The following is a 44,242-nucleotide window of genomic DNA, read 5'->3' as shown; positions in this document are numbered from 1 at the left end:
GTCCGCCGTCACACGACCGGACAGTGTGACGGACCGGTCGCACCCCGCTCAGACGGCTCCGGGATTGAGCAGTCCTGGACGGCGCATGAAGCGGTGCCGTTCGATCGCGGAGACGAAGGCATCGGCGACGTCCTGAGCGCTGTCGCCGCTGATCACGCCCTGCTCGGCCCCGGCAGCGTTCAGCACCTCGGCGGGCAGCCTGGCGGCGGCCAGGAGTTGTTCGCCTTCGCCCTGCACCGCGATGGGCTTGCCATGGCGGTAGCTCTCCTCCACGAAGCGCACCGCGGCCGGGTCGTCCAACAGGGTCTGCACCGCCTGCTTGCCTCCGGGCACCAGCAGGGCGTCGTACAGCACGGACCCCATCGTCGGCAGGGCACGGTCCACGGTCAGCACCGCGCTGTCGCTGCCGCGCACGCTGCCCTCGTTGGCGGCCAGGACCTCGACCACGGCACCCCCCTCGGTCAGCCTGCCGCGTACCGCCTCGACGTACTCCACGTCGATGCCGTCCGCCGCCAGCACGGCGACCTTGCGGGTGCGGATGCCGCCGTCACCGCCCAGGTTCTCCTGGCTCAGCGCCGGTGACGAGAAGCTGTGGATGGTGGCGGCGGCTTGCGGCGCCGGCAGTCCCAGCCCCGCCGCCACGGCACCGGACAGGTCGCCGTGCACGTTGGCCAGGTTCGCCACCATGCGCTCGCGCACCTCGTCGGAGCCGACCTTGCCGAGCTCGAACCGGAACGCCTCGACGATGTGTGCCTTCTCCCAGTCCGACATGCTGTTCCAGAACAACGTGGCCTGGCTGTAGTGGTCCTTGAAGCTCTCGCTGCGCACCCGGACCTTCTCGCCCGCCACTGGTTGCTGGTAGTGCCGGAAGACACCGCTGGCCTCACCGGCCCCGGCGTGCGCCGGGCAGCCGCCGCTCAACGAGTTCGGGAAGTAGCTGTTTCCCTGCTGTATGACCTGCTGGCCGTAGCCGTCACGGTGGTTGGTGTTCACGTCGGCGATGGGCCGGTTGACCGGTAGTTGGGAGAAGTTGGGGCCGCCCAGCCGGATCAACTGGGTGTCCAGGTACGAGAAGTTGCGGCCCTGGAGCAGCGGGTCGTTGGTGAAGTCGATGCCGGGTACGACGTTGGCGGTGTGGAAGGCGACCTGCTCGGTCTCGGCGAAGAAGTTCTGCGGGTTGCGGTCGAGCACCATGCGCCCGATGGGCTGCACGGGCACCTGCTCCTCGGGGATGATCTTGGTGGCGTCCAGGAGGTCAAACTCGAAGGCGTCCTCGTCCTCCTCGGCCACCAGTTGCACACCCAGTTCGTACTCCGGGTAGTTGCCCGCCTCGATGGCCTCCCACAGGTCCCGTCGGTTGAAGTCGGGGTCCCGGCCCGCGGCGATCTGCGCCTCGTCCCACACCAGCGAGTTGACCCCGAGCAGCGGCTTCCAGTGGAACTTGACGAACGTCCCACGACCCGCGGCGTTGACGAACCGGAAGGTGTGGACACCGAATCCCTGCATCATCCGGAAGCTGCGCGGGATGGCCCGGTCGGACATCAGCCACATCAGCATGTGCGTGGACTCCGGTTGCAGCGAGCAGAAGTCCCAGAAGGTGTCGTGCGCGGACGCGCCGGTGGGCATCTCGTTGTGCGGTTCCATCTTCACCGCGTGCACGAAGTCGGGGAACTTGATGGCGTCCTGGATGAAGAACACCGGGAAGTTGTTGCCCACCAGGTCGTAGTTGCCCTCACGGGTGTAGAACTTCGTCGCGAAGCCCCGCACGTCCCGCACGGTGTCCGCCGAGCCCCGCGGGCCCTGAACGGTGGAGAAGCGTACGAACACCGGAGTGCGGCGCCCCGGCTCCTGGAGGAAGTCCGCACAGGTGTACTCGGCCAGCGACTCGTACGGCTCGAAGTGGCCGTACGCCCCGGCGCCACGGGCGTGCACCACCCGCTCGGGTATGCGTTCGTGGTCGAAGTGGGTGAGCTTCTCCCGGTTGTGGAAGTCCTCCAGCAGCGTTGGACCGCGCGCGCCAGCGCGCAACGCGTTGTCCGTGTCGTCGACCCGCACCCCCTGGTCCGTGGTGAGGGCATCGGACTCGGGGGCCGCGCGGAAGCCGTCGAGTTGCCGGTCCTTGTCGTCGTGGTCCGGTCGCTGGGAATGGGGGGTTCCCGAGGTCATGGCTGCGCTCCTTCACTGTCGGCGAGCGTCGGGCTGTCCGGTGGGCTGCCCCCAGGTACCCGTGCCGCGCACCTCGAAACAGCGCGCGGCGGGCTGTCTGCCGAACCAGACAGTCTCGTCCGTCAGCCGTGCGCCATGGCCGCGCGGATGGCGTCCTTCGTCCGGTCGACCAGGGAGACCAGGGGGCCGACGGTCCACTGAGCCGCTGGCGAGCCCGCCGCGGCCGGATGCGGGTGCGTGGGGGCGATCTTCTCCGCCGCCCGCAACTGCTTCCCCATCCGCACGAGTTGCTCCTCGCTACGGCCTTGGTGCACCGCGGGGAACTCCTCGCGCTCCTCCTTGTCGGCGTGTTCGCTCACGGACTTCTCGAACTTGGCCAGGAGCACGTCGAACTCCGGGTTGCTGATGTCCATCGCCTCCAACTGGGCGAGGACCTTGTTGGCTGCCTCCTCCTCGCGGTTTCGGGCTTCGGCCTCCGCCCTTCCGGCGGTGTCGCTGGCGACCGGCCGGACGATCATCTCCTCCGCGGTCTCGTGCACCGCGAGAACCGCCCGCAGTTCCTCGAAGGCCTGCTGTTTATGTTCGCCCTCAGCGCTCTTGACGTCGTCGAACAGGTCCCTGATGCGCGCGTGCTGCTGAAGGAGGATTCCCACCACGTCATCTGTCGGGAGCTTCGCCGCCTGGGCGCGTTCCTCATCCGCCTTGGTCATCGCCGTGTCCTTCGTCGTTTCGGGCCTACCTTGGGGGCTTCACTCCTGCGGGTAGCCCCGATACCCGCGTCCAAACCTCGCGGGGCAGGCCCGGCGCGGGCGGCCCGTCGCGGTGCCACGCCGAGGTGGTGGTCGGCCGTTCGTCGGCCATTCGCCCGCCACGGACAGGAAGGCGGCGCCGTCCGCGGTCGCGCCGTGGTTCCCGGTGCGAGGCGTCGGGTAGGCGGCCGCTATGGACCACTCACAGGCACCGGTACTGCAGGCATTGGCTGCCTTCCACGAGGCCGGGATGGTGCAGTTCACACCACCGGGACACAAACAGGGGCGGGGCGCCGACCCCCGCGCTGTCGCTGTGCTGGGGGCAGATGTCTTCCGCGCGGATCTGCTGGCCACCAGTGGTCTGGACGACCGTCGCTCGTCGAACGAGGTGCTGGAGCGGGCGCAGGCCTTGATGGCGGACGCGGTCGGGGCGGAGCACACGTTCTTCTCGACGTGCGGGAGTTCGCTGTCAGTCAAGGCTGCGATGCTGTCGGTGGCCGCACCGCACGACAAGCTCGTGGTGGGCAGGGACGCTCACAAGTCCGTGGTGTCAGGGCTGATCCTGTCGGGGCTGGAACCCATCTGGGTGGAGCCGCGGTGGGATCCGGAACGCCACCTGGCGCACCCACCAGCCGCTGAGGCGTTCGACGCCGCCTTCGACGAACACCCCGACGCCCAGGGGGCGTTGGTGACGAGTCCGACCCCGTACGGCACCTGCTGTGACCTCGCCGCCATCGCTGACGTCTGCCACCGGCGGAACAAGCCTCTCCTGGTGGACGAGGCCTGGGGTGCGCACCTGCCGTTCCACCCCGAGCTCCCGACATGGGCGATGGACGCCGGTGCGGACCTGTGCGTCACCTCGGTCCACAAGATGGGGTCCGGTCTGGAGCAGGGCTCCGTCTTCCACGTACAGGGCGGCCTCATCGACCCGCGTGTGTTGAAGTCACGGGCGGACCTGCTGGGCACCACGAGTCCGTCGGTGCTGGTCTACGCGGCGCTCGACGGCTGGCGCCGCCAGATGGTCGAGCACGGCCGGGAGCTCTACGACGGCGCGCTGGCGCTGGCGAAGCGGGTACGGGGGGAGATCGCCGCAATCGGCGGGGTGCGTGCGCTGGACCGCTCCGACTTCTGCGGTCCCGGCCGCTGCGCCGACCTGGATCCGCTCCAGATCACCGTCGACGTCACCGGTCTGGGCACCACCGGCTACCAGGTCGCCGACTGGTTCCGCGAGCACCGCCGGATCAACCTGCACCTGTCCGATCACCGGCGGGTCAGCGCTCAACTGACGCACGCGGACAGCGCCGACACCGCTGACCGGCTCTTGGAGGCGCTGACCGCGGTGGGCGCGCACGTCACCGATCTGGGAACGGCACCGAGGGTGTCCGTCCCCGATCCCGCACATCTGCGGCTGGAGCAGGTGATGCTTCCCCGCGACGCGTTCTTCGGCCCCACCGAGTACGTGCCGTGGCGGGACGCCATCGGCCGGGTGACCGCCGAGATGCTCACGCCGTATCCCCCTGGCATCCCTGCCGCGCTGCCGGGCGAACGGCTCAACGGCGAGGTGCTGGAGTACCTGCGCAGCGGCGTCGACGCGGGCATGGTGGTACCCGACGCGGCGGACACCACGGTCGCCACCGTCAAAGTCGCCATCGAGAAGTAGCCGTCATCGAGAAGTAGAAGTAGGCGTCGGCCAGCCGTCCCGTACAGGCACACACCAAACCACGCCCGCAGACACAGAGGTGTTCCTCACGGGCAAAGCCACGTCCTCACAGGACAGGCAAAGGCAGTCCTCATCCCACGCCCGCGTAGAAGGCCAGGGCTATCACCAGCAGCAGGATGAGGACTCCTATCACCCAGACAGGTGTCAGGGGCCCCGGCCGCCAGTGCCCGCGTGGTGCTTCCGCCTCCGCGGGGCCGAGCTCGGAAACGCCTGACTCAGCGGGCGGTGTGGCGCCTGGAGCCATCTGGGTGTCCTCCGGGACGGAGAGACCTTCGTCCGGCTTCTCTTCGTGGTGTCTGGCCATCGCGCTCTCCTCGTCCGCCGGAAGTCGGGGTCGAAGTCAGGGGCCTGGCCTCATTGCCTCACCTTGGCGAACTCCGAGACCAGTGCGTCGTCGAATGCCTTGAGGTCGTCGGGCTTGCGGCTGGTGATCAGGACGTTGCCGCCGCCGCGGCAGACGTTGACCTGTTCGTCGACCCATGTGCCGCCAGCGTTGCGGATGTCGGTCTTGAGGCTGGGCCACGAGGTCAGGGTGCGGTCCCTGACGACATCGGCTTCGACGAGCGTCCAGGGACCGTGGCAGATGGCCGCGACCGGTTTGCCTGCTTCGAAGAATCCCTTGGCGAACGCGACCGCTTTCTCATCCATCCGCAGGAAGTCGGGGTTCGCCACACCGCCGGGCAGCACCAGCGCGTCGAAGTCCCCCACCGACGCCTCTTCGACGGTCGTGTCGACCTTGAAGGTGTCTGCCTTGTCCAGGTGGTTGAAGGCCTGGATGTGCCCAGGTTTCGTGGACACGAGGGTAGGAGTGCCACCAGCATCGCGCACCGCTTGCCACGGTTCGGTCAACTCCACCTGTTCAACGCCCTCTGGCGCGACGAGAAACGCGACCTTCACGTTGTCCACCCTCCTCAACTCCCTAATTGTCAACGAGCTCTTGGCGTGCCGGGCGCCGTGTGCGCTGCTTCCTCACCTCGGGCAGGACCTCGCTTCGATAGAACTCGAAGAACCCCTGCTGGTCCGGACCGATCTGGTTGACGTAGACCTCGTCGAACCCCGCGTCGGCGTAGGCGCGCATCTGGCGCACGTGCTCCTCGACGTCATCTCCGCAAGCGAGTTTGGAGCCCACCATTTCCTCGGTGACGAGTTGGGAGGCCTGTTCGAAGTGACGCGGGGTGGGCAGTACCTGACCGAGTTCGCCGGGCAACTGTTCGTTGGCCCACAGCCTGTGGGCCGTCTTGACCGCTTCGGCCCGGTCGGTTCCCCAGCAGACCTTGAAGCCGCCGATCACCGGTTTTCCGGAGCCGCCGGATTTCCGGAATTCCTCGATGATGTCCTGTTCGGGCGCCATCGTGACCAGGCCGTCGCCGATTCGACCGGCGAACTGCGCGGCCTTCGCTCCGAAAGCCGAGATGTAGATCGGTACGGGCTTCTCCGGCACCGTGTACAGGCGTGCGTTGGCCACCGTGTAGTAGCGGCCCCGGTAGCTGATCTCCTCGCCGGTGAAGAGCTCGCGCATGACCTCGACGGCTTCTTCGAGCATTTCGAGGCGCACGTGCGTCTGCGGCCACGCGTCGCCCAGGATGTGCTCGTTCAGTGCCTCGCCAGAGCCCACGCCCAGGACGAACCTGCCACCGGTCAGCACTCCGGAGGTGGCGGCCGCCTGAGCGGTGACAGCGGGGTGCAGCCGCACGGTCGGACAGGTGACCAGGGTGGTCACGGGCAACGAGGTGATCTGGCTCAGTGCGCCGATCATGGACCAGACGAACGGACTCTGCCCCTGCGCGTCGTTCCAGGGATGGAAGTGGTCGGAGATGGCCAACCGCTCGAACCCCGCCTGTTCGGCCATGTGAGCCTGCTCCAGCAGTTCCTCGGGCCGGAACTCCTCACAGGACAGGAAATACCCGTGCGAAGTCATCGCGGTGTCCTCCGGAACGACGTCGGTTGCGGCACGAAAAATCTCCACTCCCCTTTGACCGCGCCGCTGGACTGTCAGTCAGCGGCTTTGAGCTTGTGCCACGGAAAAGACCTTGCCGCGACTCACTTGCCGAGCGCCTTGGACAGTTCGTCCTTCGACATCGAAGAGCGGCCCTTGATGTGGCGGCGCTGCGCCTCGGCGTAGAGCTGGTCCTTGGTGAGGCCACCGGGTCCTTTGCCGGAACGCTGCCCGCCGCGTTCGCCCGAGGACTTGTCTTCCAGCGACTGGCGGCTGGCGGAGCGGCTCTCACCGGACCGGGCACGTTCCTTGTTCACCGTGCGGGCGGCGATTTCCTTGGCCCGCTTGGTGCTCTCACCGCGCTGCTCGGCGCTTTCCTTGATGTGTTCGTACTGACGCTCCCGCTTCGAGGATGATCCACGAGGCATGGTGCCCTCCTCCAACTGGGCGTTCACCCTCCGGGTACCCGGGCGGAAGGCGTCTACACGCCCGGACATCTTCGACGAGGATGTGCACTCGCCTTCCCACCACAAATGGGTATAGAGCCTTTATGGTCACGCTTCCCGGTGAATCCGTCTCGTACTGGATGGAGTCGGCCGCTCCCACGTCGTACCCGCGGCTGGACTGCGATGTGGCCGCCGATGTCGCGGTCATCGGCGGCGGCATGGCAGGACTGTGCACCGCGTGGGAGCTGGCCCGGACGGGCCGGTCGGTGGTGGTCCTGGATGCCGCGCGCATCGCCGCCGGGGTAAGCGGACACACCACGGCCAAGCTCACCGCGCAGCACGGGCTCATCTACGCCCATCTGCGCTCCACCTTCGGAGCCGAGGCCGCGCGCCTGTACGCGCGGTCCCAGACCGAAGCGATGGAACATGTCGTGGCGACCGCCGCCGAGTTGGGCGCCGACTGCGAGATCGAGCGCCGCCCGGCCTACACCTACGCGGCTGACGCACGGCAGGACGGCGAGATCCGCGCAGAGGTCGACGCCGCCCGCGAAGCGGGCCTGGACGCCTGCCTCGTGACCGACACCGGCCTGCCGTTCCGCACCGGATCAGCGATTCGCGTCGCCGACCAGGTACAGTTCCATCCCCGCCGTTTTCTGCTCGCACTCGCCGAGGACCTGACGCGGCGGGGCGGGCGCGTCTACGAGAACAGTCGTGTGCGGCGACTGCGGGAAGGCCGCACCAACAAGGTCACCACCGAGACCGGCGCCACGGCGACGGCCGAGTCCGTCGTCATCGCCACCCACTACCCCGCTTTCGACCGCTCGCTGGCCTTCAGTCGGCTCAGGCCACTGCGGGAACTGGTGATCGCCGGTCCGCTGGACGACAAGCACGCCCCACCGGGCATGTACATCACCCCGCACGAAGGCACACGGTCCGTGCGCAGCGCACCTTACGGAGACGGCAGGCGCCTGCTGATCGTGACCGGCGAGAAGTACACCCCTGGTGAACCCAAGGTGGCCCAGCGGTTCGACCGTCTGATCAGCTGGGCCCGCGAGCACTTCCCGGTCCGCGAGATCACCCACCACTGGGCCACACAGGACAACTGGCCGACAGACCGGGTCCCCCACGTGGGTCTGTTCCACCTCGCCACGCAGAACGTCTACGTCGCGACCGGATTCGGCGGGTGGGGCCTGAGCGGCGGGGCGATGGCGGGCCGGACGCTCGCAGACATGATCGACGGAAGGGAGGTCGCCTGGGCGGGGCTGTACGACCCGCGGCGCGTCCATCCGATCGCCGAGGCTGGTGCCTTCGTCAAGGCCAATCTGGCCACCGCCCGTCATTTCGTCGCCGATCGGCTGCGCCCGGTCGAACACGACGCGCTCGCCGTCATCCCGCCGGGCGGCGGTGCCGTGGTGCGCTGGAAGGGCCAGCAGTGCGCCGTGTACCGGGACGAGGAGGGCGCGGTGCACGCGGTGTCCGCGGTCTGTTCCCATCTGGGCTGCGTGGTGGCGTTCAACGATGTCGAACGCAGTTGGGACTGCCCCTGCCACGGTTCCCGTTTCGATGTCGGCGGCGGGGTTCTGCACGGACCCGCCAGCGCACCGCTGTCCCCTCGCGATGTGCGGGAGGAATGACGGGTGGACGATCGGTGCCGAGGAGGAGCGGACTGGACATGACTGAGAGGGCGAGCGCACACACGCCGCGGCTGCCTCAGCCGCGTGGTCCGGTGTCGGCGGCAGTCATCGAAGCGCTGCACCGCCCTTGCCCCGGCGCCGCTCTTGCGGCGACGGCGGCCGCGCGGGACGACCCTTTCGGCGAGGACGGCCCTTTGGGCGAGGACCCGCAGCTGTCCCTCTATGTCTGCTACGAACTGCACTACCGCGGCTTCCGGGGGGTGGATCCGGGGTGGGAGTGGGATCCCGAACTGCTGCGGCTGCGGGGTGTGCTGGAGCGCTCCTTCCACCAGGAGCTGCTGCGCGGTGTCGCGGGCGGAGACGATCTCGAGGGCGAGTTGTCCACGCTGCTGGTCGAGCCGAAAACACCGGGCGGGGTGTCGCACTTCCTTGCCACCGAAGGCAACTGGCCTCAGATGCGGGAGTACTTCACGCATCGTTCCCTGTACCAGCTCAAGGAAGCGGATCCGCAGGCCTGGGTGATCCCACGGCTGACCGGTCAGGCGAAGGCGTCCTTGGTCGCGGTCGAGTACGACGAGTTCGGCGGCGGACGCGGCGAACGCGTCCACGCCGAGCTCTTCGCCGATCTCATGGCCGCGGCCGGTCTCGACGCCGGGTACGGCCACTACCTCGACAACGCGCCTGCCACGACCCTGGCACCGGTCAACCTCATGTCCTACCTCGGGCTGCACCGCGGCCGACGCGGCGCACTCGTAGGCCACTTCGCCGCCGCCGAGATCTCCAATCCCCCCAACTCCAAACGCATGGTCCATGCGCTGGAGCGCCTCGGCGCGGCTGAGGCCTGCCGACACTTCTACCTCGAACACGTCGATGCCGACGCGGTCCACGAACAAGTCATGCGGCACGAGGTGCTCGGCGGGTTGCTGGCCGCCGAACCCCAGCTCAAGCAGGACGCGGTCTTCGGTATACAGGCCACCGAACTGCTCGAACGCCGCTTCGCCGACCATCTGCTGCGGGCATGGCTCTCGGGAGGGACGTCGCTACGCGTCCCACTGTCTGGCTGAGGCCGCGGAGGGTACGAGCGTCGTCCCCCATCGTGCGGCCCTCACCCCGAGCGCCGACGGTGGCTGGTGTCGCACCACGGGTAACGACCGCTGCGGTGGCATCTGCAGATGGCCACGACGAAGCGGTCGGACGTCACCACGGTGCCGTCCTCGAGTTCGACCTCGACCGGCCCTTCGACCAGCATTGGCCCGTTCTTGACGAGCCTGATCCGTCTCGGGCTGTCACGGCCGCAGTGGCCGGGCCGCATGGATCACCACCAGCTCCTCTGTCCGCTGCCCCGCGTCGATAAGGCCGCGATCACACAACACCGGTGCCAGTGCACGCATGATGGGGCCGAACGGTTCCAGACACCTGTCCACAACGGCGGCCTTCATCCCGGCACCGCGCAGCAGGCCCAGCGTTCTGCCAACCCCGCACCACGCCGGGTGCACCACCAACAGGATCCCACCCGGCGACAGGCACCGCGGGGCGGCAGCGCACAGGCGGTCAAGCACCAGCCTTCCGTCGGCACCACCGCACCAGGCCCGCGAAGGCCTCACCCGAGCACGGGAGCGCCACGCCACGTACGGGGGGTTGGCCACGATCACATCGAAGCTCTCGCCCGCGACGGGCTCCAGCAGGTCGCCGCGGAGTACCCGCAGCGGTACCCGGTGCAAGGCGGCGTTGGCCCGGGCGGTGAGCACGGCCCGGCGGGAGATGTCGACGGCGGTCACGGAACCCGCCCCCTCACGGGCGGCGGCCAGCGCCAACACCCCCGTTCCGCTGCACACGTCCAGCACCCGTGCCCCTGGCGGGACCGGCGCGAGACGCAAGGCCCGCACCAGCAACCATGTGTCCCGCTGCGGTCGATACACCCCTGGCGCTCTGATCACCAGCACGCTCCCACACATACCGCCCATCAAGACACCGGAAACAGCGGTGGTTTGCCACGTCGCGGGTCCAGCCACCCTCGCCTGCGAAGGTGCGCGCCGTCCCGGGCCGGTTTACGTTCGACAGGAACGGCGTCACACGTGGAGGTCCTCGTGGACGGTGACGTGTCATTGACGAATGCCCGCACGTCCGGACCGGGCGTCGGGTCCCGTCCGCTACGGCTGTTCGTACGGCCCGCCGGGTCGGGCACCACCGGCGCGCGCGATGAGACGATCCGGGCGGTGCTGGAACTGGCGGGGGCCCCACAGGTCGCCGCAGGGCCGATCGCCGTGTTGTCGCCGTCGGGCGGCCACCGCGACCGGCGCGCCTTCCGCGACCTGCGGCTGCTGGACAGCGCGCACGCCATGCTTGTGGTTCGCACCGCGCCCAGCGAGTCCGGCGCGTACGAGGTCGCGTACAACGTGCACGCCGGGCCGCGGATCCCGGGCTTCTTCACCGTTCATCGCGGCTGCCCGATGGACACCACGCTGTTGTACGACCTCGCGCCGCTCGTCCATGCTCGGTACGTCGAATTCACCCACGCCCACGAACTCGCCGCGGAGTTGCGGGAGTTCCTCGGCAGGTGCAGACGGCCGGAGACGTTCGCCGCAGCAGCCGCCCGCGCCCGCCTGAGCGCTGCGGGCAAGCTGCTGCGGACGCTGAGCGAACGGCCCGATCGGGACAGAACCGCGATGTGGTGGGCCGCCCGGCAGGCAACGGAGTCGGCGTCCGCTGTGGTCGCCGCCGCGCAGGCTCCGTCGGGCCCCCGGCAGCTCGACTTGTTGCGGACGGCACTGGGTACGGCCAGGGCGGCCGTCGAGACCGCCAAGATGGCCATCTACCAGACCGCCGGTACCCGTGGCGACGTGCGTTGACCGCGGTGGCCGGTTCCTGCGTACCGGCGGGAATCGGGAAATGAAGAGAAACACAGCGAATAGCCTGCTTTGCCAGGGGTACCGCAAGGCTGTCGGAAGCACCGACGTTCTTCGATGACATCGGGAGGTAGGCATGGCACGCCTGAGCCCCGTCGATCTGCAGAAGGCTCTGTCGGGAGCCGACTACCCGACCGACCGCGACAAGCTGATAGAGCGCGCCAAACGTAACCACGCCCCCAAGGAGGTCACGGAAGAGCTCTCCCAGCTGCAGAAGAAGACCTACGAGAACCCAGCCGAAGTGAGCAAGGCCGTCTTCGGCGCGTAACGCCGACGTACCTTCGCGAACCGGGGCGGGTCCGACGCGCAGGGCAGCGTCCGACCCGCCCGCCGCGCACGTCCGCGTTCCCCGGAGGACCGCGATGGGAGAGATGGATGTGGCTGAGGACCGCACCACCGTCGCGGTGATCACACACAACCGACGAGCGGAACTGCTCCACACGCTCGATCGCCTGGCGGCCCTTCCGGAACGCCCTCCGGTGATCGTTTGCGACAACGCCTCCACCGACGGTACCGCCGAGGCGGTCGCCGAGCGGCATTCCGATATGACACTGCTGCGACCAGGCAGGAACCTCGGCGCCTGCGGACGCAACCTCATCGCCCGCCGGGCGGAGACGCCCTATCTGGCTTTCTGCGACGACGACACGTGGTGGGAGCCGGGTTCGCTGGCAGCGGCGGCCGACCTTCTCGAAACCCACCCACGGGTAGCCGCGGTCACCGGGCGGATCCTCGTACACCCCCCGGACCGCGAAGACGGCGGTCCGGCGCAACCCTTCGAGGACCCCATCGTCGCGGAACTGCGCCACTCCCCCGTTCCCGGACCCGCCCATCTGCCGGGTCGCGCGCTCGGCTCGATCCTCGCGGCCGCCAGCGTCGTCCGCCTGGACGCCTTCCGCACGGTGGGCGGCTTCTCCCCGCGTCTGTGGCTCGGTGGCGAGGAAGAACTGCTCTCCGCGGACCTGTGCACGGCCGGGTGGTGGCTGGTGCATGCCGAAGACCTGGTGGCGCACCACCGCCCGTCGCCTGCCCGTGACTCCAGGCTCCGTCGGCGGCACGGAATCCGGAACACGCTGTGGTTCACCTGGCTGCGCCGCCCCACAAGCAGCGCGGTACGGCGCACCGCCTACCTCGCCGCCATCGTGCCCAAGGACACCACCTCCCTGCTCGCCTTCTGCGAGGCGGCGGCCGGTATTCCCTGGGTGCTGCGCGAGCGCAGGGTCGTGCCCGCCGCGGTGGAGCGATCACTGCGTCTGCTGGAGGCGCCCCAGAGGTCCTCCCGTGCCCGCCGCTACGTCGGCTGAGACGCGACCACGGTGAAGCCGCGCGCCCGTTTCCGCCATGGATACCCGGGCACCCGTACCTCAGCGGACGAAAAGGAGGTGAGTGCTGTGCCAGGACGTGAAGAACTCCCATCAACGCTGCAACGCTCACCGAAGGACGCGCAAAGCACATGGATCAAGGCCCATGACTCGGCCGTGGAGCAGTACGGCGAGGGCGAACGCGCCCACCGCGTCGCCTACGGTGCGCTCAAGCACTCCTACGAGAAGGTGGGCGACCACTGGGAGCGCAAGGAGAAGGCGCGTCGCGGCCCGTCCGACCCGCAGTCCGCGCGGCCACGGCAGATAGGTGGGCGCAGCGGCGAGGGAGTGGACGAGCAGGCTTCGAAGGAGCACCTGTACGACACGGCCAAGCGGCTCGACATCAGCGGTCGCTCGAAGATGGACAAGGCCGAGCTTCTGGAAGCCATCCGCAAGGAGAACCGGTCCCGAACCCGCAAGTCACGCGGCTAGCCTGACGCGTTCGGGGTACCCGCCGGCCAGGGGCCTGACGCACTCTCGCGGAGACGACCGTGGCACCAGCGAATCCATCCCATGGGCCCGAGGACTATGACGCAGGCCCGTACGTTCCCGAGAACGCGGACCTGCACAGGTTGCGCGAGGCGGCGGCAGGCTGCCACGGCTGTCCGCTGTACCAGAGGGCCACGCAGATCGTGTTCAGCTCCGGCGACGCGTCGGCCCGCGTGATGCTCATCGGCGAGCAACCGGGCGACCAGGAGGATCGCCGAGGGCAGCCGTTCGTCGGTCCGGCGGGCGGGGTGCTGATGCGGGCGATCGACGAGGCGGGGATCGACCCCACCGAAACGTACGTCACCAATGCCGTCAAACACTTCAAGTTCGAGCTCGCGCCCCGTGGCAAGCGCCGCATCCACAAGCCGCCGAGCCTGCGCGAGATGACCGCGTGCCGACCCTGGCTCGCCGCGGAGCTACGACTGGTCGAGCCCGAAGTGGTGATCGCCTTGGGGGCCACCGCAGGCAAGGCGCTGCTCGGTTCCTCGTTCCGCGTGTCCAAAGAGCGCGGGGTGCCCCGGCCGATGCCCGCGCTGGACGGCAGCCCCGGCGAAGGCACCCTGGTGGCCACCATCCATCCGTCCGCCGTCCTGCGGGCTGACGACGAGGACCGGGCGCAGATGTACGCCGGGCTGGTGTCGGACCTGAAAGTGGCGGCACGGCTGTTGGACTGACGGACGCACAGGTGCGAGGAGTCTCGTTTTTCGTCATCGCCCATGCCATCGCCTGAGCGGTGTGTGCACGACAGCGAAGGGAGCGGAGGAATGGCCACCAGGAAAAGTCCACTGAACGGGCTCTCCGCGCTGGTCACGGGGGGTTCTCGCGGGCTTGGGCTGCTCATCGCCCGCGAGTTGGTCGGACGGGGGTGCCGGTTGCTCATCTGTGCCCGGGATGCCGACGAACTGCGTCGAGCCGAGGAGGAGCTACGCGCCATGGGCGGCCAGGTGTACTCGGTGGTGGCCGACCTCACCGACACCGAGACGCCCGACCGTCTGGTCGCGGTCGCCGAGGAGAAGTGTGGTCAGGTCGACGTGCTGGTCAACAACGCGGGGATCATCCAGGTCGGTCCGATGGAGACGATGACCGAGCAGGACTTCCGGGAGGCCATGGAGGTGATGTTCTTCGCGCAACTGCGGATGGCCCTCGCCGTGCTGCCGGGGATGCGATCGCGCGGGACCGGTCGGATCGTCAACATCACCTCTGTCGGCGGCCGCATCGCCGTCCCGCATCTGCTGCCGTACGCCGCGGCGAAGTTCGCGGCCACCGGATTCAGTGACGGCCTGCGGGCGGAACTCGCCCCCGCTGGCATCAGCGTCACCACTGTGATTCCGGGTCTGATGCGCACCGGTTCCCACTTCGCCGCTCGGTTCGGCGGGAAGGCAGAGCAGGAGTACGCGTGGTTCGCGAGCGGCGCGGGCATGCCGGTGCTGTCCATGAACGCCGAACGCGCGGCCCGAGCCATCGTGCGTGCCGCCGAGCGCGGCCGACCCGAAGTCATCCTGACCCCGGCCGCGAAGGCAGCCGTCCGCCTGCACGGGGTGGCGCCAGCCACCACGGTGCGGATGCTCTCCCTCGTCGACCGGCTGCTGCCTTCGGCCGGGAACGGCACCGGGCCGGTACGCGACGTCTCCGGAGTCGACGCGTGTGAACGTCTTGACTCCCGGCTCGTCGACCGGGTCACCTCACTCGCCAACCGGGCCGCGCGGCGCAACAACGAGCCGGTCCCGGCGAAGCTCGGCGGATAGGAAGGCGTGCGGACCGGAAGGTGTGGGGACCGAGACAGATGACCGAGCATGCCACGGTGGGTCAGGCCCCGGAGAGCAACGACGTGGTGCTGATGCTGGAACAGCAACACCGGCAGATCCGGCGCCAGATGACGGATGTGCTGGCGGCGGAGGGCAAGGAGCGCCAGAAGGCGTTCCACCGTCTCGTCCACCAGCTCATGGTGCACGAGGCGGCCGAGGAGGAGGTGGTCCACCCCTTCGCCCGGCGGGCCATCGGAGGCGGTCCTCAGGTCGTCTCCGCGCGTCTGGCGGAAGAAAAGGAGGCGGAAAAGCTCCTCGGCGAGCTGTACGACATCGTCTCGCGCGCTCCGGACGCCGCGGAGTTCAGCGACAAATTCACCACGTTGCGCGACCGCGTGGTGGCCCACATGGAATCCGAGGAACGATTCGAACTCCCCCAACTGAGCAAGGCCAGCAGCAAGGCGCGAGTCCAACTCCTGGCGAAACTGGCCAGAACCGCCGAGGTGCTGGCTCCGACCCGGCCGCATCCGGGGCGCGACTCGACGGTGGAAAAAGTGGCGTCCGGTCCGTTCCTGGCCGTTGCGGACCGTACCCGCGACGCCGTACGAAAGGCCCTGCACGGCGACTGACCGCGGGCCTCGGAACGACGTCGCAAATGCGCCCTCAAAAACTCGAAGTCTCAAGCACACCGCTTGCCTCCACGACCAGGAAATGAAGGCTGACGCGGAACATGACACTGGGCGTGGAGGGTATCCGACCAAGTGAACGGCCTCGGCTTCTACGAGGAGGCTCCCCTTGATCAAAGTGTTGCTCGTGCTCCTGGCACTTGTCGCCCCCTGGCTCGCCATCCTCCTCAAAGAAGGACCCAGCATGAAAGTGCTGTGGGCTTTTCTCCTGCAGTTGTGCGGGCACGTGCCGGGCGTGATCTACGGCATCTACCACATCGTCCAGGACTGAACCGTCCGCCGCCGCGGGCGACGGACACGACGGCAGCGATCGCGGTCAACGTTTATGCCGGTATCTGCCCCCACCCGGAGCGAATCCGGTTTATCGACATATCGACCGGGTACTCGCGACGCGGGTGGGACTGTTCCCATCCTTCTAGGAGGTGATCCCAGTGACGGCTCCCACGCATGTGCCGAGTATGGAAACACATCCGGACATCATCGCGCTGAGGGCCCGCTACGAACGGGCTTCCATAACGCCGGTCGGCCAAGCCCTCGAAGCGCTCGCCATAATCGTCGGCCTCTACCTGGCCGCCTCGCCATGGATCGTGGGGTTCAACGTGTTCCCCACGCTGGCGATCAACAATCTGATCACGGGCATCGCTTACGCCGTGCTGATCGGTGGTTTCGGCCCCGCGTTCGAGTCAACACACGCGCGCGGCTGGGCCGCCTCCGTGATCGGCCTGTGGACGATCATCGCTCCGTGGTGTGTTTTCGGCAGCCCCGCCATCGCCAAGAACGTCGCGAGCAACGTGGTCGCGGGATTCTTGGCGCTGTGCCTGGCCTTGGCCATGTCCAGCCTCACCCGCGTGGAAGTGCGCCGTGTCGCCGCCCGGTCCGAGGAGATGCTCACTCCGGGCGCTCGTTGGCCGCGCGGCCAGGCCGTCGGATCGACCGAGACACCGCCGAGCGCCGAACAGGGCTACCCGGCCGAGCAACCGCCACGCCGTCAGGGCCCGGACATGGGCGGCGGACCGACCAGCCCCGGCGCCGGGCCATACCCGAGGTGACAGCGAAGTAGGAGCACGAAGCCACCTCCGACGTCACCGGAGAACAGCCGCCAACAGGGCGCTGGCCTACCCGTCCACGAACCCGCTGGCCAGCGCCCGACTCGAGCGTTACCTCCGGCCGACGACTGGCGGTGCCAGGCGCAGGCCGACGGGAAGGGATCGATGGCCGACAGTGCAGTCATTTCGCCGAGTCCGCTGCGTCAGTACGCACTCCTGGCCGACGGTGAGCGCGGAGCTCTCGTCGGCCCACACGGTGACTTCGTGTGGATGTGCGCGCCCCGCTGGGACTCTGACGCGGTGTTCTCCACCCTCATCGGCGGCCCGGGGACTTACGCGATCACCCCGGTGGGCCGCTATGTGTGGGGCGGCTATTACGAGGAAGGATCGCTGATCTGGCGCAGCCGCTGGATCACCGAGGACGGGGCGGTCGAATGCCGAGAGGCTTTGGCCTTCCCCGGTGACCCGCACCGCGCGGTGGTCTTGCGGCGCCTTCTGGCGCATGACAACCGCACCCGGGTGGCCGTCGACCTGCGGCCTTGTGCGGGATTCGACCGCTCTCCGCTGAGCGATCTGGTCCGGGAGGACGACGGGGTGTGGACCGGGCGGGCCGGTGACCTGTGGCTGCGCTGGTCGCGCGGCTGCGGACCGGCCACGCCGACCGGAGCCGATGGGTGTGCGCTGGCCATGGAGCTGACGCTGGAGGCCGGGTCCGCGCACGATCTCGTGCTGGAGATCAGCGACCAGGCACTGCCGGGCAGCCTTCCGGACCCCGACGTGTGCTGGCGGGCCACGGAGGCGGCGTGGCGGCAGGCTGTGCCTTCCATGGAGCACACGATCGCCCGGCGGGACGCGCGCGTTGCCTACACGGTGCTGCGGGGGCTGACGGGAACGGCGGGCGGCATGGTCGCGTCCGCCACCACCAGCCTTCCGGAGCGGGCCGAAGAGGGCCGCAACTACGACTACCGGTACGTGTGGATCCGTGACCAGTGCTACGCGGGCCAGGCCGTCGCCGCCGCGGGCGACCACCGCCTGCTCGATGACGCCGTACGCTTCGTCACCGCCCGCCTGCACGAGGACGGACCGGCCCTGGCCCCCGCCTACACAGTGGACGGCCGTACCATCCCCGATCCCCGCCGCCTCGACCTGCCCGGCTATCCCGGCGGCTTCGACCTGGTCGGCAACCACGTCAACAAACAGTTCCAACTCGATGTCTTCGGCGAGGCGCTGCTGCTGCTCGGCCAAGCCGCCGACTGCGACCGGCTCGATGCCGACGGCTGGCAGGCGGCACGGATCGCCGCGGACGCGATCGCCCAACGCTGGCGCGAAGCGGACAGCGGCGTATGGGAGTTGTCTCCGCGCCAGTGGACCCACAGCAAACTCATCTGCGCGGCGGGGCTGCGCGCGGTGGCGGAGAGCGGCTCCCCCACGCCCCAGTCCAGGCGGTGGACTGCCCTGGCCGACCAGTTGGTCACCCACACCGCCGCGCAAAGCCTGCACCCCTCGGGCCGCTGGCAGCGCTCCCCGGACGATCCCGGCCTGGACGGCGCGCTACTGGTGCCGCCGATCCGTGGCGCCGTCGCGGCCGATGACCCACGCACCGTCGCAACGCTGACCGCCTACATCAAAGAGCTGACGGACGATCACTTCGCCTACCGTTACCGCCATGACGAGCGCCCGCTGGAAGAGGCGGAAGGCGCGTTCCTGCTGTGCGGGTTCCTCACGGCGCTGGCCGAGCACCAGCAAGGCCACGAGGTGGCCGCGCACCGCTGGTTCGAACGCAATCGGGCAGCCTGCGGTCCGGCCGGGCTCTACTCGGAGGAGTTCGACGTCTCACAGCGGCAACTGCGCGGCAACCTGCCACAGGCCTTCGTACACGCCCTGATGCTCGAATGCGCCGCCCGGCTCGGGAAGCCCTGGTCCTACCCATGAGGCTGCCAGCGCTCGCCTGTTCACGCGGTGGAGAATAAATACTTTTACGGATTACCGTGAGAACAACGCACTCCTTGCACACACCACACAGGGCGTGCAACGATTCTCCAAGCGTGACACAGGAAAACGCGGCAGGCCAGCAGTGCCCGACCGAAAGCATCATGTGCGGTCGGGTATCTGCAAAGCCAGCACCGCACGGCGAAACGAACATCGGCCACGGCGCCAGGCGCGCGGACACCCGAGCGCCACCTCGGCGAACACTCGCACTCGGAGATCCTGCGGTCAGTCGCTCCGCGTGGCCAGGTGTGAAGGTGGTGGCTCCGGTTGAGTTGCGGTGGCGCCTTCGGAGCGGGACTTCACGCGGTGACCCAAAGAATTGGCCTGCTGTGTCCTTCCTGGCGCGACCTGGTAGCAGTGCGCGGTTCCATTCCCAGGGAAATCAAGGCCGGATTGATCTCCGCGCTGTCAATGGCCCCGTCCGTCCTGGGGCTTGGCGTCGCCTCCGGCCTGGGGGCGTATTCCGGGGTGGCCAGCGCCGTGGTGGGTGGAACGCTCGCCGTGCTGCTCGGCGGGGTGCCCACCCAGATCACCGCGCCGACCGGAGTGCTCGTCGTCGTGCTGGGACCGGTGGTGCGCGCCTACGGGCCGTTGGGGACTTTGAACGTGGGGCTGCTTGCCGGACTGCTGCTGGTCGCCGCATCCCTCATCGGTGCGGGCCGCGGGATGCGTTATGTGCCCGTCACTTTGATCCAGGGATTCTTCGTCGGCGGCGCTTTGCTGATCACGCTCCGGCAAATCAACCTCATTCTGGGGTCGCCCGGCAGAAGGACCGGCCCCGTAGTCCTGGCAACCGTCAAGGCGGTTACCGCCTTCGCAACGCACCCGCACTGGTACGCCGTTGCCGTAGCCAGTACGACGCTGACGGTTCGTATGCTGGAGAGCCGGCTGCGCTTGCCCGGCTTTCTCACGGCGGCGGCGGTGGCCACGGCAACGGCGCTGACCCAGCGACTGCATCTGCCGTTGCATCACATTGGTTACGGAATTCGTGGCCTTCCCAGGCCGTCGAGCGCGTTCTTGCAGACCGCCTGGATCGTTCCGCTGCTCCCCTCCGCCGCATTGTTGGCGTTGGTCGTCGCCATGGAGTCGTTGCGCGTGGTGGTCTCAGCGCAACCATCCGCCGCCGAGAACCAACACAGCGAGGACAAAGAACTGTTCGGGCAGGGTGTCGCGAACCTCACCGTCCCGTTCTTCGCCGGAGTCGCGGCCGCGGGCAGTGCCACCCGAACCGCCGTGAACACCCGTGCCGGTGCCACCTCCCGCCTTTCCGCCTTGGCGAGTTGTGCCACCTTGGCACTGCTGTCCTTCACCGCCGCGCCCCTGATCGCCCAGATTCCCCGGGTGGCCCTGTCGGGAGTGGTGATCGCCACCATGCTCCGGTCGATCAACGTGTCCACGCTGCGCTCGATCGCCCGCGCCGACCGCGGCCAAGCCGTCATCGTGGCGGTCACGGCGGCATCGCCGCTGGTTTTCAACTTCGCGATCGCCATCACCGCCGGATCCGTGCTGGCCATCACGCTGGGCTTGCGAAGTGTCGCCCGCACCGCACGGGTCAAGCGCCTGTCCCCGTACAGGGAGTCGGAGTTCCTGGACTCGCTTCCGGTACGGCGAATCCCGGGCACCATGCCCGCAGAAGGCCGAATCGCCCGCTACAGCTTCCACGGTCCGCTGCTCTTCGCCACCGCCGACCGCCTGCTGCGTCCTGTCAGCCAAACGGCAGCCCCCGCCGTGATCCTGGACCTGACCGGTCTGACCACGATCGACGTCACCGGGCTCGCGGCGTTGCGATCCACCGTCCACGCGCTCGCCGTTCGCGGAACCCACGTCGCCCTGCGCGGTGTCCGCGCGGAGCACATCGCCGCCTTGCGGTCCGCGGGGCTCCTGGACAGTACACGCGCCACAGCGCAGCAGACCGAGGACGCGGCACACACCGCCGCTCACGCGGTGGCGAAATGAGCGCCAGGTCAGAAGTCGAGAGCGTGCCCCGTCGTCGCGTCGACGTGCTCGGGAACCTGGTCGTGGCGATCGCCGACCGTCGATGTTCCGGTGGGCTCGAACATGAGGATCGCGGCGCCGGTGGGCGCGTACGGCTTGTGCTCCGTGCCCCGTGGAACGGTGAAGACCGCACCTCGCGGCAGCCGAACCGTGCGTTCCCCGGTCGGCTCACGCAAAGAGATGCGCAACTCCCCATCGAGCACCAGGAAGAACTCATCGGTCTCGTCGTGGACGTGCCAGAGGTGCTCGCCGTCGACCTTGGCGATGCGTACGTCGTAGTCGTTGACGCGAGTGACGATGCGGGGGCTCCACAGCGCGTCGAAGGAATCAAGAGCCGTGCTGAGGGCGATGGGTTCGTTGCTCATGACCGAATCCTCGCCGCTTGGGCGTCGCCCGCGTGAGTGCTAGGAATCGCATATGCCGCAAGATTCCTCGCACGCACTACCCACCGCGGGCCCGCACCGGGTCGTCGTGATCGTGGACGAGAACTCCAACCCGTTCGAACTCGGCTGCGCAACGGAGATCTTCGGTCTGCGCAGGCCCGAACTCGGCCGCGATCTGTACGACTTCCGCCTCTGCTCGCCCGAGCCGACCACGCGGATGCGGGACGGCTTCTTCACCCTCACGGGAGTCGCGGGACTTCAAGCGGCTGACTCGGCGGACACCTTGATCGTCCCGAATCGGCCCAATGTCGGGGTGCCCCGTCGCCCGGCCGTACTGGACGCCCTGCGGCGGGCGCACGCCCGTGGTGCGCGGCTGGTCGGCTTCTGCAGCGGCGCCTTCACGCTGGCCGAGGCCGGGGTCCTCGACGGGCGCCGGGCCACCGCCCACTGGCAGTGGGCGGACTCCTTCCGGGCCCGCTTCCCCGCTGTCCGGCTCGAAGAGGACGTGCTGTTCGTCGACGACGGTGACATCCTCACCGCCGCGGGCAGCGCGGCCGCACTCGACCTCGGGTTGCACATCGTCCGCCGGGACTACGGTGCCGAGATCGCCAACTCCGTCAGCCGTCGGCTGGTCTTCGCGGCACACCGGGACGGCGGGCAGCGGCAGTTCATCGAACGGCCGCTGCCCGACATTCCGGACGAGTCCCTGGCCCCCGTCCTGGCCTGGGCACAGGAGAGGCTGGACGCACCACTGGCGGTGGCCGACCTGGCGGCACGTGCCTCGGTCAGCCCGGCGACACTGCACCGCCGCTTCCGCGCACAACTGGGCACCACACCACTGGCGTGGCTCACCCGGCAACGCCTCGCCCTGGCTTGCCGGTTGATCGAGCGGGGTGAGTCACGCTTCGAGGTGGTCGCGCGCCGCAGTGGGCTGGGCACGGCCGCCAACCTGCGCGCGCTGATGCGTCGGGAGACAGGGCTCGCTCCCTCGGCGTACCGGCGCCGGTTCGGCGGGGCGGGCTGACGACCCACCCGGTGCGAGCCGCTAGTGCTGGCCTATGCCACCGCTGGGTGGGCGTAGTCAGGCAGGGCGATGTCCGAGGCCTTGGCGAACTGCGCGGCGAGGAGGTTGCTCATCGGCCAACGCGTCATCGAACGCATCGACGCGGCCCGCAACCGGATGCCGAGCGCGCTGGACGGCGCATAGCCGGACGCGCCGCCGGGCGGCAGTTGCTGCGCCTGGCTGACGTAGGGCCGCATGACGCGCTCGTAGTTCCGGAAGGCGACGCGGTGGTCGCCGTCAGCGGTGGCGAGTTCACCGGCGAGGACATAGGCGCCGACCAGCGCGAGGCTGGTGCCCAGGCCGGTGAGCGGTGTCGGGCAGTAACCGGCGTCGCCGAGCAGCACCACGCGGCCGCGGAACCAGTGGTCGAGGTGTACCTGGCCCATGGTGTCGAAGAAGAAGTCGGAAGCGGTGCGCATCGCCCGCAACAGCCGCGGAACCTCCCAGCCCGCGCTGGCGAAGCGTTGGGCCACCAGGTCCCGCTGTGCGGCGGTGTCGTGGCGGTCGTAGGCCAGCGGCTCCGATCGGAAGCTCAGACCGGCCTTGATCTCGCCGGGGAGTCGGCCCGGCCGAGCCGAGGCGACAAGCCCGCCAGGTGCGTTGTACATCTGGTACCAGCCGTCGAGGTCCATCTCCTCGGTGGCGGTGAACCATGCCGTGTACAGGTCCAGTGGGCGGACATAGTCCGATTCGGGTCCGAAGGCCAGTGCGCGCACCGCGGAGTGCAGCCCGTCCGCGCCGACGACCAGTCCGAACCGGCGCGGGCTGGCCTTCTCGAAGGTGACGGTCACCGCGTCCGTGTCCTGGTCGAGCCCGGTGACGGTGTCGTCGAAGAGATACTCGATGTCCGACTGGGTCGCCTCGTGGAGCAGACCGCTGAGGTCACCGCGCAGTATCTCGATCTCGGAGACGATCCCCTCACCGCCGAAGCTGTCCGCTGGCATCCGGGCGGTGAAACGGCCCGCGGAGTCGACCAGCGCCAGACCGCGCTGGTCGACGCTCAGCGCTCGGGCCTGTTCCATCAGTCCCATACGGCTGATCACGGTTCGGCCCGCGCCGCGCAGGTCCACGGTCTGACCGCCCGGCCGAAGGGCCCGCGCGCGCTCGACGACCGTGACACTGAAGCCTGCCGCGCGTAGCCAGTACGCCAGCGCGGGTCCGGCGATGCTGGCGCCGGAAATGAGTATGTCGGTGTTCCCCATGGCCAGGAATGTACGGCGTACACTCGACCTAGGCAAGCTCAAATGCCATGCCAGGTAGGCGATTTGCCACCCAGTGCACTAGTGCCCGGCGACAGACTGCCATGCGGCCGGGGCCGCGGTTGCCAGCATTGACGCAGCGTACGGCTAGGGTGGTGCACCCTTAGGTGCACTAGTGCGAAGGGGGCAGCGGTGAACGGGCGGAGAGTCCCGCGCTACAGCCAGATCGTGGCCGAGCTGCGACAGCGGATCGAGGCAGGCGAACTGGCGCCAGGAGAACGGGTACCGTCAACCCGCGAGATCACCCGGCACTGGGGCGTCGCGATGGCGACCGCGACCAAGGTGCTCACCGAGCTGCGTCAGCAGGGCCTGGTGCGCGCCGTTCCGGGCGTCGGCACGGTCGTCGACGCCGGGAGCCGACCGGCACGCCCCAGCCGCCCGGCCGTTGCCCCGCCAAGCACGCCTCCCACCCCTCGCACCCGCACTCAGGGCGACGGCGCCTCGGAGCTGACGCTCACCACCGAGCGGATCATCGCGTCCGCGATCGCGGTCGCCGACGCGGAGGGGCTGGCCGCGGTCTCGATGCGGCGGGTGGCCACCGAACTCGGCGTGGCGACCATGTCGTTGTACCGGCATGTGGCCGACAAGGACGACCTGCTGATGCGGATGTTGGACGCGGCCTTCGCCGAGTGGACGCTCCCCACCACCGCCCCTGCGGGCTGGCGCGAACGGCTCGAGCTCGCCGCCCGCACACTGTGGGCGATGTTCCGCCAACACCCTTGGCAGGCACTCGCCTTGTCAGTGACCCGGCCACAACCGATCGCCAGCGCGATCCCGTTCACCGAGTGGGTTCTCTCCGCGCTGGACGGTCGCGGCCTGGACCTGCAGACGATGTTCACCACGCACATCACGCTGTTCAACTACGTTCGCGGCACCGCGGTCAACGTCGAGATGGAAGCGGAGGCGGAGTCGCTCAGCGGCATGGACAGCGAGGAGTGGATGGGCACCCAGGAGCCGAAGCTACAGCGGATCTTGGCCACCGGCCGGTTCCCGACACTGGAGCGGCTGGTGACGGCCGAGTATGACTTCGATCTCGACGAACTCTTCGAGTTCGGCCTGCAGCGCCTCCTCGACGGCCTGGCTCCCCTGATGGGTTGACCTCCCACCGCCGCGGCGAACGCGGCTTGGCCGGTCACCGCCAGGGAACCACCTTGAAGGCGCGGCATCCGTGGGCGAGGCGGTAGCTTTCATGATCGACCGTACCGCGGACGCGTGTTGTTCGAGGTAGCCGTGGGGCTGCGATGGCAGCCATCTGGAGTGGGAAGGTCTCGCCCTATGCAGTCTGATGAGCCCTGGCTGGTGGCTGGCCTCGGCACGCCAGGACCGTGGTTCGGTGGAACACGGCACAACGCCGGATTCCTGGTGGTCGACCAACTCGCCAAACGCCACGGAGCCAGGTTCAGGCTGTTCCGGGCCCGATGCCGGGTGGCGGAGATCGAGGTGGAGGGTCGACGTGTGGTTCTGGCCAAGCCGCAGTGGTCCATCAACCTCTCGGGAAACCCCGTCCGCACCGTCATGCGGTGCCGAGGCGTCCGGGCCGGGCGGCTCGTCGTGGTGCAGGACGACCTCGACTTCCCGTTCGGTGCCAGCCGGTTGAAGCGCGGAGGTGGGCCGGGCGGGCACAACGGGATTCGCTCGGTGAGCGAGGCCATCGGTAGCCGCGACTACGTTCGACTCCGCTTCGGCATCGGCCGCCCGCCGAAGGGGCAGCCGATAGGGAAGTTCGTTCTCCAGGAGTTCTCCAACGCCGAACAGGCGCAGCTGCCAACCCTTCTGGACCGCTGCGCGGACGCCGTCGAGACGCTTGTCGTCCTCGGCCTGAACCGGGCACAGGACCAACTCCACACCGCCGCAGCACACCCCGCCGCGAGCCACTGACGCGTCCTCGGGTTCGTCCCGCGGATCGGTCATACGGCCGGTCCGGCATCGGCCATCGGCACGCTCGGAAAGGGGCTGACCGGCGCGTCTGGGAACGTCGCAACACATCCCCGTATGTCGACGCCTGTGCCCTGACGGCATGTCGACGGGCTGTGTGAACCGCCCGCGTAGGGTCCTGTGGGGTGGGTGAGCGTAGAGTCCTGTGGGGTGAGAGATCTTCGCCTGCTACCCAAGGCTCACCTGCACACCCATCTGGAAAGCACCGTCCGTCCCGACACCGTTCGCGATCTGGGCGGCGAACCGCCCGTTCAGGACCGGCCGTTCCACGACTTCCGCGAGTTCGCCGACCAGCGAGCCGCCGTGCGCGCGCTGCTGCGCGAGTATCGGCACTTCCGTCGTATCGCCGAGGAGTTCTGTGCCGACGAGGCGGCACAGGGGGTCCGCTACGCGGAGGTCACCTTCACCGCGGCGGCTCACGGCGAGCGGCTTGACGATCCGCGGATGCCGCTGGAGGCGGTGCTGGACGGGCTGGCGGTCGGCCGGGAACGGTACGGCATCCAGACCCGGGTGATCCTGGACCACTCGCGCCGCCGCGCGCCCGAGCGGCTGTGGCGCAGCCTCGAACTGGCCGCCCAGTACCCGCAGGTGGTCGCCATCGGCTTGGCGGGAGACGAGGCCCACCCGGCGGCGCCGTTCGCCGAGGTGCTCCAGGCCGCCCGCGAGGCGGGTCTGCACCTGGTGCACCACGCCGGGGAGACCGCGGGCCCGTCCAGCGTGTGGGAGGCACTGACGCTGGGGCACGCGGAGCGGATCGGTCACGGCATACGCGTGCTGGAGGACCCGGGCCTGGTCAACGAGTTGCGTACCCGCCGCGTGCCGCTGGAGGTCTGCCCCTCCTCCAACGTCCTGCTGGGGCTGGTGCCGTCGCTCGCGGAACATCCACTGCCGCGTCTGGTCGAGGCCGGTCTGCTGGTCACGTTGAACACGGACGGGGAGGCGTCCCTTACGGCCGAGTACGGGCGCGTCCGCGAGGTCTTCGGCTACGGCGACGCGGAACTGGCGAGTCTGGCGCACGCCTCGGTCGAAGCCAGCTTCGCTCCTGCGGAGTTGAAGGCACAGATGAGTGCTGACATCGATCGATGGCTGCTGGGCTAGGCGACCGCGTCGCCCGCGGCGCAGCTACCCAGCCGTCCCCGTTCGGGGGGCAGGACGGTGCTGATGGTCGCGGTCTCCAGGGCGCCGGGTCTGGGGGCAGGCGTGGGGGCGGCTGGTGATGTGTCGGGGGGCCGTCAGGCGTGGCAGGAACCGTTGCGGGGACCGCGCCACCGGGAGGGTCGTGCGTCGGTGAGGCAGACGACCCGGCGTCGACCGGTGGCGTTCAACTGCCAGGCGCCGCCCACTCCTTGGGGGCGGCGTGGCGGTCGCGCAGGCAAGACGGACCTGGTGGCGTCGCCGTGCCGCTGGACGGCGTGCACGGTGGCCTCTTCGGCGTTGGCGACGCACGGCAGATGCCCGGTGCCCGGCACGTGGTCGGCGACGCCGAGGTCCCGCAGCAGCGGCTGGGCCGACGGGTGGAGCGCCTCCCCGGCCTTGGCGGGTCCGCCTGCTCGACGTAGGTGATCTGGCCGATTTTGTTCACGGGTCGCCACCTGGTCGGCTACCGGCGCCCAGCACGGATGCGCGGATGTTGACAACCAAACCGGAAGCGCCAGGAACGGGCCGACGGTTGGCCGGGGCCTCCCCATTCGGGCCTGGTTGCGGATGAGGCAGGGAATGCCCGTTCGGGCCGATCCCCCTTGAATTCACCGGAGCGACGGGCACACACGGGCGACAAACGCTTCCCTCGCGCACTCATGGGCGGGTACACAGGGTTTCCATCGCTTACCGATGGTGGTGAAAACCTGTCCGGCAGCATGTTGAATGTCTGAATTGACGGGCTGTCTGAAGCGGCGACGCACTTTCACGGGTCGCGTACAGAAAGAGGCCTATCGCGATTACTGAGGAAACGACGTCCCCTAGCATTGCTGCACGTGAAAACACGGGGTTGGAAGTGCCGGGTGCGCCGGGTGCGGCGTGTGCCCGTGCTGAAGGAAGCGGACGATTCGATTTTGGTGGCGGGGAGGGCAGCTTTGGTGGCGGGGAGGGCGACCAAGATCCGTGAGCAGCCGGGAGTCGAATTCGTCGAGCTACCCGGGCCGGGTACCGTCGCCGTCGTCGTCGCCGAGGAGGTCGACGAGCCGTTGCTCGAGCGGTGCAGGGAGCTGATGCGCGGATGCGACGGGCGGCGGCTGGTGCTCGTCGTCTCCAGGATGCGCGGGGACGAACTGGCTCGCGTCATCGAATGCGGAGTCAGCGCCGTAGTGTGGCGCCGGGACGCGACCGCCCCCGCGCTGCTGGCCACGGTCCACGGCGCGGACCGTGGGGACGGCGCCCTCCCTTCGGAATTGCTGGAACGGCTGCTGGCCCAGGTCGGCCGGACATAGCGCGGCCTGCTCCAGCCGCGGGGCTCGGCACGGCCGGTGCGCCTTCCCGGCGGCCCTACCGGGCGCATGGCTGCCGATCAGTGGCGGGGCAGACCGCGAGGGCGTCCGCTCTGGTGTTGGTGTCCGTCCCCGTGCGCGTGGCCGTCGGGTGAGCCGCTCATCATGCGGAGCATGGCCGGGCCGCCGGTGCGCAGGAACCGTACGAGCAGCGCGGCGGCCAGGGCGAGGAAGGCGATGTTGAGCCAGGTGGTGTAGTTCCAGGAGACCCCTTCCATCGGCAGCTTGGCCCTGGAGTGGTCGGGAACCAGTCCCAGGCCGCCGAAGGCGAACTCGACGACGTATCCGGCGACGGCCATGGCCGCGTAGAACGTCGCGAGCAGGAAGCCGGTCATCGTCGGGCCGTAGTACTTCCGGTAGATGCTGAGGATCGGGATGATCAGCAGGTCGGCGTAGACGAAGGCGACAACGCCCCCGAAGCTGATGCCGCCTTTCCAGAGCACCACCGCCAGCGGCACGTTGCCGATCGAGCAGACGAAAGAGGCGATCGCCACTAGCGGGCCGATCAGCGGGCCCCACAACTTGGCGGCGAGCGGATGGCCGGTGAAGAAGAATGCTCGCCAGAAGGAGTCGGGCACCCAGGCCGCGATCGCCCCGGCGATCAGCAGACCGCCCACCAGGTCCCGCAGGATGGCCGCCCACTCCATCACGAACACGTGCGAGACCGAGGTGAACGCCTCACGGGACAGCAGCCGTTGCCAGAAGCGGCCCTGCCGCTGGACGGACATGTCCATCGCGGCGTGCCCTTCCATGGAACCTACCAGACCGCGTTCGGCCTGGTCGCGAGCTTCGCGAAGGAGTCTGTCGCGGAGCAGGAGACGGAAGAGCGCCGCCAGCACCACGATCATGATGGGCCCGCCGATGAACTCCGCCGCGGTGAACTGCCAGCCCATCAACAGCGCCAGGATGACCCCGAGTTCGATGACGAGATTGGTGGAAGCGATCTCGAAAGCCATCGCCGCCGTGAAGTTGGCGCCCTTGCGGAACAGGGAGCGGGCCAGCGCCACGGCCGCGTACGAACAGGACGAGGAGGCGGCGCCGAGACCGGCGGCGAGCACGAGGGTGCGCGGCCGGTCGTCACCGAGCGCGCGCACGACCGTCGACTTGCGGACGACCGCCTGCACGACGGCGGACAGGGCGAATCCGAGGACCAGGGCCCAGGTGATCTCCCAGGTCATCGATCCCGTGATGGACAGTGCGTGCAAGACGGCGTGCATGGGCTCTGCTCTGCCTTCCTGGGCCGGTCGGTCAGCCCGGTCTGGTCGTGCGAGCGCGTTCGTCGCGGGGCGGCCCCGTTGAAAACCTTCCCCTTGGCAGGCCCCTCGCAGCGAGTCGTGTCGCATACCCGGTGGGGGTATGATTTCAGATCTGCCCGTCACTTGGACCGATAGGGCACGCCCTCACAGGCAGTCAGCCGACCCGGACCGGCTTGGTCCAACGGCCCGAGGAATGGCGTCGACCTGGATCGCGCCTCCACGACGGGCGCCTGTTCTCAGCCTGTTCTTCGACCGGGTTGCCGTGATCGAATGCGGGTCTCTGGCTATGGAGCTTTCTGCGACAGTGGGGGCCTTGGTGGCTGAGGGCACTGATGTGAGTGAGGAGTGTCTGGCGTGTGACCTCATCGTCGGCAAGGCTCCGCTGCCGGGCGGGAACGTGCTGCGGACCGAGTCCTGGGTCGTCGAGCACTGCGTCGGGCCGCTGGGCCTGGGCACCGTTGTGGTCAAACCGGCTCGGCATGTGGTGCACGTCGCCAAGCTGACGGCGCAGGAGTCAAGTGAGCTGGCCGCCCCGGCCGCCAGGGGTCGGCGCCCGCATACGTGCGGCGGTCACCACCGACGCAGGCACGCAACTGGTCAGTGCAGGAACCCCTCGTAGCTGCGTTGCTGCAGCTGGCTTTCGAGCTGCTTCACCGTTTCGAGGCCGACACCCACGATGATCAGGATGCTGGTGCCACCGAACGGGAAGTTGTTCTGGCTGCCCTGGAAGAACGTGATGGCGACCGTGGGCACCAGGGCGATCAGTCCCAGGTACAACGCTCCGGGCCAGGTGATCCGGTTGAGCACATAGCTGAGGTACTGCGCGGTGGGTCGACCGGCGCGGATGCTCGGGATGAAGCCGCCGTACTTCTTCATGTTGTCCGCGACTTCTTCGGGGTTGAAGGAAATGGCGACGTAGAAGAAGGCGAAGAAGACGATCAGGAGGAAGTACAAGGACAGATAGACCGGGTGGTCGCCCTTGGTCAGGTTCGTACTGATCCACTGCGACCAGCCAGCCGTCGAGTTACCGGCGAACTGGACGATCAGCGCCGGGAGGTAGAGCAGCGAGGAGGCGAAGATCACGGGAATCACACCGGCCTGGTTGACCTTGATCGGAATGTAGGTCGCGGTGCCGCCGTACGAGCGGCGGCCGATCATTCGCTTGGCGTACTGCACCGGAATGCGCCGCTGAGCCTGCTCGACGAAGACCACCAGGCACATGATCACGATACCGATGACAATGACGATCCCGAACTCGCCCCAACCGCCGAGGATCTTGCCGGACTTCTTGATCGCCCACAGCGAGCCGGGGAATCCGGCCGCGATCGAGGTGAACATCAAGATCGACATGCCGTTGCCGATGCCCCGCTCGGTGATCAGCTCACCGAGCCACATGATCACCACAGTGCCAGCGGTCATCGTGATGACCATGACCGCGGTCCGGAAGATCGAGGTGTCGGGAATGATCTGGTTGCCGACCGAGCAGGTGCGGAAGAGCGTGCCGCTCTGCGCGGTCGCGATCAGACCGGTGCCCTGCATTACGGCGAGCGCGAGCGTCAGGTACCGGGTGTACTGAGTGATCTTCGTCTGGCCCGCCTGGCCCTCCTTCTTCAAGGCCTCCAGGCGTGGGATGACCACGGTCAGCAGCTGCAGGATGATGCTCGCCGTGATGTACGGGACGATACCAAGCGCGAAGATCGTCAGTTGTAGCAGCGCCCCGCCGCTGAACAGGTTGATCAGACCGAAGAGGCCGCCGTTGCCCCCGGCCTCCTTGATGCACTGATTGACGTTCCGGTACGCGACGCCCGGCTCCGGAATGTGCGCACCGAGCCGGAACAGCACGATGATGCCGAGCGTGAACAGCAGCTTCTTACGCAATTCAGGCGTCTTGAACGCCCGGGTCAAACTGGCAAGCACGGCGGTACCTCCTGCGCCCACCACGCGGCGCTGGCTTCGGGCCGTCGCGAGGTCGACAGGTTTGGTTCCTATTAGCCAGTGTCTCCTATGGACCAGTGTCCGCGATCGTCCCGCCTGCGCACGAACACGCGTCCGGCCGCGCTCAGGGGGTTGCCCGTACGGCCCGTGTGGCGTGCCGTGGTCACCCAGCCACCGTGCGCCGCCGGTGTGCCTGTGGACGGCAGCACACCGCGTTCACCACCGAGACGAGGTGCGCGTTGCTGCGGAGAGATCTCAGTTAACGATCGCGCGGACAGGTCCCACGCTCTCGTTCGGCCGTGCCCGCTGGATCGCGTTCACCAGTCCGGCGACAAGGCGCGCCCGCTCGGCCATGGCGCCGACCACCAGGTACTCGTGGTCGGCGTGGGCACCGCCACCGACCGCTCCAAGGCCGTCGAGTGTCGGCACTCCCAGTGCGGCCGTGAAGTTGCCATCGCTTCCACCGCCGACCGCCCTGCCTTCGAGGCCGGGAAGCAGCCGCTTCGCCACCGCGAAGAGCTCGGCCGACGCCGACTCGGGCATAGGCGGTCGGCGCACGGCTCCCTGAACCGCGATCCGCGCACCATCCAGGTGCGGAGCCAGCGCCGCGAACGCGGACTCGACTCGCTCCTTCTCGGCGGCCGACTCGACCCGTACGTCGACGACGACGGTCGCCTGCGCCGGAACGACGTTGTCCAGGGTTCCCGCGGACGCGACGGTCGGGGTGACCGTGGTGCCGCTGTCCGGTCGAGCAAGCGCTGCGATATCCAGTACCTGATGGGAGGCTTCGACCAGGGCGTTGACACCGGCCTCGGGCTCAAGGCCCGCGTGCGACGCCCGGCCGGTGATGGTGACTTCGAACGTGCCGCAGCCCTTACGGCCGGTCTTCAAAGCCCCGCCATCAGCGGCACCCTCACACACAAGTACGGCGCCGCAGGCAAGGGCGCGTTCTTCGATGAGAGCGCGGGAGGAGCGCGAGCCAACCTCTTCGTCGGCGGTCACCAGGATCTCGACACCTGACAGGTCATCGAGCGTCGCCAGGCCGTGGATGGCCTGTACCAAGCCGCCAAGCATGTCGAAGACGCCGGGGCCGGTGGCACGCCCGCCTTCGACCCTGAACGGGCGGCGCTCAAGGGTGCCGATCGGAAACACCGTGTCATGGTGACCGAGGATGAGAACTTTGGGATCGCCGCCAGCTGACCAGTGGACGTGCGGCCCGGCTTCACTACCGACGAGGACGGCCTGCCCGCCAAGACGGCTCTCGATGACGGCGGCGACGGCTTCGGCCGATGCCATCAAGGCGTTGCGATCACGCGATGGAGACTCGACTTCGACGAGTGTCCTGAGGTCCTCGAGCATCGCGTCCACGCTCACGTCAACGGCCTTATGCGTCGTCACATGGCAAGAGTACTCGGTACGCCGTGGGATCAACTGGCCTACAGACCACGGCATCACCGCACGAGCCGCTGACGGAGGCCGTGTGGATGTGGCAGCTCGACCGTGCGCGCCGTACCGCGACGGGCACGCGCGGCAGGGTGAGGGCGAGACGTGTGGAGTGGCGGTGGAGTGCGCGATGGACACCGTCGTGATCGTCGAACTCCTCAAGGGAGTTGCCACCCCACGGCACGGCTGGAATCCGACACCCACATCATCTCCACCGGCTCCGCCCGCCCGTTGGAAGACGCCTTCCGCGTCGCCCAGCTCGACCTGGTCAACTGGCTGCACCGCGACTACGCGCTGTCCCGTCTCGACGCCTACCAACTCGTCACCCAGGCCGTGGAGTCACCACTGGCCAACGTCTGCGAGACCAACTACACATGCGTGGCGAAGACCTCCCCCGCGCTGGTCCAGCGGGCCGTTCGCGCTGCGCGCAGTCAGAGCTTCAGCGACGCGCTCGAAGCCATGCGCAAGACCGGCCCCGGTGCGGCTGCCCGGAACCGGTCGTCATGGTGCGGCTACGGCTGGGTGACCAGTGTCTGGTCACTTGCTAGCGCATGCGTTCCCGAATGTCGGGTTGAGAAGCGCGATGATGTCAATGCTGTTGCCGCACAGGTTGATCGGAAGACTGATCGGGACCTGGATGACGTTGCCGGAGATGACGCCCGGCGAGCCGACCGCCGCTCCGGCCGCACCCGCGTCAGCGAATGCCGCACCGCTGCCACCGGCCAGGGCGCCTCCAGCAATGACGGCCACGACGACAGCGTTCTTCAACTTGTTCACGCCACGCTCCTCAGGGGTGTCAAATGACTGATTCGCAAACGGTATTCGCGTGGCCGCCTTCCGCCGCGTTGGAAATGCACCGTACGGGGAATTACACCCGTTCGGCGGGGTTGGCCGAACGTGCGGCCCGCACCGGCCCCGGCGTCGAGGATCCCGTGCAACCACTTACCCAGGCGCCGCCTTGGCATCGACACGCATCACCCATCGCGTTGCGCCGATGACTTCCAGTTACCGAAGTCGATGTGCTTGCTGTCGGGAACGGCCGGGTACGCGCTCCTGTCGTACCCGTTACCGTCGCAGTGGCAACCGCAGCCGCGTCACTGCACGACGCGTCGAGTCCGAGGAAGGCCGAAATGGAGACCGTACTGCGACCCGTCATCGTCGCAGGAAGCGCCATCGTCATCACCCTGGCCGTGAGCTGGGCCGTTGACCGGGCACTACGCAGGATCGGCGCCCGGCACACGGACAGTCCGCTGTGGCATCTGCTACGCCAGTGCCGGTGGCCGTTGCGGATCGCCCTGTGTGTCGGACTGCTACTGGGCAGTTACAGTGCGGCACACATCGGGCGCGGGCACGAGGCCGGTATCAACCGGGCGCTGACACTGGTGTTGATCGGCGCGCTCGCCGGGTTGGTGATGCGGGTCGCCACGGCGATAGTCGAGTCCAGCTACGCGCGCTACGCCGCCAGTTCGCAGGATCCCGCGCGAGTTCGGCGGGTGCGGACCCAGGTGACGGTGATCCAGCGGGTGGTCACGGCCATCGTGGGCGTGGTCGCGGTGGCCGTGATGCTGATGCAGATCCCGGCCATGCAGGCGGTGGGCACCTCCGTGCTGGCCTCGGCGGGTGTGATCGCCGCGGTCGCCGGTATCGCCGCCCAGTCCACACTGGGCAACCTCTTCGCCGGGTTGCAGATCGCCTTCGGCGACATGGTGCGCCTGGGCGACACCGTGGTGGTGGAGGGCGAATGGGGCACCGTCGAGGAGATCACACTGACGTACCTGGTCGTCAACACATGGGATGAGCGCCGGATCACCATGCCGGTGTCGTACTTCACCAACCACCCGTTCCAGAACTGGTCACGTGGCAGCGCGCAGATGACCGGAACGGTCTTCCTCCACCTCGATCACGCCACGCCCATTGACCTGCTGCGCGAGCAACTGCACAACGTGCTCAAGGAATCAGAGGCCTGGGACGGACGGGCGTGGAGCCTGGTGGTGACCGACACCACCCCCACCACGATCCAGGTACGAGCACTGGCCACCGCCAAGGACTCCGCCGACATCTGGACCCTGCGCTGCGTCATTCGCGAACGACTCATCGACTGGCTGCGACGCGAGCATCCCTACGCCCTGCCCCGGATCAACACGGCGCCCGCGCCCGGCATCGCCTCGGCCCCCGACCGCGGCGCATCCCCCGGGCCCACCGCGGACGACGTCGGCCCGGGGCCGGGCGCGCCGTGACCGCCCGCGCCCCGCTGCACGCGCGGAGCGGGCCGCGGCGCGGCCACTGACCGTGGCAGCACGGTGTCACATGGTTCGCCATCCGTGTGGCAACGGGTGCACGGCGAGATGACGGGCCGAGTCGTGGAGGGCCCGCACATAGGCAGCGAGCCCGACTGCGGCCACCGCGAACGAGTCCCACGGCGCGGGAATCGCCCTGGAGCCTCCGAAGCTGCCGAGGCGGGAGAACAGCAGCAGCGCGACCAAGTAGCCGACCAGCCAGAGACCGGCAACCAGGTCGGCGAGGTCGCGCTCGCGGCGGACCTGCTGGTAGGCGTACAACAGCGCGGACAGGAAGAGCACGGGGAGCGCCACGCGTAGTTCGTGCCAGCCCGCCCAGTAGAAGATCAAGGTGGCGATCACGAAGGCCACCGGTGCGAACCACCGTGTGCCGCGAACCCAGTTGGCCATTCGTCCGGGGTCCGCCCGCCGTACCGAGGCTTCGGCGACGACGCTGATGGAGTACGCGAACAAGCCCAGCACGCTGGTGGCCGCGACGATGGACTGCCAGTCGCCGAACGGGAGGAGGAAGGCGACGCCGATGGCGAAGTTCACCAGCAGCGCGCGCCGCGGCACCCCGGACCCCGCGTGCACCCTGGCCACGGCGTCCGGCAGCAGCCCGTTCTTGCCCAGGGCGTACGCCTCCCGGCTGGTCTCGGCGGTGAAGACGAGCGCGGAGCCGACCGGTGAGGCGATGGCATCGGCGTACAGCACCCAGGTCAGCCAGGTCAGGTTGGCGGATGTGGCCAGTTCGGCGAACGGCGAGTTGAAGTTGACCCCGTGCCAGCCGCCGAGCAGCTTCCCGGTTGGCACGGCGGCGATGAAGACCACCTGCAGGATGACGTAGAGCAGCATCGAGAGCAGGAGTGCGGTGATCACCGCGCGGGGGATGTCGCGGCGTGGGTTGCGGGCTTCGCCAGCCAGGTCGATGGGGCCCTGGAAGCCGGTGTAGGCGTAGATGACCCCGGCGGTGGCGATCGCGGACAGTGGTGCGGCATACCCGTACGGGGCGAAGCCTCCGTACCCGGTGAAGTTGTGTCCGTCCAGGCCGGAGATGAGTAGTGCCACCACGGTCAGCGCCGGGATGGTGAACTTGGCGAGGGTGACGGCCAGGTTGACGCGGGCGAAGAGTCGCACGCCGAACCAGTTGACTGCGACGAAGGCGGCCATGAGGACCAACCCGGCCGCGATACCGGTGGGCGTGAGGTGACCGTGGTGGTACAGGTCCGGGATGTACTGGCTGGCGTACTGCAGCACGGCCGCTGACTCGCTTGGCGGGTTGGTGGCATAGGAGACCCAGATGCCCCAGCCGACGAGCGTCGCGACCAGCCGTCCCGAGGTGTAGAGCGGCCACCGCACCAGCCCGCCCGTCTCCGGGATCGAGGCGGCCAACTCGACCATGACCAGCGCGATCAGTACGAGAGCGAGACCGCCCACGGTCCAGGTGATCAGTGCCGCGGGTCCCGCGGTACGGGCCGCGTGCATCGGGCTGAGCAGCCAGCCTGAGCCGATCACCCCGCCGAAGGCTATGGCGGTGAGCTGCCAGAACCCCAGACGGCGGCGCAGGCGCTGGTCCTCAACCCCCCGCTTGTCGCCAGGGACACGTGTCGTCGTCATCCGTACGGCTCCTCTCCGCGGCTGCGACATGCGCAAGAGGGGTGGTGTGTGGGACCGGTTGGCGATGGAAGCCGACCACGGCGCTCAGTCGGCGCGACGCGGTGCTCGAACGCTTCGCGCAACCAGCCTGGCCGGGAGCCGATTTCGAGGACGGACGGGGTGCTCGGCGATGCGGATCACTGCAGAGCAGTGTGGCGCCAGGCCGCCATCTCGGCAAGGTCGGGGGCGAGTTGAGGTCCCGCAGAGGAAGATGGCGGGCCTCGGCCGGAATGCGCACTACCGGTTTGGGGCTACCGATGCGGGTAGGCGCTGTGTCGTCAACTCCGTCGGAACAGATGGGAGGCAGATCGTGTTGGGGCAGCTCGCGGACAAGGCGGCTCCAGAAGCGGCAGTGACGCAGGAAGTGCCCCCTCAGCGGCTCACCACGCTGCTGACCGAGGCCAAAGCGGACCCCTCTGAGTTGCGTGAGGTCTCGCGGGTGATGTTCGCGCGCTTGGCGGTGCTGGACGAAGGCACCGAGCAGTACCAGTACGTCCGCAACTCCCTCATCGAGCTGAACATGGCGTTGGTGCGGTTCGCCGCGAAGCGCTTCTCCAACCGGGCCGACCAGATGGAAGACATCTTCCAGGTCGGCACGATCGGGTTGATCAAGGCAGTCGACCGGTTCGACCCCGATTACGGCGTCGAGTTCATCACCTTCGCCCTGCCCACCATCATCGGCGAGATGAAGCGCTTCTTCCGCGACACCAGCTGGTCAGTACGGGTGCCGCGCCGCCTGCAGGAACTGCGCATCGAGATGGCCAAGACCAGCGATGTCATGGCCGCGGAACTCGACCGCGCTCCCACCACCGCCGAACTGGCCGAGCGGCTGCGGATCACCGAGGAGGAGGTACTGGAGGCGCAGGTCGCGGCCAACGCCTACACCGCCAGCTCCATCGACGCCGAGGGCGCGGCCGACGAAGAGGAGGGCACCTCCTGGGTCCACCGGCTTGGCTACGATGACCCCGGTCTCGAGGGCGTGGAGAACGTCACCGCCCTCAAGCCCCTCATCGATCAACTCCCCGAACGCGAACGCACCATCCTCGCCATGCGTTTCGGCTCCGAGATGACCCAGGCCGCCATAGGCGCCCATCTCGGCCTGTCCCAGATGCACATCTCACGCCTTCTCGCCCGCACACTCAACTTGCTGCGCGACCAACTGCTGGCGGACGGCTGATGGCGTCGTACGTCATGCCCCGCTCGCTCCTCGCGGCGAGACGCTTCCCAGGAGGGTGGTCGTGTAGCTGTTGCCTTCCGGGGTAGCCGCGCACCCACGGGAAAGACGCCGACGAGAAGGGATCAGTATGGCTTCGCGGCACGAACGCATCCGCACGCACGCCTCGTGGAGGAGAGCCGTCGCATCGGCGGCGGTCGGATCAGCGCTGCTCACGGGCTTGATGGCGGGCGGCGCCGCACCGGCTGGAGCCGCACCACCGTCCACCCAGGCCGCATCCGCCAAGGGCGGGGCACCGGATCGGGCGACCACGCTCAGCGGGCTGCGCCATAAGGTGGAGGACCTCACGATCAGCACCCCGGACGGTTCACCGCTCGGGCGGCGACTCGATGGCCTGTACCGCGACCTCAGCCGGGCCGGGGTGACCGACTGGACGGTCGTCGGCAAGGAGGATCCTGGAAGGCCGGTGATCGTTCTGCGGCTGTGGAAGACGGACGCACAGCAGGTACGTGCGGTACGCGCCGCGGTCGTCCCCGCCCTGCGGTTCGCGAGCCAGAGCCGCGAGGTCTACAGCGCGGGGCTGCTCGCCTCCGTCAGGCCCGGCTCCCCCGCGGCCCATGGCGACGCGGCCGCGCTCAACCGCCTGGTCGCCCGGATGCCAGGTGTCCAGGCGACGGTCGATCCGCAGCCGGACACTGTCTATGTACACCTCGAAGGGGCGCACCTCACCACCCGCGACCTCGACGCCGTGCGGGTGGAGACCGCGCGGACCGCGGGCAGCCCCGTCCAGGACGTACGCGTCATCAGCGAGCCGTAGTCGGACGTTCCAGCCTGGGCGGCTGGCCTGCGGCCGCCGTCCAGGCTCCCCCGACGTGCCTGGCTCAGGGCCTTTGGTCGCTCAGCCCGCATACCCACGCCAGTGCGTCGTGCACCCCTTGCGCGAAGGCACGCGGACCAGCCTGCTGTGTGACATCTTCCAGCTGGACCACCGCGGTGTCGATCTCGGAAGTCAACCGTTGCAGGCCGGGCACTCCGACGGTCCGGGCCCCGGTGAGCGGGGCGCTGACGTCGCTGCCCATCGCCCACCGGTAGGCCTCCAACGCACCCTTGGTGAACTGGGCATGCGGGTCAGCTCTCGCGGTCTGCTTCCGCAGGGTTTGGTATGCCTTCTCAACGGCGGAACTCGGCCGGGCGCCGATCAGTTGAGGGTGGGTGGGGGTGGGGATTTCGGTCATGCCTTACGGCTATCCGTATTTTCCGGCACGATGCATAACAGTTCGACACCGTGACGCGACCGGAGTACGGGCACCGCTTTGAGCCTCGCGCAATTCGGTTTCCCGATGTCATTCGTCGGCTGCCGCTTGCCGCTCTCGCTGGCGGTCGCGGGTTTCGGTTGCCCTCACGGCCTGTTACCAGCGCCCCGCGCCGTTATGCACTGGGTGCCACCGCGTAGCGGTTGGCCAGGACGGTTACGGCCTCGGCGATGGCCTGACGGAGTTCGGGAGGGCCGAGCACCTCCGCCTCGGTACCGAGTCTGAGCAGGTCGCTGACGGCGACTGACTGCGACTCGACCGGCATTTCCACCTGTACCCAGCCGTCGTGGTCCGGTGGCCCGGCGCTTTCGAGTGCGCGTGTGCCCGCCGTACCGAACTGCATGGGCAACAGCTTTCGCGCCCGCGGCGATATCCGCAGTCGTGCGGTTCCCTGGTGAAGCGCGGCCTCCAGGCGGCGGGAGGACTCCTCCCAGAAGGCGGCCAGATCGAATCCCGCAGGGCGGTCGAAGACTTCTTCCGTGGTGTGCACCGCGAGGAACCTCGACATCCGATAGGTGCGTACCGCCTCGTCGGCGAATGCCACCAGGTACCAGATGCCGCCTTTGAGGACGATGCCGAGCGGACGCAGTTCCCGGTGCACCTCACCGCCCCAACGACGGTAGTGGGTGCGCAACACCCGCTGTTCCCATACCGCTTGCGCGACCTGCGCCAGGCATGGGACCGGGTCGGTGTCGCGGAACCACGCTGGTGCGTCCAGATGAAACCGTTCCTGGACGCGGCGGGTCCGCTCCGCCAGTTCGGCCGGGAGGGCGGCCTGCAGCTTCAGTTGGGCGGTTGCCAGCACGGCGCCCAGGCCCAGTTGACGAGCCGGGCCGGGTGCTCCGGTAAAGAAGAGGGCGTCGGCCTCGGCATCGGTGAGGCCGGTCAGTCGGGTGCGGTAGCCGTCCATCAGGCGGTACCCACCAGCGGGCCCGCGGTCGGCGCGGACCGGGACGCCGGACGCGCTCAGCGCCTCGATGTCCCGGTAGACCGTACGGACCGACACCTCCAGTTCGGCGGCCAGGGCAGGGGCGGTCATCCGTCCACGGTTCTGGAGCAGCAGGAGCAGGCACAGCAGCCGGTCAGCGCGCATGGAGCCATTGTCACGCCTTACCTGACAGAAGGTGTCAGGTAAGGCGGCCACGCTGGTCACACCGCACGCGGACACGCCTGCGGCAGATCGATTGGAGTTCCCATGCCCACGCAGACCAGCGGCCACTTCACGTTCGCCAACTGGGAGGAGCGGGCGGTCAGTTCGGACGACGTGAGCCCCAAGCTGGCCCATGCCTGTGTGACCAACACGTTCTCCGGTGGCATCGAGGCAGCGGACACCACGTGCGAGTACACCATCGCCTACGCCACGGAGAAGACCGGTACGTTCACCGGCATGGAGATGCTGACCGGCCGACTCGACGGACGGGACGGTGCCTTCGTCGTCGAGCAGCGCGGCTCGTTCGACGCCGACGGCACGGTGCGCTGCACCTTCGAGGTCGTGCCGGGGACAGGCACCGCGGACCTGATCGGGCTACGCGGCACTGGCAGCTTCACCGCCCGCCATGGCGAACCGTCGGTCTCCTACACCTTCCACTACGACCTGGGCTGACGGTGCTCAAGGGGGCGGGGTGCGTGCCCCTGGTGGGGCACCGTGGGCGGCGGGGCAGGGAAACCACCCCGCCACCGCCTCGCCCGCCAGCACTGCTGGACGGCTCAGGCGGTCCGGTGCGGGGACTCGCAAAGTGATCGCTGGGCGCGGCGCACCACGAACGGCAGGGCCAGCTGCACCAGCGCCCCTGCTCCCGCGGCACCGGCGACGCTGCTCACCACGGGCTCCGCGCAGGCCAGAGCACCGCGCAGGGCAGGCGTACCAGCCCGGCGGACGTGGTCCAGCGCGGGCCGCAGGGCTTCGGCGCGGATGCCGGGTACGGGGATGGTCAGCGTGCGGCCGGCCTCGGGGCCCGGCCAGGTCAGCTCGATGCGCATGGCTGTGCTCCCTCGGAGGAGGGCCTGATCGCGGGATTCAGCGCGTATCGCCGTCAGTGCGCAGCGATGGATACGGCACAAGCTCAGCGAATACGAGCGCCGCGATCAAGCGGGGACGGATGAGCATGCCCAGGAGCGGGCTCTGGACTGGACCAAGGACTCATGTCCCTCACCTCCTCGCGGCCAGACACACGCGGTGTCGTCCAACATGGCCGAGGAGCCCCCGCGCGGGAGGGCACCTCTCTCGTCTGAGCTTCGGCACTGCGCGGCGTACTCCCGGCCTGACGGCCGGGGAGCCACTTGGGCTCACTCCTTGTGCCGAGGTGAGCTGTCCTGACCCGGGGCGTCTCTCGACGTTCGGGGTCAGTGGCCTGTGTCCACGCAGAAGCCTCGCCTAACGAGGTGCTGACGGTTCCAACGGTCACCGCATCCGCCGTATTCCGTCAAGAGCGGCGGCCTGAACAGTGGTGTGACATCGGCGGCACCGTCGGTAACGCGAGGGGCACGCGGCGTTCCCGCGTCCCCGGCGCACGGCGATGACTCCCCACCGACGTTCCGGTGCGGATCTCCCGGCATCCGGTTCCCGCGGGGCGAAGCGGGGTACCTGCCAACCAGCAAGATCCTTCGCCCTTGCCGCCATGAGGACAACGGTGACCTGCGAACTGCTGACCTTCGGCCATGGCACCCTCGACGCGACGCGGATGACCGGACTGCTGCACGCTGCCGAGGTGCGTCGGCTGGTCGACGTACGGACCGCACCCGGGAGCCGGCACAATCCGGATGCCAACCGCGACGCGATGTCAGAGTGGCTGCCGCAGGCCGACATCGCCTACCGATGGGACAAGCGGCTCGGCGGTTGGCGCACCGCGCGCCCGGACGCACCCGACACGGCGCTGCGCAACCGCGCCTTCGCGGGCTACGCCATCCACATGCGCTCGCAGCAGTTCCTCGCTGCCATCGATGACCTGCTCGCTGAGGCAGCGGCAGAACGCACGGCGGTCATGTGCGCCGAGTCGGTGTGGTGGCGCTGCCATCGCAAGATGATCTCCGACTTCCTGGTCGTCGCCCGGCAGGTGCGGGTACGCCATCTCATGCACGACGGCACGCTGCGTCCACACCTGCCCAGCCCGGAGGCGCGCCTGCTTCCCGAACGCCATGTGCTGGTCTACGACGCCGGTCAGTCTCCGCTGCCGGATTGAACTCCAGCACCGAGGCGCCGGTCTCCCCCCCATGCGGCACGACCGAACACTTTGGTAGTGGCCGAAGTATTGAGCCATGATGTGGACGTGACCGGTTCCGCCCCGCCCGCCGCCCGCCTCGCCGCACTCGCCGGCGCCATGGCCGATGAGACCCGGGCAGCCATCTGCCTGGCCCTGCTTGAGGGCCGTGCGTGGAGCATGGGGGAACTGGCCCGGATCGCCGGGGTGTCTCCGTCCACGGCGAGCGGTCATGTGGCCCGGCTGCAGGACGCCGGAATCTGTGTGACCGAGCGGCAGGGCCGCCACGGTTACGTACGGATCGCCGACGCAGCGACGGCACGCCTGGTCGACTCGCTCGCCGCGCACGCGGCCCCGGGACGGGACGCGGCGCACGCGGTGCCGGTAGTCGCCGCGCCCGATCCGCTGGCCGGGGCGCGGACCTGCTACGACCACTTCGCCGGGCGGCTCGGCATGGCGGTGACCGACGCGATGGACGAGCGCGGGCTACTCCGCACGGAAGGCGCGTTCGAGCTGACCGACGCGGGGCGGGAGTGGTGCGCTCGGGCGGGCCTCGACCTGGCCCACGAGGGTCGCCGACCGATGGCGAGTTCATGTCTGGACTGGACCGAGCGCCGCCGCCATCTGGGCGGGGTGGCCGGTGCGCGGCTGTGCGCCCTGGCGCTGCGTCGGGAGTGGGTGGTGCGAGTGGCCGCCGGTGGTCGCGTGTTGCGGGTGACCGACGCCGGGGAGCGGGCCTTCCGTGACCTCCTGGGGATCACACCCGACGCCTGGAACTGATCCTGGCGGCTCGACGCCCTCTCAGCGCCCCAGTACACCCGGGACCGTGCCAGGACCGTGCGCAGATATTTTGGTCGACACCGAAATGTTTGCGCCCTACGCTCGCCCGCATGAGTTCCCGTCTCGCCTCTCCTGGCGTCCTCACCGCCGGCGCCGCTGCTTTCTCCGTGGTCGCGTGGGCGTCCGCCTTCGTCTCCATCCGCAGCGCGGTCGCTGGCTACTCCCCGGGCGCGCTGGCGCTCGGCCGGTTGCTTGCCGCCTCCCTGGTGCTGGTCGTCCTGGCAGCGATACGGCGCGAGGGGCTGCCGTCCCGGGGCGCCCGGCGCGGCGTCCTGGTGTCCGGGGTGGTTTGGTTCGGCGGCTACATGGTCGCGTTGAACTGGGGCGAGCGACTGGTCGACGCCGGGACGGCCGCCCTCCTGGTGAACGTTGGGCCGATCCTGATGGCGTTGCTCGCGGCGCGGCTGCTCGGGGAGGCACTGCCGCCGCGGCTGCTCTCCGGTATGGCGGTGTCGTTCGGCGGAGCACTGGTGGTCGGCCTGTCGACCTCGTCCGGACACAACGGCGGCACCTCGGTGCTCGGCGTGCTGCTGTGCCTTCTCGCGGCGGTGGCGTACGCGACCGGCGTGGTCGCCCAGAAGCCCGCGCTCGCATACGGGACGCCGCTGCAGATCACGGCGTACAGCTGCCTGGCGGGTACGGTGGCGTGCCTGCCCTTCGCCGGGCAACTGGCCGCCGAACTGCCGAAGGCACCGCCGTCCGCGACCCTCAACATGGTCTATCTCGGCGTGGTGCCGACCGCTCTCGCCTTCACCACCTGGAGCTACGCTCTGGCCCGCACGCCCGCCGGCAGGATGGGCGCGACCACCTACGCCGTTCCGGCCATCGTGGTGGCACTGAGCTGGGTGTTCCTGGACGAGGTGCCCGCCTGGCTGACCCTGCTCGGCGGCGCGCTGTGCCTGACGGGCGTGGCGGTGTCCCGCTCCCGGCCCCGACAGCACCGCACGTCAGCCCCGCGCCCCGCGGAGCCCGCCGACGCCGCGCGCTGACCATCGCGCATCTCTCCCCGCGTCCACCCCCCCGGTGACGGCCGAGTTGCTGATCTGCTGAAGCCAAATGCTCCTCGGCTTCATGGAATTGACGGGAACTCAACTTCCCTGGGCGGGGACGCGCGGATCAGTTTGGCCAGGGCACGGGACCACCAGGGTCGGACGCATTGACGCG

The 44,242-nt window shown here is 68.7% G+C and carries 46 protein-coding genes, 1 pseudogene and 1 riboswitch; of the genes and pseudogenes, 29 read left to right on the top strand and 18 right to left on the bottom strand.

The features are described 5' to 3' along the window. Nucleotides 1-48 precede the first annotated feature (48 nt). Entirely contained in the window at nt 49-2,166 is a 2,118-nt protein-coding gene (locus tag NON19_RS11725; protein ID WP_255927056.1) for a catalase, read from the bottom strand. Nucleotides 2,167-2,288: 122 nt separating this feature from the next. After that, nucleotides 2,289-2,876: a hemerythrin domain-containing protein gene (locus tag NON19_RS11720; protein WP_255927054.1), complete on the bottom strand. Its 588-nt coding sequence runs from the start codon at nt 2,874-2,876 to the stop codon at nt 2,289-2,291. A gap of 232 nt (nt 2,877-3,108) precedes the next feature. Here NON19_RS11720 and NON19_RS11715 point away from each other — a divergent pair, with 232 nt between their 5' ends. Continuing rightward, nucleotides 3,109-4,575, top strand: coding sequence for an aminotransferase class I/II-fold pyridoxal phosphate-dependent enzyme (locus NON19_RS11715; RefSeq protein ID WP_255927052.1), 1,467 nt, complete (start codon nt 3,109-3,111; stop codon nt 4,573-4,575). A gap of 130 nt (nt 4,576-4,705) precedes the next feature. Here NON19_RS11715 and NON19_RS11710 read toward each other — a convergent pair whose 3' ends face one another. The 4 genes from NON19_RS11710 to NON19_RS11695 form a co-directional block, all read right to left on the bottom strand. Next, nucleotides 4,706-4,939 (bottom strand): DUF6480 family protein, encoded by a 234-nt coding sequence (locus NON19_RS11710; protein WP_255927050.1) that lies wholly within the window; start codon nt 4,937-4,939, stop codon nt 4,706-4,708. A gap of 50 nt (nt 4,940-4,989) precedes the next feature. Continuing rightward, nucleotides 4,990-5,532 (bottom strand): type 1 glutamine amidotransferase domain-containing protein, encoded by a 543-nt coding sequence (locus NON19_RS11705; RefSeq protein ID WP_255927082.1) that lies wholly within the window; start codon nt 5,530-5,532, stop codon nt 4,990-4,992. A 22-nt stretch (nt 5,533-5,554) separates the two neighbouring features. After that, nucleotides 5,555-6,553, bottom strand: coding sequence for an LLM class F420-dependent oxidoreductase (locus tag NON19_RS11700; protein WP_255927048.1), 999 nt, complete (start codon nt 6,551-6,553; stop codon nt 5,555-5,557). 122 nt (nt 6,554-6,675) lie between these two features. Next, nucleotides 6,676-6,999: a plasmid stabilization protein gene (locus tag NON19_RS11695; RefSeq protein WP_255927046.1), complete on the bottom strand. Its 324-nt coding sequence runs from the start codon at nt 6,997-6,999 to the stop codon at nt 6,676-6,678. A gap of 122 nt (nt 7,000-7,121) precedes the next feature. Between NON19_RS11695 and NON19_RS11690 the strand changes: the two genes are divergently transcribed. Both NON19_RS11690 and NON19_RS11685 read left to right on the top strand, forming a co-directional pair. After that, a complete protein-coding gene (locus tag NON19_RS11690) occupies nt 7,122-8,651 on the top strand; it encodes an FAD-dependent oxidoreductase (RefSeq protein ID WP_255927044.1) in 1,530 nt (509 codons plus the stop codon). A gap of 38 nt (nt 8,652-8,689) precedes the next feature. Next, nucleotides 8,690-9,715 (top strand): iron-containing redox enzyme family protein, encoded by a 1,026-nt coding sequence (locus tag NON19_RS11685; RefSeq protein ID WP_255927042.1) that lies wholly within the window; start codon nt 8,690-8,692, stop codon nt 9,713-9,715. A gap of 41 nt (nt 9,716-9,756) precedes the next feature. Here NON19_RS11685 and NON19_RS11680 read toward each other — a convergent pair whose 3' ends face one another. After that, nucleotides 9,757-9,963: a CDGSH iron-sulfur domain-containing protein gene (locus tag NON19_RS11680; protein ID WP_255927040.1), complete on the bottom strand. Its 207-nt coding sequence runs from the start codon at nt 9,961-9,963 to the stop codon at nt 9,757-9,759. Next, nucleotides 9,938-10,588: a HemK2/MTQ2 family protein methyltransferase gene (locus NON19_RS11675; RefSeq protein ID WP_308213677.1), complete on the bottom strand. Its 651-nt coding sequence runs from the start codon at nt 10,586-10,588 to the stop codon at nt 9,938-9,940. The genes NON19_RS11680 and NON19_RS11675 overlap by 26 nt, the downstream gene beginning before the upstream one ends. Before the next feature lie 162 nt (nt 10,589-10,750). Here NON19_RS11675 and NON19_RS11670 point away from each other — a divergent pair, with 162 nt between their 5' ends. The 11 genes from NON19_RS11670 (at nt 10,751) to NON19_RS11620 (ending at nt 20,826) form a co-directional block, all read left to right on the top strand. Continuing rightward, nucleotides 10,751-11,500: a hypothetical protein gene (locus NON19_RS11670; protein ID WP_255927038.1), complete on the top strand. Its 750-nt coding sequence runs from the start codon at nt 10,751-10,753 to the stop codon at nt 11,498-11,500. 133 nt (nt 11,501-11,633) lie between these two features. Next, a complete protein-coding gene (locus tag NON19_RS11665) occupies nt 11,634-11,825 on the top strand; it encodes a DUF2795 domain-containing protein (protein WP_255927036.1) in 192 nt (63 codons plus the stop codon). A 109-nt stretch (nt 11,826-11,934) separates the two neighbouring features. Next, nucleotides 11,935-12,858, top strand: a complete 924-nt coding sequence (locus NON19_RS11660) for a glycosyltransferase family 2 protein (RefSeq protein WP_255927078.1) — start codon at nt 11,935-11,937, stop codon at nt 12,856-12,858. An 87-nt stretch (nt 12,859-12,945) separates the two neighbouring features. Then, nucleotides 12,946-13,347 (top strand): ChaB family protein, encoded by a 402-nt coding sequence (locus NON19_RS11655; protein ID WP_255927034.1) that lies wholly within the window; start codon nt 12,946-12,948, stop codon nt 13,345-13,347. A gap of 59 nt (nt 13,348-13,406) precedes the next feature. Next, on the top strand, nt 13,407-14,078 hold the full coding sequence (locus tag NON19_RS11650; protein ID WP_255927032.1) for a UdgX family uracil-DNA binding protein: 672 nt from the start codon (nt 13,407-13,409) through the stop codon (nt 14,076-14,078). Nucleotides 14,079-14,168: 90 nt separating this feature from the next. Next, on the top strand, nt 14,169-15,149 hold the full coding sequence (locus tag NON19_RS11645) for an SDR family NAD(P)-dependent oxidoreductase (protein WP_255927030.1): 981 nt from the start codon (nt 14,169-14,171) through the stop codon (nt 15,147-15,149). Nucleotides 15,150-15,187: 38 nt separating this feature from the next. After that, nucleotides 15,188-15,778: a hemerythrin domain-containing protein gene (locus NON19_RS11640; RefSeq protein WP_255927028.1), complete on the top strand. Its 591-nt coding sequence runs from the start codon at nt 15,188-15,190 to the stop codon at nt 15,776-15,778. Between the two features lie 184 nt (nt 15,779-15,962). Beyond that, the gene (locus NON19_RS11635; RefSeq protein ID WP_255927026.1) at nt 15,963-16,106 is read left to right on the top strand and encodes a YqaE/Pmp3 family membrane protein; all 144 of its coding nucleotides are present in this window, start codon (nt 15,963-15,965) and stop codon (nt 16,104-16,106) included. A gap of 187 nt (nt 16,107-16,293) precedes the next feature. Next, entirely contained in the window at nt 16,294-16,884 is a 591-nt protein-coding gene (locus NON19_RS11630) for an SPW repeat protein (RefSeq protein ID WP_255927024.1), read from the top strand. Nucleotides 16,885-17,046: 162 nt separating this feature from the next. Next, entirely contained in the window at nt 17,047-18,813 is a 1,767-nt protein-coding gene (locus NON19_RS11625; protein WP_255927022.1) for a glycoside hydrolase family 15 protein, read from the top strand. A gap of 363 nt (nt 18,814-19,176) precedes the next feature. Next, nucleotides 19,177-20,826, top strand: a complete 1,650-nt coding sequence (locus NON19_RS11620; RefSeq protein WP_308213676.1) for a SulP family inorganic anion transporter — start codon at nt 19,177-19,179, stop codon at nt 20,824-20,826. Nucleotides 20,827-20,834: 8 nt separating this feature from the next. Here the strand turns inward: NON19_RS11620 and NON19_RS11615 are convergent, their stop codons facing one another. After that, on the bottom strand, nt 20,835-21,230 hold the full coding sequence (locus NON19_RS11615) for a cupin domain-containing protein (RefSeq protein WP_255927020.1): 396 nt from the start codon (nt 21,228-21,230) through the stop codon (nt 20,835-20,837). A gap of 52 nt (nt 21,231-21,282) precedes the next feature. On the opposite strand from NON19_RS11615, the gene NON19_RS11610 reads away from it, so the two are divergent. Then, the gene (locus tag NON19_RS11610) at nt 21,283-22,272 is read left to right on the top strand and encodes a GlxA family transcriptional regulator (protein WP_255927018.1); all 990 of its coding nucleotides are present in this window, start codon (nt 21,283-21,285) and stop codon (nt 22,270-22,272) included. 32 nt (nt 22,273-22,304) lie between these two features. Here NON19_RS11610 and NON19_RS11605 read toward each other — a convergent pair whose 3' ends face one another. Then, nucleotides 22,305-23,513 (bottom strand): FAD-dependent monooxygenase, encoded by a 1,209-nt coding sequence (locus NON19_RS11605; protein ID WP_255927016.1) that lies wholly within the window; start codon nt 23,511-23,513, stop codon nt 22,305-22,307. Between the two features lie 189 nt (nt 23,514-23,702). On the opposite strand from NON19_RS11605, the gene NON19_RS11600 reads away from it, so the two are divergent. From NON19_RS11600 to NON19_RS11580, 5 genes are all read left to right on the top strand, one after another. Further along, nucleotides 23,703-24,668 carry a TetR/AcrR family transcriptional regulator C-terminal domain-containing protein gene (locus tag NON19_RS11600; protein ID WP_255927014.1) on the top strand — a complete coding sequence of 322 codons (966 nt, stop codon included), beginning with the start codon at nt 23,703-23,705 and terminating at the stop codon, nt 24,666-24,668. 177 nt (nt 24,669-24,845) lie between these two features. Further along, nucleotides 24,846-25,448, top strand: coding sequence for an aminoacyl-tRNA hydrolase (pth, locus tag NON19_RS11595; protein ID WP_255927012.1), 603 nt, complete (start codon nt 24,846-24,848; stop codon nt 25,446-25,448). Nucleotides 25,449-25,655: 207 nt separating this feature from the next. Continuing rightward, nucleotides 25,656-26,603, top strand: a complete 948-nt coding sequence (gene add / locus NON19_RS11590; RefSeq protein ID WP_255927010.1) for an adenosine deaminase — start codon at nt 25,656-25,658, stop codon at nt 26,601-26,603. Nucleotides 26,604-26,902: 299 nt separating this feature from the next. Further along, complete coding sequence (locus NON19_RS11585; protein WP_255927008.1) at nt 26,903-27,064, top strand: hypothetical protein; 162 nt, start codon at nt 26,903-26,905, stop codon at nt 27,062-27,064. Nucleotides 27,065-27,478: 414 nt separating this feature from the next. Then, on the top strand, nt 27,479-27,931 hold the full coding sequence (locus tag NON19_RS11580; protein WP_255927006.1) for a hypothetical protein: 453 nt from the start codon (nt 27,479-27,481) through the stop codon (nt 27,929-27,931). A gap of 77 nt (nt 27,932-28,008) precedes the next feature. Here the strand turns inward: NON19_RS11580 and NON19_RS11575 are convergent, their stop codons facing one another. Continuing rightward, nucleotides 28,009-29,205, bottom strand: a complete 1,197-nt coding sequence (locus NON19_RS11575; protein WP_255927005.1) for a permease — start codon at nt 29,203-29,205, stop codon at nt 28,009-28,011. Between the two features lie 355 nt (nt 29,206-29,560). Between NON19_RS11575 and NON19_RS11570 the strand changes: the two genes are divergently transcribed. After that, nucleotides 29,561-29,863 carry a hypothetical protein gene (locus NON19_RS11570; protein ID WP_255927003.1) on the top strand — a complete coding sequence of 101 codons (303 nt, stop codon included), beginning with the start codon at nt 29,561-29,563 and terminating at the stop codon, nt 29,861-29,863. On the opposite strand, the gene secY is transcribed toward NON19_RS11570, so the two are convergent. Then, nucleotides 29,842-31,161 (bottom strand): preprotein translocase subunit SecY, encoded by a 1,320-nt coding sequence (gene secY, locus NON19_RS11565; protein WP_255927001.1) that lies wholly within the window; start codon nt 31,159-31,161, stop codon nt 29,842-29,844. The genes NON19_RS11570 and secY overlap by 22 nt on opposite strands. Before the next feature lie 273 nt (nt 31,162-31,434). Further along, nucleotides 31,435-32,538: a M20 family metallopeptidase gene (locus NON19_RS11560; RefSeq protein WP_255926999.1), complete on the bottom strand. Its 1,104-nt coding sequence runs from the start codon at nt 32,536-32,538 to the stop codon at nt 31,435-31,437. Between the two features lie 157 nt (nt 32,539-32,695). On the opposite strand from NON19_RS11560, the pseudogene NON19_RS11555 reads away from it, so the two are divergent. Then, a pseudogene (locus NON19_RS11555) lies at nt 32,696-33,009 on the top strand (acetamidase/formamidase family protein); the annotation flags it as partial. A gap of 150 nt (nt 33,010-33,159) precedes the next feature. Here NON19_RS11555 and NON19_RS11550 read toward each other — a convergent pair. Then, nucleotides 33,160-33,372 (bottom strand): chaplin, encoded by a 213-nt coding sequence (locus NON19_RS11550; RefSeq protein ID WP_308213679.1) that lies wholly within the window; start codon nt 33,370-33,372, stop codon nt 33,160-33,162. A 380-nt stretch (nt 33,373-33,752) separates the two neighbouring features. Between NON19_RS11550 and NON19_RS11545 the strand changes: the two genes are divergently transcribed. Continuing rightward, nucleotides 33,753-34,859, top strand: coding sequence for a mechanosensitive ion channel family protein (locus NON19_RS11545; protein ID WP_255926997.1), 1,107 nt, complete (start codon nt 33,753-33,755; stop codon nt 34,857-34,859). A gap of 66 nt (nt 34,860-34,925) precedes the next feature. Here the strand turns inward: NON19_RS11545 and NON19_RS11540 are convergent, their stop codons facing one another. Next, nucleotides 34,926-36,515 (bottom strand): APC family permease, encoded by a 1,590-nt coding sequence (locus NON19_RS11540; protein WP_255926995.1) that lies wholly within the window; start codon nt 36,513-36,515, stop codon nt 34,926-34,928. A gap of 391 nt (nt 36,516-36,906) precedes the next feature. Here NON19_RS11540 and NON19_RS11535 point away from each other — a divergent pair, with 391 nt between their 5' ends. After that, the gene (locus NON19_RS11535; protein ID WP_372514093.1) at nt 36,907-37,731 is read left to right on the top strand and encodes an RNA polymerase sigma factor SigF; all 825 of its coding nucleotides are present in this window, start codon (nt 36,907-36,909) and stop codon (nt 37,729-37,731) included. A 127-nt stretch (nt 37,732-37,858) separates the two neighbouring features. Further along, a complete protein-coding gene (locus NON19_RS11530) occupies nt 37,859-38,545 on the top strand; it encodes a hypothetical protein (RefSeq protein ID WP_255926993.1) in 687 nt (228 codons plus the stop codon). Between the two features lie 64 nt (nt 38,546-38,609). Here the strand turns inward: NON19_RS11530 and NON19_RS11525 are convergent, their stop codons facing one another. Both NON19_RS11525 and NON19_RS11520 read right to left on the bottom strand, forming a co-directional pair. Next, on the bottom strand, nt 38,610-38,963 hold the full coding sequence (locus tag NON19_RS11525) for a hypothetical protein (protein WP_255926991.1): 354 nt from the start codon (nt 38,961-38,963) through the stop codon (nt 38,610-38,612). A gap of 193 nt (nt 38,964-39,156) precedes the next feature. After that, complete coding sequence (locus NON19_RS11520; RefSeq protein ID WP_255926989.1) at nt 39,157-40,134, bottom strand: helix-turn-helix transcriptional regulator; 978 nt, start codon at nt 40,132-40,134, stop codon at nt 39,157-39,159. 102 nt (nt 40,135-40,236) lie between these two features. On the opposite strand from NON19_RS11520, the gene NON19_RS11515 reads away from it, so the two are divergent. Further along, nucleotides 40,237-40,644, top strand: coding sequence for a DUF3224 domain-containing protein (locus NON19_RS11515; protein WP_255926987.1), 408 nt, complete (start codon nt 40,237-40,239; stop codon nt 40,642-40,644). A 104-nt stretch (nt 40,645-40,748) separates the two neighbouring features. On the opposite strand, the gene NON19_RS11510 is transcribed toward NON19_RS11515, so the two are convergent. Beyond that, nucleotides 40,749-41,021: a hypothetical protein gene (locus tag NON19_RS11510; RefSeq protein ID WP_255926985.1), complete on the bottom strand. Its 273-nt coding sequence runs from the start codon at nt 41,019-41,021 to the stop codon at nt 40,749-40,751. A gap of 232 nt (nt 41,022-41,253) precedes the next feature. Beyond that, nucleotides 41,254-41,430: riboswitch (M-box (ykoK) riboswitch) on the bottom strand. A 229-nt stretch (nt 41,431-41,659) separates the two neighbouring features. Between NON19_RS11510 and NON19_RS11505 the strand changes: the two genes are divergently transcribed. From NON19_RS11505 to NON19_RS11495, 3 genes are all read left to right on the top strand, one after another. Further along, nucleotides 41,660-42,220 (top strand): DUF488 domain-containing protein, encoded by a 561-nt coding sequence (locus NON19_RS11505; protein WP_255926983.1) that lies wholly within the window; start codon nt 41,660-41,662, stop codon nt 42,218-42,220. A 138-nt stretch (nt 42,221-42,358) separates the two neighbouring features. Further along, on the top strand, nt 42,359-43,018 hold the full coding sequence (locus NON19_RS11500) for an ArsR/SmtB family transcription factor (RefSeq protein ID WP_255927070.1): 660 nt from the start codon (nt 42,359-42,361) through the stop codon (nt 43,016-43,018). Between the two features lie 110 nt (nt 43,019-43,128). Continuing rightward, nucleotides 43,129-44,067, top strand: coding sequence for a DMT family transporter (locus tag NON19_RS11495; protein WP_255926981.1), 939 nt, complete (start codon nt 43,129-43,131; stop codon nt 44,065-44,067). Nucleotides 44,068-44,242 lie beyond the last annotated feature (175 nt).

It is taken from the genome of Streptantibioticus rubrisoli (assembly GCF_024436055.1).
GTDB classification, from domain to species: Bacteria; Actinomycetota; Actinomycetes; order Streptomycetales; family Streptomycetaceae; genus Streptantibioticus_A; species Streptantibioticus_A rubrisoli.
Note: the sequence above shows the minus strand (reverse complement) of the source record. Positions and strands in the feature narration are given on the sequence as shown.

Coding starts and splice junctions, on each gene's coding strand:
- NON19_RS11700 (WP_255927048.1), bottom strand. CDS start 6,553: ATGACTTCGCACGGGTATTTCCTGTCCTGTGAGGAGTTCCGGCCCGAG.
- NON19_RS11710 (WP_255927050.1), bottom strand. CDS start 4,939: ATGGCCAGACACCACGAAGAGAAGCCGGACGAAGGTCTCTCCGTCCCG.
- NON19_RS11525 (WP_255926991.1), bottom strand. CDS start 38,963: ATGACCGAAATCCCCACCCCCACCCACCCTCAACTGATCGGCGCCCGG.
- NON19_RS11575 (WP_255927005.1), bottom strand. CDS start 29,205: ATGCACGCCGTCTTGCACGCACTGTCCATCACGGGATCGATGACCTGG.
- NON19_RS11500 (WP_255927070.1), top strand. CDS start 42,359: ATGGCCGATGAGACCCGGGCAGCCATCTGCCTGGCCCTGCTTGAGGGC.
- NON19_RS11630 (WP_255927024.1), top strand. CDS start 16,294: ATGGAAACACATCCGGACATCATCGCGCTGAGGGCCCGCTACGAACGG.
- NON19_RS11505 (WP_255926983.1), top strand. CDS start 41,660: ATGAGGACAACGGTGACCTGCGAACTGCTGACCTTCGGCCATGGCACC.
- NON19_RS11615 (WP_255927020.1), bottom strand. CDS start 21,230: ATGAGCAACGAACCCATCGCCCTCAGCACGGCTCTTGATTCCTTCGAC.
- NON19_RS11530 (WP_255926993.1), top strand. CDS start 37,859: ATGGCTTCGCGGCACGAACGCATCCGCACGCACGCCTCGTGGAGGAGA.
- NON19_RS11665 (WP_255927036.1), top strand. CDS start 11,634: ATGGCACGCCTGAGCCCCGTCGATCTGCAGAAGGCTCTGTCGGGAGCC.
- NON19_RS11510 (WP_255926985.1), bottom strand. CDS start 41,021: ATGCGCATCGAGCTGACCTGGCCGGGCCCCGAGGCCGGCCGCACGCTG.
- NON19_RS11545 (WP_255926997.1), top strand. CDS start 33,753: ATGGAGACCGTACTGCGACCCGTCATCGTCGCAGGAAGCGCCATCGTC.
- NON19_RS11540 (WP_255926995.1), bottom strand. CDS start 36,515: ATGACGACGACACGTGTCCCTGGCGACAAGCGGGGGGTTGAGGACCAG.
- NON19_RS11720 (WP_255927054.1), bottom strand. CDS start 2,876: ATGACCAAGGCGGATGAGGAACGCGCCCAGGCGGCGAAGCTCCCGACA.
- NON19_RS11610 (WP_255927018.1), top strand. CDS start 21,283: ATGCCGCAAGATTCCTCGCACGCACTACCCACCGCGGGCCCGCACCGG.
- NON19_RS11560 (WP_255926999.1), bottom strand. CDS start 32,538: ATGCTCGAGGACCTCAGGACACTCGTCGAAGTCGAGTCTCCATCGCGT.
- pth (WP_255927012.1), top strand. CDS start 24,846: ATGCAGTCTGATGAGCCCTGGCTGGTGGCTGGCCTCGGCACGCCAGGA.
- NON19_RS11695 (WP_255927046.1), bottom strand. CDS start 6,999: ATGCCTCGTGGATCATCCTCGAAGCGGGAGCGTCAGTACGAACACATC.
- NON19_RS11520 (WP_255926989.1), bottom strand. CDS start 40,134: ATGCGCGCTGACCGGCTGCTGTGCCTGCTCCTGCTGCTCCAGAACCGT.
- NON19_RS11605 (WP_255927016.1), bottom strand. CDS start 23,513: ATGGGGAACACCGACATACTCATTTCCGGCGCCAGCATCGCCGGACCC.
- NON19_RS11515 (WP_255926987.1), top strand. CDS start 40,237: ATGCCCACGCAGACCAGCGGCCACTTCACGTTCGCCAACTGGGAGGAG.
- NON19_RS11685 (WP_255927042.1), top strand. CDS start 8,690: ATGACTGAGAGGGCGAGCGCACACACGCCGCGGCTGCCTCAGCCGCGT.
- NON19_RS11690 (WP_255927044.1), top strand. CDS start 7,122: ATGGTCACGCTTCCCGGTGAATCCGTCTCGTACTGGATGGAGTCGGCC.
- NON19_RS11495 (WP_255926981.1), top strand. CDS start 43,129: ATGAGTTCCCGTCTCGCCTCTCCTGGCGTCCTCACCGCCGGCGCCGCT.
- NON19_RS11725 (WP_255927056.1), bottom strand. CDS start 2,166: ATGACCTCGGGAACCCCCCATTCCCAGCGACCGGACCACGACGACAAG.
- NON19_RS11640 (WP_255927028.1), top strand. CDS start 15,188: ATGACCGAGCATGCCACGGTGGGTCAGGCCCCGGAGAGCAACGACGTG.
- NON19_RS11625 (WP_255927022.1), top strand. CDS start 17,047: ATGGCCGACAGTGCAGTCATTTCGCCGAGTCCGCTGCGTCAGTACGCA.
- NON19_RS11715 (WP_255927052.1), top strand. CDS start 3,109: ATGGACCACTCACAGGCACCGGTACTGCAGGCATTGGCTGCCTTCCAC.
- NON19_RS11645 (WP_255927030.1), top strand. CDS start 14,169: ATGGCCACCAGGAAAAGTCCACTGAACGGGCTCTCCGCGCTGGTCACG.
- NON19_RS11680 (WP_255927040.1), bottom strand. CDS start 9,963: ATGCGGCCCGGCCACTGCGGCCGTGACAGCCCGAGACGGATCAGGCTC.